This is a genomic window from Acinetobacter sp. YH1901134, assembly GCF_013416965.1.
In the GTDB taxonomy this organism is placed as follows: Bacteria; Pseudomonadota; Gammaproteobacteria; order Pseudomonadales; family Moraxellaceae; genus Acinetobacter; species Acinetobacter amyesii.
In genome coordinates this window covers 346,029-403,699 of the sequence record NZ_VPEW01000003.1, presented here as the reverse complement: position 1 = coordinate 403,699, position 57,671 = coordinate 346,029, and the positions used below count along the sequence as shown (strand labels likewise).

Sequence of the window (57,671 nt, the reverse complement as noted above, 5' to 3'; positions counted from 1 at the left end):
GTTTCGGTGGCGTTCAAGACGAATTCCTACAGAATTGGCTTGCGCGATAATGGCAGGCTTCCGGATGCTAATCATAATAGATTCAATGCTGTCATAGGTAGCAAAAAGTGCATCAATCACCAGTTTTGCTGCATGTTCGATCAATTTAGGTTGAGCAGTTTGAATGACTTTGGCTGATATTTCGCAAATTTCAGCATAATTCAAGGTATCTTCAAGCTCATCTGACTGAGCCGCCTGCGCTAAACTGGTTTGAATATTGAGGTCGAGCATCAAAGGCTGAATAATCTGACGCTCCCAATTGAAACAGCCGACTACAGTTTCAACTTTCAAACCTTCAATGATAATTGCGTCCATTCTTACACTCAAAATAAAATCTTAAACATCGATAAAATCCTCCTGTTTAAGCAAGAGGATTTTATTTATATCTTGCGGCTAAATTATTGCTTCAACAATAAATTAGGATCCATAGTCTGCACCATTTGAATACGCTGGTCTGCATAAATATCGGTATATGGCGCAAGGATGCGCATAAAGCGATCGAAGTACAACATTTGTTTGAATAATAAAGCGAAGTCACGTGGGAAGCGAATACCATGACGCTCTCCGACTTGTACCATATCCATCATGATGTCATTCAAATCGGCAGGATTCGAGGTTAATAACTCTTGCGGATCGGCCAAAAGCACACCGCTAAATAAGCGCTCTAAGTCGGCAGCTAAGACTTGTGTATCAATTTTGACAGCCGTCATGCCCATTTTCAGCATATTTTCAGCCATCAAGTTGTAGTCAGTTTTTTGTAGGGCATCCATAAACGCAATACATGCTGTCCACACTTCAGGTTTCAACTGGCCCACGATACCAAAATCGATGAAGCCAACTCGACCATCTTCAAGCAGCATCAGGTTGCCTGCATGTAAGTCTGCATGGAAACTATTACATAACATCAAGCTGCCAAACCATGTATTCATCGCTGTCACCAAAACTTGCGATGGATCTTTAGCGACTTTCTTGACCACATCAAAATCGGTCAATGGTACGCCGTATAAACGCTCCATGGTTAAGACGCGACGTGTTGAATATTGGTGATAAACTTTTGGTGCAGTCGCGGCTTTGTTTTGAGTTACATTCAGATAGTTCACAAAGTCATCAAGATTTTGAGCTTCTTCAATAAAGTCCACCTCACGTACCATGCGAACTTTAATTTCTTCAACAATATCTGCAAGTGAAGCAAATTTGACTTTAGGTACAGCTTTTTCAACCAGTTTGGTTGCCCAATGTAAAACGTTTAAATCTGTATAGAGAATCGTCTCGACACCCGGTTTTTGCACTTTAATAACGACATTTTCACCACTGACCAATTTAGCGGCATGCACCTGTGCAATCGATGCAGAAGCTAAAGGCTTTTCATCAATTGAAGCAAATATTTCATCTAAATTACGACCAGCAAATTCTGAAGCCAATACCTGCTGCACATAACTAAACGGCAGTGACGGTGTCTGATCTAAACAACCTTGAAACTCTTCTACATATTCACGTGGAAATAAAGAAGGTGTACTGGCAATAAATTGACCTAATTTAATATAGGTTGAACCCAGTGATTCAAAAGTTTCACGCATGAGTTTTGCGTTACTTGGTTTTTCTGTCGCGTATTTAAAACCGGCTTTAGCCGCGACCACTGCGGTCTCACCCATTCGGGCAACCGAGCGAATTCCATCTAACCAGATATTGTTTTTCATAATGTCTTAGAAAAAAATAATTAACATGAGTGTAGCAAAAAAATAAGGGCTTGCTGCTTTATCTTGCCTGACAGATTGGACAATCGGGATCTTTTTCAAAAGCGAGAATTTTTTGTTTCATTGACAAACCATCCCATAACAAAAGCTTTTGTTTCAGTGCTGTCGTCCCTAAACCCAAATAGAGCAAAGCATGATGAGCTTGCAAACTTGCCATAACATTTGGTGTAGTTGCAAGTACACCCGAGTCTGCACAGCGCAAACTTTCACTGGCATGCTGTTCTTTTGGAAATAAACATTCATAACAGGCAGCATCAGCTTCAACCATAAATAACTGCCCTTGAAAGCCAATTGCAGAAGCACTAATCAGCGCCACATTATTTTCTGCGCAGCTCGCATTGACCAAATAACGCGTGCTAAAGTTATCACATCCATCTAGAACCAAATCTTGTTGTGAAATCAATACCTTTGCGTTGCTTTCATCTAATTTTGTGGTATAGCTTTGCACTCGGATATGCGGGTTAATCGCTTTTAAGCGTTTAGCCAAAATTTCCGATTTATAAAAACCTACGTCATTTTTGGTATACGCGATTTGTCGTTGTAAATTACTGATTTCAATTCGATCTGCATCGATTAAAGTAATTTGTCCGACGCCTGCACGTGCCAATAATTCGGCTGAGGTACACCCAATTCCACCACACCCTACGATGAGTACATTGGCAAGTTTTAGCTTCTCTTGTGCATCGATGTCCCATCCATCAAGCAATATTTGACGGCTGTATAAATGCATTTCATCATCACTTAATTCAAATTCAGATGTTGATTCATTCGATTTAAACGTAGACAAAGTATTTCCTTATTAAAATTCGTCAAGCATAAAAAATGGGCGAGTTTATATCGCACGCAAAAGATTAAAACACCGATATCCATCAAATGTTGTTCGAGTACAAACCCGAAACAGTGTAAAAACACCCTGCTATTTGAGCAAGACAATATACAGCTTAAAGTTAAAATAAATGCTCTGTAGACATGGCATTTTTCTCAGTTAGCGTATCTTCAATTACACTATTTAAAATACAGTATCTCAGACACCTTAGTACGTAGAAACATCATAGAGGTATAGCGTATACATGTTTTAAAAATAATAAATAATAAATAAAAAATATAGTTATATTTTTAAACATATTTAGTTGCACTAGAGCTGCTTATATTAGGTTAATTTTAATGATTCTTTTCTACCTTAGCCTCAGAAAATAAAACTTAATCCAAGACATTTTAAGCGTTTATGTATGCAAAGAGATTTAATCCGTAGGTATATGTATGAATTCAGTGAGAATTAAATTGCTGACACAATATGTTCGATAAACTTATGACCTAACACACATTATTCAAATACTTTGTACTCAGTCATATTTACCCCTTTACCCCAAAGTGATTACTTAAAAGTGGAGAATAAAAATGTCACAAGAATACGTTGAACAAGATCAGCGACAAAAATTATGGGAACTCATTAAAGACGTGCGTTTCACCATGATTAGCCATGTCACTGACAAGCAAGAAATTCATTCTCAACCTATGACCATGCTTAATTCTGATAAGATGAATGAGCATGAAAATATCTATTTTCTTATGAAAGAAAACAATGACCTTGTAGAGGCAGTCAATGCAGGTCGTAATCATCTTGGATTAGCATTCGCTAAACCTTCAGACGATATTTATGTATCAATTAGTGCTCATGGAGAAATCAGTACAGATGCGGCCCTAATCGATAAATTATGGAATCCTTGGGCTGAAAACTGGTTCGATGGCAAGACTGATCCTACTGTTCGCGTTTTGATAGCTAATGCTATTAGTGCAGAATTCTGGAATGTCAAAGACAATAAAGTCACCCATTTATTCAAAGTTTTGAAGGGCAATTTAACGGGTAAAACTCAAGAACTTGATACTGAGCATAATACCCTGAACTTAAAATAAATGATTTTATTGATTCGAATTAATGCTTTAATTTTAGGTTAATTTGGATTGTCCCATAGTTAGTCAAATACATATATGATCTCGAATGAATGGTTTCACCAGCTCAAATATCAATTTCAAAAAGGCTGCATCAAGCAGCCTTTTTTGCGTATATAAATTGACTCAACTGACCTTTTGAATTAATTGCGTTTTGGCCACTTCTTGTTGCTTCAATAAATTACGTTGGATTTTTCCACTCGATGTTTTAGGCAATCCATCTACAAATTCAATTTCTTTTGGATAAGCATGTTTGGATAAACGAGATCGTACATAGGCTTGTAGTTTATCCATGAGTTCAGAACTTGCTTGATATTGTGGTTTCAATACCACAAAAGCTTTGACTAATTCAGTTCGCTCAGGATCAGGCTTACCGACAACTGCTGATTCTAAAACCTCTTCACATTCTAATAATGTGCTTTCCACATCGAAAGGCCCAACACGATAGCCTGACGTTGTAATGACATCGTCTGCACGACCTACAAAATCAATGCCGCCTTCTTCGTTTAAACGAACGGTATCACCGGTTAAATAGTAGTTCCCGACAAAGGCTTTACGATTATTGCCACCATAGCCTGTGAACCACATGAGTGGAGATTGCGACCAGTCTAATGCCAATGTTCCAATGCCACCACGTTCAATTTCTTGATAGTCTTTATTAAGCACCGCGAAACGATGGCCCGGTATAGCAAAACCGGCTGAACCCACTTTTTTGTAGTGTTCTAAAGCGTGATGATTTGCAATCACCATACCGAGTTCTGTTTGCCCATATTGGTCATAAATATTGACGTTTAAATCGTGATTAAACCATTGAATCACTTCGGGCGTTAGTGGCTCTCCTGCACTACTCACAACCCGTAAATGTGATTTTAGGGATTCATCAAATTTTTCTTTGAAGCCAAAGAACATACGAAAAGCCGTTGGTGAACCAGTCAAATTACTGACTTTATATTTTTTGATGACTTGAAGTGCATGATCAACACTAAAAGCCCGTTCATCCATAATAATGCTGTGTCCTAAACTTAATGGCCCTGCAATTCCATAGTACAAACCATAAGCCCAACCCGGATCTGCCAAATTCCAAAATGAATCTTCATCACGCAAATCAACCGCATGTGTCATATACCCTTTAAATGCCAATAACGCTTTGTGTGGCACAGGTACAGACTTGGCTAAACCGGTCGTTCCCGATGTAAACATCATTAAAAATTCATCGTCAAATGAACGGGGAACTGAGTTAAATGTGGCGTCATGCAATTGCAACTCTGACCAAAAGTCAGGATCTGTTTGAATTGCTTGATCGGCATGTACGTTTAAAATATGCGGTAAATCAATGTGATTAAGTTTTGATCGTTGCTCAGTGTTGGTTACAATCAGCTTTGTTCCCGCAGTTTGCACCCGATGCTCAATCGCTTTGGACTCAAATGCCGTAAACAAAGGCTGATAAATTGCCCCTATACGCCATGTTGCCAAAATAGTAATCAATAACTCTGCAGTACGGGGTAATAGACCTGCAATGCAATCACCTGCTTTTAGCCCAATGCGCTGATAATAATTCGCCAATTGTGCAGAAGCTAAATCTAATTGCTCAAAAGTCCATTGTTCAGATTCACCATTTTTACCTTCCCAGATCAGTGCAGTTCGATTTTGCCCAACATAGCGCCCACAACATTCATCATAAGCATTGATTGAACTTGGCGTACCGACCAATTGTTCTGCAACCATTTTTTCAAAATTAAAATCACGATATGCTTGTTCTAGTGTCTTCATGACGACAATTCCTATCCTGTTCTCTATGATTCAAAGTGCATGACTTTGAGGTTTATTGATCTTGTTGTTGTACCGCTGCGTACTAGTGACGATTCCTTTGCCACATCCGCTTTTACTGCTTTTCTATACACCGATTGCAATGTCGGTTTTTTAGTTTTGAAACTTATACTCTTCGACAATCTATTCGTAAATTACCTATTCTTAGACTGTCTATACCTAGATAACCATGTTTGGATGTGCCCTGCAATTTCCATAACCATCAACGCCATTGCAGGGTTTGAACATCGACTAAAGTCTATTTTTTAACCTTTCACCCTTTGGTGACTTCACGTGCAATCACCAGCCGCTGAATGTCCGATGCACCTTCATAGATTTGACTGACACGCACATCACGATAAATTCGTTCTACTGGGAAATCAGATACATAACCATAGCCCCCATGGATCTGAATCGCATCTGAACACACCCGTTCAGCCATCGTCGATGCAAAAAGTTTCGCCATCGAGGCTTCTTTTAAACATGGAAAACCTGCATCTTTTAACGTCGCTGCATGGAAAATCAATTGGCGAGCCGCCTCAATTTGGGTAGCCATATCCGCGAGGCGAAATGCCACGGCCTGATGCTGTACAATCTCTACGCCGAATGCCTTGCGTTCATTGGCATATTCAACGGCTGCATCTAATGCTGCTCGTGCCATACCCACAGACTGCGCTGCAATACCAATTCGACCTGACTCTAGGTTTGATAAGGCAATTTTATAGCCTTCACCCTCTTGGCCTAAAAGACTATCCGCAGGAATACGACAGTCATCTAAAACAATCGTTGCTGTATCGGAACAATGCTGACCCATTTTGTCTTCTAATCGCGATACGATATAACCCGGTGCATCCGTCGGTACTAAAAAGCACGAAATCCCTTTTTTACCTGCAGACTTATCCGTTACCGCAAAAACCAAGGCTACTTGGGCATGTTTTCCTGTGGTAATAAATTGCTTGGTGCCATTTAACACCCACTCATCACCATCACGCTCTGCTTTACATTCCAATGCGCTCGCATCTGAACCCACTTGTGGTTCTGTTAGGCAAAAACAACCTAACCATTCGCCAGTGGCTAATTTTTTTAAGTATTTTTCTTTTTGTGCTTCTGTACCATAACGCTGCGTAATGCCACATGGCAGTGAATTTTGTACGCTAACAATTGTGGAAATCGCACCATCGCCCGCAGCAATTTCTTCTAAGGCAACAACCAAAGACACATAGTCTAAACCTGCACCACCCCATTCATCCGAAACCGTCATGCCTAAAGCACCTAGCTCACCCAGTTCCTTAAGTTCTTGTGCAGGAAATGACGCCGTTTTGTCACGCTCTGCAGCCGTCGGTTTCAGTTTTTCTTGCGAATAGCTTCGCATCATGTCCTGAACCATTTTTTGTTCATCATTTAAAATCATGAGACTTCCTTTTCTAAATCTTTTATAGCGCGTATAGCTTTAAATTTTGGATAACTGCGGAATTAAAAATACTTTGGCTGTATAAAACAAAGTTGGATACACGCCGACGTCATTTGCAACTGTCTGAGGCAGGACGCCATTAATCTTTAATGTTTCTGTAACCTGTAAATCAATAAATATTTGATGACGAGTTTTGCAAATGACAATGGTTTTGGTTACTTTTGCCGAAACAAAAGTAACGAGATGAGCTACTGTCAACAAAGTTATTCTCGATCAGACTCCTTCGTAGAAGCCTGAATAAGCAGTTTTAATAAATAACTATTTAGGCTGCATACGGATCGCGCCATCAAGACGTATCACTTCGCCATTGAGATAAGCATTTTCAAAAATATGCGTCACTAATTTTGCAAACTCTTGTGGTTTTGCTAAACGTGGAGGGAAAGGCACCATTTGCCCCAAAGCATCTTGTACATTTTGTGCTAAGCCTTTGAGCATCGGCGTTTCCATAATACCCGGAGCAATGGTCATCACACGGATTGATTCACGTGCAAGCTCACGTGCAAGAGGTAATGTCATTGCAACCACTGCCCCTTTGGATGCTGCATAAGCCGACTGACCAATTTGACCATCAAAAGCCGCAACCGATGCCGTATTCACAATCACGCCACGCTCTTCTTCACCTGCTTTTAATTCATATTTAGCAATCAGTTGTGCCGCATAGCGCAGCATGTTGAATGTGCCTGAAACATTAATATTTAATACTTTTTGGAACATCGCCAAATCATGTAATCCGTCACGACCTAAAACTTTTGCAGAGGGTGCGATACCTGCACAGTTCACTAATCCATTGAGTTGACCAAATTCCGCTTCAACTTGTGTAAAGAAAGAGCCGACCGCTTGTTCATCGGTAACATCCAATTGAACAAATTTCGCATGATCACCCAGTTGACGTTGCATCGCTTCGCCATGTTCATGATTCATATCCACAATAATCACTTTGGCACCCAAGCCAATCAGATGTGTTGCTGTCGCAGCGCCTAGTCCTGATGCACCACCTGTCACAACAAAAACTTTTCCTTTAATGTCCATAGCATTTCCCTATTTATGATGTTTTGTTTTAAATTCAACTTAAGATGCAGAGTAAACAGAGAATTTATTCAGTACAATTTCCAAATGTTGCATCTTTTCTGATGTATTTGGACAATTCTGAACAAGGACCTATCCGCACATATGCCGAAGCATGGACTCGAATACAGTAAAGGGACGATTTCTATCGACTTGGTGCATGAAGCATTACACGATGCGCAAAAAAAGCACTTTGATATTTCTGCTATTTTACAAAAGTCTGGTATACCCTCAGAGTTACTGCTATCAAGTAAGACCAGAGTTTCTGTTTCTCAATATGCGGCTTTATGGACTCATCTTGCAGATGTGATGGATGATGAATTTTTTGGCATGGATCGGCATGCCATGCGACGTGGTAGCTTTAAGCTACTGTCGAAAATGGTCATGCATAACAGCACCTTGGGGGATGCACTTAAGCAAATCTTACAATTTTTAAATCTGGTTTTAGATGACTTGCATAGTGATTTAACCATTGAAGATCACTTTGCTTATATCGTGATCTATGACCAACAAGCGCCTAAACGCATGTTCAGCTATGCAACATATTTGATGCTCATCCACACGCTACTGTGCTGGCTAAGTGGTCAACGGATTTTATTAAACCAAATCCAATTTAAATGCGATGCACCACTTGATGATCACGACTACAAAGTCCGCTTCTGTGAAAATATTCATTACCAAGCCAGTCAAAACTATATACAGCTCGATGCCAGTTATTTAAGCCTTCCAATCAAACAAGACACACGTTCGTGGTATCAATTCCTACAACAAACACCTGAAAACCTCTTAGTGCGATTTAAAAACCCGTATGCACTTAGCAGCCAAATTCGTAAACAACTGTTAGACGTTTCTCCTGCTGAATGGTTAGAGTTTTATGAGTTGGCGGTCAAAATGAATATGTCGGAAGCCACAATGCATCGCCGTCTTAAAAGTGAAGGTGTGAGTTATCAACAACTCAAAAATGATATCCGACGAGATACCGCCATCGATTTTTTAACCCATACCGATAAAAGCTTACAAGATATCAGTGAAGAACTGAATTTTCATGATCCGAGTGCTTTCCATCGGGCTTTTAAAAAATGGACAGGCGTCAGTCCCGGTGCGTATCGACAAAATAATGCGCCTGAATTCAAGGCCTAAAATTTGATATTCGCTATTTATAAATTGAATATTCATCTAATTAATAGAAAATCAATAACTTAAAAATATTCAATAAATAGACTGACCATTCATCCTTGAACGATTGCTACTTTAGTCTAATTAGGTTATTTTTCACTCAATTTAAAGCGCTTTGCTTATTTATTTTCCAATTCTCCTGCATCTCCTTGAAAGGCTTTCCTATGCTTAAGATGATTGATGTTCTTGAACAACAACTTGTTCAAAACTTTTCAGATTCTCTTTTCACTCAGATTGACGCAATTGATGAACTGTTTCATGAACAGCTTAAAACTGTCGCAGATATCGATTTGCAAAATTTGATCTCACAATTTTTTAGCACTGAAAATGCAGTTGAAGTTGCTCATGCGCTGGATATTCAAGCGGATGACATTGAAGCAATTCAAGCAGGTGCAAATCTAAAAGATGAAAATTTAGTGAGTGCAACTGCAAAAATTATTGCTTACTGTCTTGCAGTAGAAACAGCAGCTTTAGAACAAGTTGAAGTTTTCGATAGCTTACAAGATTACCCAATGTAAGTATTGATCACATATAAAAAGCAGCGAAAGCTGCTTTTTTATTGGAAAGATTATGTTACGTCTATAATTCACTATAATTTTTGAATATTCATTACACTAAAATATCTAAGCATTTTTCATGCAAGCTTACACATTAATTTATATAACAATATTTCAGCATAATTAAATCCAATAAAGTATTTTATATCAAATACCTATATTTGATTTATACGCTTATCTCGATTTCTATTATTCTTAGCATTTATTCTGTTTTGTTTCTGAAATATTTCCGTCGTATCTATGTGCTCATAATTCAACACTTGATTGTGAACGATATGACTTCCCTATTTAAAAGCTCAAAACTAATTTTTTCTACGCTGACATTCAGCCTATTCAGTAGCTCTATATTTGCTGCTATTCCTTCGACACTTAAACTGGATTATGCCTACTATGCACCGACCAGTTTAGTAGTGAAGGAACAAAAACTCTTAGAAAAAGCATTACCCAAAACACAAATTAAATGGGTCTTTAGCCAAGGTAGTAATCGCTCACTTGAATATCTCAATAGTGGCAGTGTGGATTTTGCCTCAACGGCAGGACTTGCAGCCGTTTTGAGTCGTGCCAATGGCAGTCCGATTAAAACTGTATACATCCAGTCACAGCCTGAATGGACGGCATTGCTTGTGGCAAAAAACTCTCCGATTAAAAGTCTGAAAGACCTCAAAGGCAAAAAAATTGCAGCGACCAAAGGAACCGATCCATTCATGTTTACATTGCAGTCGTTGGAAACAGTCGGCCTCAATAAACGTGATGTGCAATTGGTACATTTACAACATCCTGATGGAAAAACAGCTTTAGAACGTGGTCAAGTCGATGCATGGGCGGGATTAGATCCACTCATGGCATCGGCACAGGTACAATCAGGCGCACGTTTGCTGTATAGAAATGTGGGTTTTAACAGCTATAGCGTTTTAAGTACCAAACAACAATTTAGCCAGCAAAGTCCTGAAGCCGTTGAAGCTGTGATTAAAGCCTATGAACAAGCACGACAATGGGCTAAAGCCAATCCAGATAAATTAGCCGAATTATTGGCACGTGAGTCTAAGCTTCCATTGGCTGTTGCCAAGCTCCAGTTAAGTCGTACCAACTTTGAGCAAAATATCCCAACTGCTAAACACATTGCGGCCTTAAAGAAATCTGGCACGATTTTGACTGAAGAAGATTTAGTTCGTAAAGGAACCAATGTCAATCAAGTCATTGACCAACTTTTTGAAGCACGTTATGCGAAAAAGGTTGTGAAATAACATGTCATCATCACTGACTCAACCCAAAATCGATACAGCGGTTTCGACCGCTTCCGATTCATCAAACCATATAAAACCCAAGTTGATCTTGATTTTAAAAGGTCTTGCTCTACCTGTGGTTTTATTGCTGCTATGTGAAATCTTGGTCAAAAATGGTGTTATCGAACCGTATCTACTCCCCGCTCCGAGTAGTCTTTGGCAGTCATTTATAGAGTTATCTGAAGGTGAACTTTGGCAGCATATCTGGACTAGTACTTGGCGGGTATTTTTAGGCTTTTTTATTGGTAGCGGACTTGCTCTGATTTTTGCACTCTTAGTCGGTTTGAACAAACAAGCCGAAGCATTTTTGGAACCTACATTTTCAGCAATTAAATCTATCCCTAGTTTGGCATGGATTCCCTTACTGCTCTTATGGTTAGGTATTGATGAATCATCAAAAATCACCCTCATTGCCATAGGTGCTTTTTTCCCGACCTATACCAATACCGTTGCAGCAATTCAAGGTGTAGACCGAAAACTCATTGAAGTTGCTCAAGTTTATCGTTTGAAATATTTGAGACAGATTCGTGAGATTATTTTACCTGCAGCATCACCGGGTATACTTACAGGCTTACGCAATAGTTTAAGTTTGGCGTGGATGTTTATGATTGCAGCAGAGTTGATTGCAGCCACGCAAGGTATTGGCTATTTGCTCAGTGATGGTCGTGAAACCTCACGTCCAGATATCGTAATTATTGCCATTATTCTATTGGCGCTCTTAGGGAAAATCACCGATAGCCTGATGAAATATCTAGAACAATACCTATTGCGTTGGCGTGATGTGGTGAAGTAACGTATTTTTCCACACTTGCAAATGCACACATGCAAATATTCACATGTGAATTGAAAAAAAATAAAATAAAGCGCATTCAATGCGCTTTATTTTTGACTATTTCTTTAACACCAAATCAGTGTTGCCACTGGCCTAAACTGACACGGTCATTGCCACCATAATCTTTTACAGTCCGAACATTTCGATACCCAGCTTGTAAGAACAAATGTCTGACCGCTTCACCTTGGTCATAACCATGTTCGAGCACCACCCAACCATTCACGGTTAAATGTTTTTTGGCTTGAAGAATGATTTGTTCAAGATCTGCAAGCCCATGATTATCTGCAACCAAAGCACGTTCAGGCTCTGTTGCCAAATCCTTCATGTGTACATCATCAGCATCGATATACGGCGGATTTGACACAATTACATCAAAGAAAGCACGACCAAAGGGTTTCAACCAAGAACCTAAGACAAACTGCACATGTTCAAGATCATGCTTTTTGGCATTAAATTCAGCAACTTCCAATGTAGGTTCGTAAATATCCGAAGCCACAATTGACCAATCTGGACGTTCACTGGCTAATGATAACGCTACAGCACCAGTTCCTGTTCCTAAATCGACCACACGAGCATCTTCAGGAAGTTCTAAACGCAGTACAGTTTCAACGAGTACTTCCGTATCAGGACGTGGCACCAAAGTATTTTTAGTCACTTTTAAGTCTAGCGTCCAAAATGGCTGAGAACCTGTGACGTAAGCCAAAGGCTCACCTGCGGTAATACGTGCAAGACTTTCAACATAGAGTTGTTCTTGCTCAGCTGTTAATTCTTGATCCTTTTTCATGATTAAATCAAAAGAATCAATCTTGGTGATATGCTCTAACAACCACGCATTTTCCTGACGTTCATAACTCTCAGGTTCACCACGATAGGCCAAAGCCTGTGCAATATTCATTAGCCACCATTCTGCTGTGCTAATAACGCCAACTGATCGGCTTGATATTCACGATGCAAACTATCTAACAATTCAGTCAAATCACCTTCCATCACTGCATCCAACTTATACAGTGTTAGGTTAATACGATGATCAGTCATACGACCTTGTGGATAGTTATAGGTACGAATACGCTCAGAACGGTCACCAGAACCCACCAAGTCACGTCGCATTTCAGATGTCGCTGCATCTGCCGCCGCACGTTTGGCATTTTCTAAACGAGAAACTAATAACGCCATCGCTTTGGCTTTGTTTTTATGTTGTGAACGTTCATCCTGACATTCTACAACTGTACCCGTTGGTATATGGGTAATACGCACCGCAGAGTCAGTTTTGTTAATGTGCTGACCACCCGCACCAGATGCACGATAGGTATCGATACGTAATTCTGAAGGATTAATTTCAACACTTGTGTCTACATCAATTTCCGGCAAAATCGCAACAGTACATGCCGAAGTATGAACACGACCTTGTGACTCTGTTGCAGGAACACGCTGTACACGATGTGCACCACTTTCAAATTTCAAACGACCATATACGCCTTCACCATTGATGAGGCAAATCACTTCTTTATAACCGCCATGTTCGCCGTCATTTTCAGACAACACTTCAATACGCCAACCTTGTGATTCAGCATATTTACTGTACATTCGATACAAGTCACCAGAGAAAATTGCAGCTTCGTCACCACCTGTTCCGGCACGAATTTCTAAATAAGCAGAGTTCGCATCATTCGGATCTTTTGGAATCATCAGAATGTTTAAGTCTGCTTCAAGCTGACCGATCAAAGCTTTATTTTCTTTGATTTCCTCAACGGCCATCTCTTTAAAATCTGGATCCGTCATCATTACTTCAGCAGTCTCAATATCTTCTTCAGCTTGACGGTATTTTTTCCAAACTTCAGTGATTTCAGATAAATCACTATGCTCACGTGACAACTGACGGAAACGTTTGTTGTCTGAAATGACTTCTACATCTGCGAGTAATGCATTTAATTCTTCGTGACGGTCAGAGAGCTGATCTAATCGTAAACGTAACGATTCTTTCATTTTTCAAAAAATCTCAATACACAGGCTCTACCGCTAAACTTTCACGGATATGCCAAAATTCAAAATAATGGGGCTAGTGTACCGATAATGGGTCTGAAATGACATATATATTGTTTTTTGGCCTATCAATGACCCGAGATAAGAAAGTGTGAAATTCATCACTCCTACCTTTCTCCACAAAGTCGTACAGATTTTCTGCATTCGACCATTTTTTTCACAATATTAATAAAACTTATACAAACTAGACACTCAAATCACCAAATAAAGAGAAAGCTCTCCATATTTATAACGAATAGTTTTGTTACATTTACTGCCATCGAAATGATTATGAAAAAGTCCTCGCGTTTATGAAGGACATGGAGTGAACTATGAAACTGAATACTCTTTTAATGACAGCCACTCTAGCAACTGCTTCTATGTTCACTGTGTCTGCAAATGCAGATAGTACAACACGCGTTGCTGCAGCTAGTGCATTAGGTAGTGTTGCAGGTACTGCAATTGGTAAAAACATGGGCGGTAATACCGGCGCTACAATTGGTGCCGCTCTTGGTGGTGCTGGTGGTGCTGCGGTAGCAAGTAATAAACGCAACCGTACAGAATCTGCTATCGGCGGTGCTTTAGGTGGTGGTACAGGCTATACTGTTGGTAAAAGCATGGGCGGTACAAACGGTGGTTACATCGGCTCTGCACTAGGTGCTGCTGGTGGTGCTGCTCTAGGTAATAAAATCTCTAAAGATAAAGCTTACGACAAACACCAAGAACGTAAATACAAAAAACGTTACCGTCGTCGTCACTAATTCAAAAATTAGTGAGTCCTTATTGAATAGTGAAAATAGCACCTTCGGGTGCTTTTTTATGTATCGCCTTTTTTCAAATGATAAATACAACTTTATTTATTGCACCTCATACATATGTAGATTTACCTTCTCTCCAACCAAGCCATCAATCATGTAGAAATAAAGTGCAAAATTTACATTGCAGCAACGGAACACGTATTTTATTTCACATCACGCTCCAAATATTCGCTATGTGTTTTCATATATTGATATCAACAGATAAACATCATGCTTCGTAAGGAGTTTAAAAATGAAAATTAATAAAATTCTATTCAGTGCAGCAATTGCCGCTTCAGCACTTACTATGACTGCAACACATGCAGGTAATAGCACCAATACTGCATTAACATCTGCTTTAGGTGGTGTTGTTGGTGCAGCAATCGGTAACCAAGTTGGCGGCCAAACTGGCGCAATGATTGGTTCAGCAATTGGTGGCGGTGCAGGTGCAGCAGCATCGGCAAACAAACGTGACCGTAATGGTGCCATCATCGGTGGTGCACTTGGTGGCGCGGGTGGTTATACCGTAGGTAAAAACATGGGCGGCACAAACGGTGGTTATATCGGTGCTGCACTTGGTTCAGCTGGTGGTTCTGCACTAGGTAAAAAAGTGTCTGAAGACCGTCGCTATGATGACCGTTATAATGGTCGTTATGATGATCGCTATGACCGTCGTTATAACAACCGTGGCTATCGTACCAATAATTATAGCTACAACGACCGAGGCTACCGTGGAGACAATGGTCGTCACTTAGGTTGGTACAAAAACGGTAAACGTTAATCGATATATTTCAATGGAAAAAAATCAGCACCTTCGGGTGCTTTTTTTGTATATAAAAAAAGTTTAGATATATCTAAAGTTGTCTTTTTACACCGCCCCACACCATATCGAATTTATTCGATATACATTAGGTATTTTATATCGTATTATTTCGATATAAAGATCTCTGAGAGAAAACATGCGTACTCTAACCGATACAAAATTTTCAGTACTTGAACTCGCACCTGTTCGAGATGATAAAACCATCGAATTTTCACTCAAACATGCACTCCAGTTAGCACAGAAAGCAGAACAACTTGGCTATGAGCGTCTATGGTTAGCCGAACACCACAATATGGATGGCATCGCAAGTTCTGCAACTGCGGTTTTACTCGGTTATCTCTTAGCAAATACACAATCTATCAAGCTCGGTTCAGGTGGGATTATGTTGCCCAACCATGCCCCTTTAGTTGTCGCTGAACAATTTGGCACACTTGAAACGTTATATCCTGGACGTATTGAACTCGGCTTAGGTCGGGCACCAGGTACCGACCAAACCACCATGCGCGCACTACGCCGTGGCCGTCAGGAAACCGAAGACCAATTTCCACAGGATGTCCTTGAGATATTGCAATACTTTAAAGCACCTGAGCCACAGCAGCGCATCATTGCCACACCGGGACAAAATACACATGTTCCAGTATGGCTTTTAGGTTCAAGTCTGTTCAGTGCACAACTCGCTGCACGTTTAGGTTTACCCTATTCTTTTGCTTCACATTTCGCACCACGCATGCTTGGACAAGCAATTCAGCTATATCGTGAGAATTTCCAAGCATCCGAATATTTAGATCAACCTTATGTCTCTATGGGCGTACCAACGGTTGTTGCTGAAACAGATGAAGAAGCAGAATATCTGGCAACAAGTGCTTACCAACGGGTTTTAGGTTTAATGCGCGGTCAAAGTTTAAAACTCAAAGCTCCAGTCGACAGTATGCAAGGCTTATGGTCTGCTGCAGAGAAGATGTCTGTTGATAATTTCTACGCTATGGGACAAGTCGGTTCAAATGCAACCGTTCGAGCAGGTTTAGAAAACCTACTCACCAAATATGACGTTGATGAATTTATTTTCACCTGCGACATTTACGATACCGATAAGCGCATTGAAAACTTCGAGCGTTTAATGCAAATCAAAAATGATCTCACTTAAGACTCTAAACTTAATGATCTAATCCAAGCGTTTAATCCGTCTAAAGGTAGAATTGTGATTGCGTCTTTTGTGGCTCTTTAGACGGATAGCAGTCAACAGATAATATGGTTTCGGCTAACAACGACCAAACCTGTACTTAAAAACCATCATTGCCTCAACGAAATAATTGCTTTACTCATTTTTATTGCTGTATAAATATTAAACATAAGCAAAACAAAGAGAAAAATAAGCAGATGAGCCAATATATTAATAAACCCACACCCGCATTTATCGCAGCAAGTTGGTGTGCACTGATCTTAGGCGCTGTGGTGTTTTGCATAGGTTTATTCAATGCAAATATGATGTTGAATGAAAAAGGCTTTTATCTCATTTTATTGCTTTATGGATTATTTTCATCGGTTTCACTACAAAAAATCATTCGTGACCGTTTAGAAGGAATGCATGTCACTGCAATCTACTTTGGACTGTGCTGGGTATCCGTCATTATTTGCCTCGTACTTCTTGCCATTGGTCTATGGAATGCTGAACTGGCATTAAGTGAAAAAGGTTTTTACATGATGGCTTTCCTAATGAGTCTGTTTGGTGCAGTTGCTGTACAAAAAAATATTCGTGATATGGACTATTTACGTACCCATACAGATCAACCCGAACTTAAACATTCAACCACGAGTCAGCTTGACTATAACTCATCAGATGATGAACCACTTTAAAACTCACAAAATTTATAGATCTCAAAAGCTGTTCATGCAGGTCGCTCATTGTTTTATCGATCTGCTTGAGCGGTTAATGAACTACAACGCATAAAAAAATCAGTTCACTCCTAGAAATGTATAAATGACAAGGGCCAAGCAAATCAATTCTAGACAAATTGTATGACTCATCAGACTGAAAAAACGCTTTACCCCGACTGGCCCATCACAGAATATATTCCTATCTAAGACTCAACTAAAAAAACAAAAGACAAGGAATAAATATGGCCAACAAGCAGGATGCAACCCACCATATTTTTAATAATCATCTAGAGGATTTTGAACACTTTCGTGGAACGATCATCAGTTCAGAACAGATCAAAGATTATGACTTTAAGAAGCAAAAAATCGCAATTATTGGGATAGATCAGCATGTGGTCTCTGAATTGCACCATCTATGTCAGGTTGCAGATAACATCATGGTCTATCAAATCAAACCGCAATTTGTCTTACCACGCACCGAACGTCTACTGAATAAATTAATCCAGCACCCACTGATTGCAAAAAATCGACGTTTATTTAGCAATCGTATTAAGAGTATTTTGGCGATTCGCTTTTTAGAAGATCAAGTGCCGAACCATTGGTTAAGACATTTACTCAGTCCAAATACCGCAATTCAGAACAAAACCTTCCTAAAATCTGATCATTATTATGCAGCATTACAGCAGCCAAACTGCATCTTAAATACTTGGCCAATTGCAAAAATTCAGAGTAATTCAATCACGGCTTTAGATGAGCATACGTTTGAGTGTGATGTCATTGTTCGCAGTGAATCTAACCAATCCAAAGAAAAGTAATGATATTGCAATTATTTTCACATGACATCTATTAAATTTTTGTGATTGATCAAAAATCACAATACCAAAAGCCATCTCTGGCGGCTTTTGGTAGCTCCCCTGCTATATTGGATACTTCAATTCGATAAGGCTAAAAATTCTTATAAACTCATAAATGAAAAATAGCTTTATCAGCTCTATTGCATAAATCATGCATCAGCACTACACCTGTAGATAGAGCGAGTTTATAGAGGTGTAACTTTGAAATAATTATGATCAATATAGCTATAAGAAGATTAGTCAAACCAATAATTTTTTCAGTGCTTATTTTTTTACACAGCTCTATTTACTCCTTAACTGTAAGTTGAAAAATTTATATTGATGCTTATGTTCAACCGATATTTACCTATATTGTTATCTATATTTAATAGGAAAATAACAGATTGAAATCCAGTTTAAATATCAATTTATATCGGAGTTTAGAGCCTGAATGTTATTAATTTGACTATTTTTCACCCACATCAATTAAATAAATGGTGCCATTTCTTTATATTTAGTATCCAAAAGCAACTGTTTGATTATTTTTTATTCTATTTTTTGCCTATTTTTTTAGCAGTTAAATCAGTATTATTGAAAAATTGATTAAATATTAAACCATATTAGCTAAATCTTGTATTTATACAACTCATATCAAGTGGATTATTCAGGCTTAATTCATAGATAAAAATACAGCAAAACACGGATTTTTATAAAAGATTTGTGCTGTCAATTTGGCCATATTTTATAAATTTTCAGCCAAAGAAATTCATCGAACTGGTACACAAATGAATGCAAAAATTGCTTAAAATTTAAGTCTAAATATTGAGGAAAATTTTCATCAATATCTTAAATATTTATCATTCATTAAAAGTATGACAAACCAGAAATTAATACTATTTTTATATAATTTATACAGTAATTTATTATCATCAGAAGAGCCACCAAAGTGGCTCAATTTACACTTAACCAATGCGACGCTTCAGTCCGGTCATTTGTAAAACACGTGTTGAAATTTCTTCAATCGACATTTCTGACACGTTTAAGTATTTGATTCCTTCAGAAATATAAATACCTTCAATCGCACGTAGTTCCATTTGGCACTGACTAAAACTTGCATAACGACTATTGGCCTTACGCTCTGAACGAATTGCTACAAGGCGCTCTGCATCAATCATCAAGCCAAACAACTTATGTTTGTGCTCACGTAAAACTGCAGGTAAACGATTGTCATCCAAATCTTCTTCTGTCAAAGGATAATTAGCTACACGAATACCAAATTGCAAAGAGAGATAGATTGAAGTTGGTGTTTTACCCGAACGTGATACTCCAATTAAAATTAAATCTGCTTTATCATAATGACGAGTACGTGCCCCATCATCGTTATCTAAAGCAAAATGCACCGCATCAATACGTGCTTTATAAGACTCAGAATCTGTTACTGCATGGGTCTGACCGACTAAAGTCGTAGGTGCAGTGCCCAACTCGTCAGACAATTTACTAATAAGCCCTTCAAAAACATCAAGATTTATCGCATTTGCAGTATTAATAATGTCACGTACATACGGGTCTACAAGGGTATCAAACACCAAAGGCTTTTGACCGTCTTGCTGCGCTCTAAGATTGATCTCTGCAACCACATTTGTAGCAGCTTCTTCAGAGGTAATATATGGAATAATATGAATGTCAAAATCTACATGAGGGAACTGTGCTAACAGTGAGTGTCCAAGGGTTTCTGCAGTAATCGCGGTACCATCCGAAACAAAGAAAACACTACGCTGAATCTGTTTACCTTCTGACATTAAAATTCTCCTCCAAAATTTGTCTTAGTGCTATATAATCTTTATAGTAAACCATCTTACATGACTGTCACTTAGTAAATTTAGAATGCTAAGTAATTTGTTATAATTTCATGCCAAGATAGTGATTAATACTGCAAAAGTGGAGTAACAACTTTGGAAGCGCGCGTAATTGGTCTAGAAAAATTAGGGAAACACGACGTAGAACTCGTGGGTGGTAAAAACTCATCATTAGGTGAAATGATCAGCCATCTAGCAAATGCTGGTGTATCTGTTCCTGGTGGTTTTGCTACTACAGCTCAAGCATATCGTGAATTCCTCGAGCAAAGTGGCCTAAACGCTAAAATTAACGCTGAACTTGCTGCACTCAATGTTGACGATGTAAATGCACTTGCTGAAACTGGTGCAAAAATCCGTCAATGGATTGTAGACACTCCGCTTACAGCTGAACTTGAAACAGAAATTCGTGAGGCTTTCACAGCTCTTTCAAACGGCAACCCTGATATTGCGGTTGCCGTTCGCTCATCTGCAACAGCAGAAGACTTACCAGATGCTTCATTTGCTGGCCAACAAGAAACTTTCTTGAACATCCGTGGTATCGACAACGTCCTTATTGCGATTAAAGAAGTATTTGCTTCACTTTATAACGACCGCGCAATTTCTTACCGTGTACACCAAAATTTCGCACATGACGTCGTTGCGTTATCTGCAGGTGTTCAACGCATGGTTCGCTCTGAAACAGGTGCAGCTGGTGTAATGTTTACACTAGATACAGAATCTGGTTTCCGCGACGCAGTTTTCATCACAGCTTCTTATGGCTTGGGTGAAATGGTTGTACAAGGTGCTGTAAACCCTGACGAATTCTATGTATCTAAACCACTTTTAAATGCAGGCAAACACGCTGTATTACGTCGTAACCTTGGTTCTAAACACCAAAAAATGATTTATGGTGAAGAAGGCGCTGCTGGTAAATCAGTGGTTGTTGTAGACGTTGAAAAAGCAGATCGTCAACAATTCGCTTTAAATGACCACGAACTTCAAGAACTTGCTAAACAAGCATTGATCATTGAAAACCATTACGGTTCAGCAATGGACATCGAATGGGCGAAAGATGGCGATGATGGCCAAATCTATATCGTTCAAGCACGTCCTGAAACTGTGAAGAGCCGCCAAAACGTGGGCACAATGGAACGCTACCTTCTTAAACAAAAAGGTAATGTTATTTGTGAAGGTCGTTCAATCGGTCAACGTATTGGTTCTGGTCGCGTTCGTATCGTGACTTCGATCAAAGAAATGGACAAAGTTCAAGACGGCGACGTACTTGTATCTGACATGACTGACCCAGATTGGGAACCAGTAATGAAACGTGCAGCTGCGATTGTCACTAACCGTGGTGGCCGTACTTGTCACGCTGCGATTATTGCACGTGAGCTTGGTGTTCCTGCAATCGTAGGTTGTGGTAATGCGACTGAAGTATTGACTGACGGTCAAGAAGTGACTGTTTCTTGTGCTGAAGGTGACACAGGCTTTATTTACGAAGGTGCTTTGGACTTTGAAATCCAACGTAATTCTATCGAATCTATGCCTAAACTTCCGTTCAAAATTATGATGAACGTAGGTAACCCTGACCGCGCATTTGACTTTGCTCAAATTCCTAACGAAGGTGTTGGTCTTGCTCGTCTTGAGTTCATCATCAACCGTATGATCGGCGTACATCCTAAAGCATTGCTTAATATTGACAGCCTACCACGTGAAACTCGTGCTGCTGTAATGTCACGTACTGCGGGTTATGCATCTCCTATCGAATTCTATGTTGAAAAACTAGTTGAAGGTATTTCTACACTTGCTGCAGCGTTTGCTGACAAACCAGTGATTGTTCGTATGTCTGACTTTAAGTCAAACGAATATGCAAACTTAATCGGTGGTAAGTTATACGAACCTGAAGAAGAAAACCCAATGCTTGGCTTCCGTGGTGCAAGCCGTTATGTGTCTGACAATTTCCGTGACTGCTTCGAACTTGAATGCCGCGCACTGAAAAAAGCACGTGACGAAATGGGCTTAACGAACATTCAAATCATGATTCCTTTCGTACGTACTGTTGCTGAAGCGAAACGTGTTATTGAATTGTTAGCGCTTAACGGTCTTAAACGTGGTGAAAACGGTCTTAAAGTGATCATGATGTGTGAACTTCCAACTAACGCATTATTGGCTGAACAGTTCCTTGAACACTTCGACGGTTTCTCTATCGGTTCTAACGACTTAACTCAGTTAACACTCGGTCTAGACCGTGACTCTGGTATCGTTTCTCACCTATTTGATGAACGTGATCCAGCCGTTAAAGCACTTCTTTCTATGGCAATCCATGCTTGTCGTAAAGCTGGCAAATACGTAGGTATTTGTGGTCAAGGCCCTTCAGATCACCCTGACCTAGCTAAATGGTTAATGGAACAAGGCATTGAGTCTGTTTCGCTTAACCCAGACTCAGTATTAGACACTTGGTTCTTCCTTTCTGAAGAAAAAGCTCAACAAGCTTAATAAACTGTGTTAAAAAAAGACCCACATGTGGGTCTTTTTTTTTATTTATACTTTTACAGACGTTTTTTGAGATTTTAGTTTTATGCAGATTTACTTGGCACGAAATAACCAACAAGCTGGTCCCTATACCTTAGAACAACTTAACCAAATGCTCGCGAGCCAACAAGTGTTACTCACGGACTTGGTTTGGCACCAAGGTATGACCGAATGGAAAGCTTTAGGTGAACTCACTCAAGGTCAGTTGGTTTATATGCCTGCAGGTTATATAGCACCGACAGCATTCGAATCAAATCAAACTACAACTACGCCATCAAATACCTACACACAACCTCAGGCTGTAAAATTGCAAACTAGCCTAGCAAGTATTCCTAAACGTGTTTTGGCTAAGATCGTTGATTTACTGCTTTGGATACCGGCAACTTTTATCTTAACGGCATTTTTTAATCCAAGTGAAAAGACACAATTTGCCAATCTAAATGAACAGTTTATGCAAGCTGTAATGACCCCAAATGCTGACCCTAATGTTTTACAAGCACTACAAACACAAATGGTTGAGATGTTTCCCAACCAAGCTTGGATTGCAATGTTTGCTTACCTCTTCATTATGCTTTTCATTCAAGCGTATTTGATTGCTAAATCTGGTCAAAGTATTGGTAAAAAAATCACCAAAATTAAAATCGTAGATGCCGAAACCAGCCAACCTGTCAACCTCATGCGTGGCTTCACTTTACGTAGTGTTTTATTTATTTTTCTGAACTTTTTATCGATGCCTTTAAGCGCAATCATTGATTCCGTTTTTATTTTCGGCAAAAAGCGTCAAACTTTGCATGACAAGTTAGCAAAAACCAAAGTAATAAACCAATAACTTTCACTTTTATTGAGGGATGAATTTCTCATCCCTTTTTTGTGCATTACATTGAAATTAAAATAAAATTCAGATAAAAAAAACACAATCCCGACCAACAAAATAGGGTTTTAATACAGTCATTTAAAGCATCTTTATGTATAGCTTAGTTTGCCGATATCAGGCATAATGCCCTACAACGTAGCGGTGTCACATCATTGTGAACTTTTTTTCATATCTGAAAAATCACAATCATGCGACACTTTATTCGCTATCCCAATTTTAAAAATTAGGGAATGGGACTCTTCACCGAGGTTGTAAAATGAGACAAACAATTTTAGCTGTATTGTCTTTATCTGCGATCGCTGCACTCTTAACTGGGTGTGGTGGTGATATGGTACTTCTAAACTCAAAAGGTCCAGTTGCTGAAGGTCAGTCAAACCTCATGCTTACTGCGATCTACCTAATGTTGTTGGTAGTTATTCCATCAGCACTTATGGCTCTTTGGTTTGGTTGGAAATATCGCGCGTCAAATAAAGATGCAGACTATGCACCTACTTGGGCACACTCGACTGCAATTGAAGTTGTAGTTTGGGGTATTCCCGTAATTATTATCGCTATTTTAGCTTGGTTAACTTGGTGGGGTTCCCACAAGTATGACCCTTACCGTCCACTCGAGTCAGATAAAGCTCCTTTAACTGTTCAAGTTATTGCTGAACAATTTAAATGGATCTTCATCTACCCTGAACAAGGCATCGCGACTGTAAACGAGATCCGCTTCCCTGAGAAAACTCCTGTAAGCCTTCGTTTAACATCTAACTTCACAATGAACTCATTTTTCATTCCAGCGTTAGGTGGTCAGATTTATGCTATGGCAGGTATGCAAACTCACTTGAACTTATTAGCTGATGAAACTAGTCCTGCTGAAGGCTTCCGTGGTTTCTCTTCTAACTATTCAGGTTATGGCTTCTCACAAATGCGCTTCCGTGCACATGCTGTGACTGATGCTCAGTTTGCTGAATGGGTTTCTGCTGTTAAAGCCGGTAATGGTTCTTCAGTTAATCCTGAAGCGGTTCAAAAAACTGTTTTAGACCAAGCTGAATTTGCAACCTTACGTGACGGCAACCGTTCTAAACACCAGATCGAAGTTTTAGTTGCCAAAGCAACTACTCCTGAAGAGAAGGCTCTAGCTGAAGCAATGAAGCCTTACCCTACTAAGCCACACCCAGTGACTTACTATTCTTCAGTTGAACCTAAATTGTTCGAATCAGTGATTAACAAATACATGAGCAACTACCACGGTGCTGATCATACAGCTACTGTTGGACACGAAGCTGCTGCTTCTGAAGCTCATGCAGGCGTTGAACATGCGACTGTTGCAGGGGAATAAGACATGAGCTTATTAGGTAAGTTAGGACCAGATGCAATTCCACACGACCCAATCGTGTTGGTTACTGTTGCAATGATGATCCTTGGCGGTATCGCAATTGTTGCTGGTATCACCTACTTTAAAAAATGGGGCTACTTGTGGAACGAATGGTTCACATCTGTAGACCATAAAAAAATTGGTATCATGTATATCCTCGTGTCAATTGTCATGCTTGTGCGTGGTTTTGCCGATGCGATTATGATGCGTCTTCAACTGTTCCTTGCAAAAGGTGGCGGTGAAGGTTACTTACACCCAGAACACTATGACCAGATCTTTACTGCCCATGGCGTAATCATGATCTTCTTCGTAGCAATGGGTCTAGTTGTTGGTTTAATGAACGTTGCTGTACCACTTCAAATTGGTGCACGTGACGTAGCATTCCCATTATTAAACTCTCTTAGCTTCTGGTTATTCGCCGGCGCTGCGGGCTTGATGATGGCTTCTCTTGCAATTGGTGAATTCGCTGCAACAGGTTGGATGGCTTACCCTCCACTTTCTGGCATCGAATACTCTCCAGGTGTAGGTGTAGACTACTATATCTGGGCACTTCAGGTTTCTGGTCTAGGTACGCTTCTTACTGGTGTTAACTTCTTCGTTACCATCATCAAAATGCGTGCGCCTGGCATGAAACTTATGGACATGCCTATTTTCACTTGGACTGCATTAGTTACTGTAGTGCTTATCGTTGCAACATTCCCAGTTTTGACTGCGACTATTGCAATGCTTTCACTTGACCGTTACTTCGGCTTCCATTTCTTTACAAATGACATGGGTGGTAGCCCAATGTTGTATGTAAACTTGATTTGGACTTGGGGTCACCCGGAAGTTTACATCTTGGTATTACCAGCTTTTGGTATTTACTCAGAAGTTACTGCTGTGTTCTCACGCAAAGCGTTGTTCGGCTACAAATCTATGGTGTACGCAACTGTAGCAATTGGTGTTCTTTCACTAGTTGTATGGGTTCACCACTTCTTTACAATGGGTGCTGGTGCCAACGTTAACGCGTTCTTCGGTATCATGACCATGATCATTGCGATCCCTACTGGTGTGAAAATCTTCTCTTGGTTATTCACCATGTACAAGGGCCGCATCACCTATACAACTCCAATGCTTTGGACACTTGGCTTCCTTGTGACTTTCGGTATTGGTGGTTTAACAGGCGTATTAATGGCAGTTCCACCAGCGGACTTCTTAGTACACAACTCTTTATTCCTTATCGCTCACTTCCATAACGTAATTATTGGTGGTGTAGTGTTCGCGATGTTCGCGGGTATCATTTTCTACTGGCCAAAAATGTTTGGTTGGAAATTGAATGAAACTTGGGGTAAAGCAGCGTTCTGGTTCTGGTTCTTCGGTTTCTACTTTGCATTCATGCCACTTTATATCCTTGGTTTCATGGGTATGACTCGTCGTTTGAATACATATGACAACCCTGAATGGGATCCGTACTTAGCGATCGCTTTATTTGGTTCTGTATTGGTTGCTATCGGTATCTTCTGTTTTGTTATGCAAATCGTTGTTGGTTTCCTTCAACGCAAAGACAACATGGACGTTACTGGCGATATCTGGGATGGTCGTACTCTTGAGTGGGCTACTTCATCTCCTTCACCATTCTATAACTTTGCTTATCTTCCAAAGATCAATGGTATTGATACTTTCTGGACTGACAAAGAAAATGGTGTTGCTTACGCTAAGCCAACTACATACGAAGACATCCATATGCCTACAAACCGTGCGGCAGGTTTCGTAATTGCAATGTTTATTACAGTTATGGGCTTCGCATTAATCTGGCATATCTGGTGGTTAGTCGTTGTAACTTTCATTGCTTCAATTATCAGCTTCATCGTTTCTTCTTTCACTAAGAAAGTGGACTACTATGTTCCAGCTGCAGAAGTTGAACGTATTGAAAATGAACGCTACGCGCTTCTTGAAAAACATTTGAAGAAGGACTAAGACAATGGCTGAAGTACTTCATCACGACAACCACGGACATGACGAACATCATCATCACGATGATACTGACATCACTGTCTTTGGTTTCTGGACTTACTTGATGAGTGACTTGGTTCTTTTCGGGACACTCTTCATCGCGTTCGCTGTATTAAGTAGCCACGTTCCAGTGGGTACGCCAAGTGCACAAGAGCTGTTTGGTGAATCTTTAGGTTTCGTTTTAACTGAAACTTTCGCCCTTCTTATCTCTTCTGTAACTTTTGGTTTTGCTGTTCTTGCAGCATACAAGAAAAATGTTGGTCAAGTTTTAACTTGGTTAGCAGTTACTTGGGTATTTGGTGCAGCCTTCATTGGCATGGAACTTTATGAGTTCAATCATTTAGTTCATGCTGGTCATGGCCCAAGCACAAGTGCGTTCTTATCTGCGTTCTTTACTTTAGTTGGTACGCACGGTATTCACGTAACTTCTGGTTTGGTATGGATGCTTGTGTTGATGTTCCAAATCAAGAAATATGGTTTGACACTTCCAAACACTCGTCGTCTTGCTTGCCTAAGCTTGTTCTGGCACTTCCTTGACATCGTTTGGATCTGTGTATTCAGCGTTGTTTACTTGATGGGAGTTATCTAATGAGTCACGATCATAACTCTGCTGGTGCAGCTCACGGTAACGTTAAACAATATACAATCGGTTTTATCCTTTCTGTTCTACTTACCGTAATTCCATTCGGTATGGTAATGGCAGGTGGTTTTAGCCGTGGTCTATTGGTTGCCGTAATCGCGATTACTGCGGTTGCTCAGGTTCTTATTCAGTTAGTTTACTTCCTGCATATGAACTCTTCTTCAGAGCAACGCTGGAACGTGATTGCATTTGTTTATACAATCCTCACAATTGCTATCCTTTTAGTAGGTTCTGTGTGGATTATGAACTACCTTCACTTCAACATGATGATCTAAACTGGTCGTCATGCTGAAAAAGTATTTATTCCTGACTAAACCAGGAATTCTCTTTGGTAACTTTGTTACCGCTTTGGGTGGCTACTTTGTAGCTGCCCAAGGTTCTGTAGATTTCCTTCTGTTGCTTCTTACCCTCTTAGGCACCCTCTTTGTGGTCGCTTCTGGTTGTGTTGTCAATAACGTTATTGACCAAGACATCGACTCAAAAATGCAACGCACACAAAATCGTGCGATGGTAAAAAAATCAATCTCGATTCCTGTTGCTTTAGTTTTTGCTTTAGTTTTAGGTGTAATTGGTTTTAGCATTTTATGGTTCTGGGTAAATGCTTACGCTTTTCTTTTTGCTGTTATTGGTTTTGTCGTATACGTTGGTTTTTACAGCTTATGGACAAAACGAACAACAATCCATCAAACCATTATCGGTAGTCTTTCTGGCGCAGCGCCACCTGTAATCGGGTATACGGCTGTTGCAAACCAGTTTGATTTAGGTGCATTACTGATTTTTATTGGTTATGCATTTTGGCAAATGCCTCATTCTTGGGGAATTGCTGTTTACCGATTTGATGACTACAAAAATGCAGGTATTCCAATTTTACCTGTAGCTCGTTCAATTCACCGTACCAAAGTTGAGTCTTTGGTTTATGTGTTTTTGTTCTGCATGACCATGAATGGTTTATTCTTTTTTGGTTATGCAAATTGGATTTATATGATTGTCCTGAATGCCTTAAGTCTGTATTGGATTTATCTGACCATTCAAGGATTCAAAGCTGAAGATGATCAAATTTGGGCAAAACAATATTTCATGTTTTCAGTCAAATTGATCACAGTGATTAGTTTAATTTTTAGTTTCACTTCCACTGCCCCTCTAAAGCCAATTGTATTTTTTTAAAAAGATAGAGTTTTACTCTATCTTTTTTTATTTCTAGGCATCTTCAATGCAAAGCAAAAATTTAAGTCGAAATACTGCTATACATACTAAAACTGTTTTAACGCTGATTCTCCCTATATCCACCCATGTACAATAGATTTCAGACAAGTACAAAAATATTTCATATTCGTATTAGCATTCAAATCGATATCTACAATCAAATATGACAAAAGATCTTTAATTTAAATCAAATTTATATCATTACAACGTCTATATGATCGTAACTCATCAAATACAAGATAAGCTCCCCGCAATTAAAAACATATCTCCTATTTTACAATCTGCATCCGATTCTAGCTGTGTATTAAAGATAGTCATTAAACCACAAAATAATTAAGCCTTTTTAGGTGTATGCCTTGTATTTCAAACCTAAACGCTCTAAAATTCACGCTTCGCAAATTTTGCGACACAACTTTGGTTGTGACTCCTTGCTTCAATCAATTAACGATTGGGGCTGCCTAAACCGTAAGGAGCTGACAATGCGTCACTACGAAATCGTACTATTGGTACATCCAGACCAAAGCGATCAAGTTGTGGGTATGGTAGAACGTTACCTAACTCACATCAAAGAAGCTGAAGGTCAAATTCACCGTCTTGAAGACTGGGGCCGTCGTCAATTGGCTTACCCAATCAACAAGATCCACAAAGCTCACTACATTCTTATGAATGTTGAGTGTGGTCAAACTACTCTTGATGAGCTAGAAGAATTGTTCCGTTATAACGATGCAATCATTCGTAGCCTTATCATCCGTCGTGAAAACGCTATCACTGAAGAGTCACTATTGGCTAAGAGTGCTGAAGAAAAACGTGCGCGTAAAGCTCAACGTGAAGAAGCACAACAAGCTCAAGACTCTGCTGAAGCATAAGGAGAACATAACATGGCACGTTTTTACCGTCGTCGCAAGTTCTGCCGCTTTACAGCTGAGAACGTTACGTACATCGACTACAAAGATATCGACACTTTAAAACAGTACATCACTGAAAACGGCAAGATTGTTCCTAGCCGTATTACAGGTACTAAAGCTCGTTACCAACGTCAATTAGCGCTTGCTATCAAACAAGCTCGCTACTTGTCTTTGATCCCTTACACTGACAATCATAAGTGAGGTTGAGCTGTGGATATTATCTTATTACAACGCATTAAAAACCTTGGTAAATTAGGCGATAAAGTTTCAGTTAAAGCTGGTTACGGCCGTAACTTCCTTATCCCTCAAGGTAAAGCAGTTGCTGCTACTGAAGCTAACACTGCTGCATTTGAAGCTCGTCGTGCTGAACTTGAGAAACAAGAAGCTGAAGTATTAGCTGCTGCTCAAGCACGTGCTGACCAATTGAACGAAGTTAACATCGTGATCACTGCTAAAGCTGGTGACGAAGGTAAACTATTCGGTTCTATCGGTACTCGTGACATCGCTGACGCGTTAACTAATGCTGGTCTTGTTGTAGACCGTGCAGAAGTTCGTTTACCAAATGGTGCGCTTCGCAACACTGGTGAATTCAACATCGCAATCCAATTGCATCATGATGTTGTTGCAGAAGTTCTAGTTACTATCGTAGCTGAGTAATTTCTTGCAAAGAAAAGAGCATGCTTACGCATGCTCTTTTTTTATCTGTAAAAAATAGTGCTCCAACTTTTTTATATTTTTAACTCTTCATTCAATTCAATGTATGACGAATTAATCGGAAATACTTGTTCGCATTTCTGTAGAAAACGCCTATCATTTCAGTTCAATGAAGAGTTGAAAAAACTGTAATTAGCACCCATTTCCATCACATTAAATGGTTTCAGCATCAGGGATTTTTATGTCACAGGCGAATGCCAGCAAGCCAAACTCTACGCCAACAGCAAAAACCACAGAACAAAGTTCGTTGAAAGAGTTTCGTACCCCACCCCATAACCTTGCGATTGAACAAGCCGTGCTTGCTGCACTGATGACCGTTGCAGAATCTTTTGAGCAAGTGGGTGATGTACTGACTGAAGCTGATTTTTATGCGACCCGTCATAAATATATTTTCCGTGCCATCGATCAACTGTCAAAAGATAGCTCACCTTATGATGCGGTCTTGGTCAATGACTGGCTGATTAAACAAAACTTGCTCGATGCAGCTGGTGGCGAAGAATATCTGATGCAACTCATGTCAGATTCACCTTCAAGTTTCTATAACCTTGAAACGTATGCTGCAAAAATTAAAGAATTTTCCACTTTACGCAGCATGATTAAAGTCAGCTCAGAAATTTTACAAAATGCCTATGACACCAAGGGTCGTACGGTCAGTGAAATTTTAGATCTCGCAGAAACCAATATTTTCTCGATTGCCGAGCAACACAACAACAACGCCAAAGCACAAGGCCCTAAAGCTATTAACTCTGTCGTTGCTAGTGTTTTTGATAAGTTGAATGAACTTTCACAAACTGAAGGCAGTATCACGGGTTTAACCACTGGATTTGTTGAACTAGATAATAAAACCTCAGGTATGCAAGCAGGCGATTTGATTATTGTGGCGGCCCGTCCATCGATGGGTAAAACCACTTTTGCCATGAACTTGGTTGAAAGTGTGCTGTTTAATAATAACCTGCCCGCTCTAGTTTACTCTATGGAGATGCCCGCGGACTCGATTGCGATGCGTTTGATATCCTCGTTCGGTCGTGTACATCAAGGGCATTTGCGTGCAGGTAAAATGGATGCTGATGAATGGTCAAAAGTGACCAGTACTATTGTGCATCTACAAGAAAAGAATTTGTATATCGATGACTCATCTGCACTACCGCCAACGGAAGTACGTGCCCGTGCTCGACGAATTGCCAAAATGCACGGCGGTAAACTTGGCTGTATCATGGTCGATTACTTGCAGCTTATGAAAGTACCCGGTATGGGCGATAACCGTGTTGGCGAGATCTCGGAAATTTCCCGAAGCTTAAAAGCACTGGCTAAAGAAATGCACTGCCCAGTAATTGCACTGTCACAGTTGAACCGATCACTGGAAAACCGTCCTAATAAACGCCCAGTGATGTCCGACTTACGTGAATCGGGTGCAATCGAGCAGGATGCCGATTTGATCATGTTTATTTACCGCGACGAGGTTTATAACAAAGAGTCTAAAGAAGCAGGTACTGCAGAAATTATTATTGGTAAACAGCGTAACGGTCCAATTGGTACTGTGCGTCTTGCCTTCGAAGGTCAATACACCAAATTTAGTAACCTCTCCCCTGAGTTTTATGCTCAGTATGATGATGAAGAGTAAAGACTCTTTATCATCCATTAATTCATCGACCCTGTAGGAGTATTTAGGGTGCGCCAAGCTACAGTTTATATTGATCAACAAGCACTTCAATATAATTTAAACCGTGTCAAACAACTTGCCCCAACCGCTAAAATTGTAAGTATGGTGAAAGCTAATGCTTATGGACATGGAGTTAAAGACTGCTTAGCAGCCTTAAAAGACAGTGATGCCTTTGGTGTTGCCTGCCTAGAAGAAGCCTTAGAAATTCGTGAACTGGGTTATGAACAGCCAATTACACTCATTGAAGGGATTTTTTCAGATGATGAAATGCAAATTATCATCGATAAAAAAATTGAATGTGTGGTGCATCATCAGCAACAACTAGATTGGTTACGTGAGCATAAAGATGCTTATATCGCTCAAGGTCTGAAAGTTTGGGTTAAACTCAACAGCGGTATGAACCGTTTAGGTTTTAAAGTGCCTGAAATTATTGATGTTATCAATGCATTAAAGGCGGAAGGTTTTACTTGCGTACTGACTATGCATTTTGCCAATGCTGACGCAGAAAATCATCCACTAAATGACCAACAACGTGAACAATTTTTACACGTAAAAGAAGCCTGTGCGCCAATCATGGGTTCGTGCTGTAACTCAGCTGCAATTTTCAAATGGCCAGAACTGAATTTTGATTTTGTTCGCCCAGGCATCATGCTATATGGCGCAACACCTTTTTCAGATCGTTCTGTAGAAGTGTTAGATCTTAAACCGGTGATGACGTTTACCGCTGAAGTCATAGCTCTAAATACCATTCAAGCTGGTGAATCTGTGGGTTATGGATCGACTTTTGTTGCAGAGCAAGAAATGAATCTTGCGATTGTCTCGATTGGTTATGGGGACGGATATCCACGTGCCTTCCCTAAACAAAACTATGTATCTATTCAAGGACAGAAAACACGTGTGATTGGTCGTGTTGCAATGGATATGATTGCGATTGATATCACTGGTATGAATGCACCAATAGGCACTGAAGTTGAGCTTTGGGGTAAAGACCGTTTAGTTGATGACGTTGCAGAAGCGAACGGAACCATTGGCTATGAATTATTATGCCGTATGAGTGCGCGCCCTGTACGTAAATTAGCTTAATTAGCCAAATCAAAAAGCCCAGATCAAATCTGGGCTTTTTTTATCTCGCTTTTTTTATTCGCTTTTTAAATTGATCTATTCGTTGATCAAATCGTTATTGAAAATAGTCAGCTGTTGGTTTTGCCAATTCGATTAAGCCCTGACGCAATGCTTCTGACCAGCCTTTACTGATCATGGTGAAGTATGGGTCTTCTTCATAAATGCGCTTACCATTTGGTATTTCTAAACTGTCCTTTTTATAAACCAAAGCATCTAAAGGCATACCTACAGACACATTCGAACGTATCGTTGAATCAAAAGAAATTAAGCTACAACGCATTGCTTCATCGAGTGGCATATCGTAACGCAAAGTTCGGTCAAGTATCGGCTTACCATATTTACTTTCTCCAATTTGAAAATATGGGGTATCCGGTGTCGCACAAATAAAATTACCTTGCGGATAGATATTATATAGCTGCATATCAGCGCTACCAATTTGACCACCTACTAATAAACTACAGTAATAATTACTTTGTTCTAAAATATCTGAGGTGACATCAGAGATAACTTTTTTTAAGGTATGCCCGACCAATTCAGCCACTTCGAACATCGTATTTACACTATATAAATTCGGCTCTTGTTTGACCTCTAGCTGATTTTGTAAATGCCCGATGACCGCTTGTGTAGTAGCTAAATTCCCAGAGGTTTGGATGGTAATAAATCGCTCACCCGCAATACCAAAGGTATAAAGTTTACGAAAAACTGAAATATGGTCAACTCCTGCATTTGTACGTGTATCACTGACAAACACCATGCCATCTTTTAATCGTAATGCACAACAATAGGTCATTTTTATCCCTCAAATGATTAACAACTCAACACTTGTACAATTGAGCTCATTGACTCAGTACCACCTTTATCACGAACACCTCGAACAGGAGCTACATCCCAATAATCCCGCCCAATCGCGATATAAATATGTGATTGTGGTGTAAATAGCTGATTACTGACATCAAAACAATACCATTTATTTTCGATATAGACTTCTACCCAAGCGTGACTGGCAAGGTGGCTACTATTCGGTACAAATAAATACCCAGAAATATATCGTGCAGGAATACCCAAATAGCGGCACATTGCGATCATAACATGACTATGATCCTGACATACCCCTTGCTTATAATGAAAAGCATCTATTGCAGAAGTACGTACAGATGTCTGATTCGAAACATAGGGAATATGCGTCAAGATCGCTTCAGCCAAACGAATCAGATTGGCACGATTGATACGAGGGACATAACAATCGGCAAAACTTTTCATGTGAATATCGCACTGCGTACTCGGCGTTGGCTGTAAAAAAAATTTCGGGTTTAAATCATCCGCATTTGAATCATTTGAACTCAAATTCATCTCTACGATGCCCTGCGCCATAATGGTCATTTGCAGATAAGGTTCGCGCTGCGTTGTGGTCAACCACACATTACCAAAAGTATCCAATTGCATATCACGTTGCCCCGGCACACTCACATCCCAATTTTGCACCTGTTGATGCGCATTAGTAGATGGGGTCATTTTGATATATTGAATGCTTCTGCTAACCACATCAGTGTAAACATAATGGGTCTGATGGTTGATCATGAGCCTCATACAGCCACCTCAAACATATTTTGGATATGATCACTGAAATGGTAAAAATTTTGGCTATTCGGTTGTTGCTTTAGTGCCTGCCATGCCTCTTGCACGCTTTCCCAGCCAAACTGAACCAAAGCGATTACGATATGTTCAATCTTCGCTAGGGTGTATTGAATCTCCTGCTGCATGCGTAACTGGCGATCAAGCTGCTCTATGGCTTGTCCTAAACTAAAAAATAAAAATACATCTTCAGATTCGGACTCTAAAACATCTTGGCAATCTGTTACCACGTCACAGATATAAACCGGGTTATCACTCGCATTACGAATTAAACGGCTGAGTTCTGCATAACTTTTTGCTGAAAGTACACCCCTTAAATCCTGAATATTACTTTGTGCATATTGAAATTGGCTGGAAAATGACGCCGGCTGCTCCGCATTTAAAACCAATTCATTCATTGAGTCGGCATCAAATGCTGGTAAACAAAAAGCATGTGCATAGTTCAATGCTGTATCGACATCTTGAAATGGAAAAATACTGCATAAATATTGAGTACGTGCTAAATAACGTCCCAGCCAAAATATATGTTCTGCATTACTGTTTAATAAAATCATGTTTTGCTCCTTCACTGGAGTGCTATGAGCGTAAATCATCTACTACCCACGTATCTTTAATACCGCCGCCCTGCGAAGAATTCACCACCAATGAACCTGCTTGCATCGCGACACGAGTTAAGCCACCCGGTACAATTTCAGTTCGATATGGAGAACTCAGTACAAATGGACGCAAATCGATATGGCGTTCCGAAACACTTGCCTCACTTAGAGTGGGGCTAACAGATAAATTTAAAGTCGGCTGTGCAATATATAAATGTGGTACTGCGGCCACCTTATCTTTAAAACTATTTAATTCTTGTAAAGAGGCTTGCGGACCGATCAACATGCCGTATCCACCTGAACCCTGTGCTTCTTTTACCACCAATTTTTCGATATTCGACAGCACATAGTCTAAGTCGTTCTGCTCACGACATTGATAGGTCGGCACATTTTTCAGAATCGCTTGTTCGCCTAAGTAGAAATGAATCATTTTATCCACATAAGGATAAATCGATTTATCATCTGCTACGCCTGTTCCCGGTGCATTTGCAATGACCACATTATGTTGCATATACGCTGACATGAGCCCTGCTACGCCCAAAGTACTGTCAGGTTTGAAACATAATGGATCGAGGAAAGCATCATCCACACGACGATAAATTACATCAACCTGTTGTCGACCTTTGATGGTTTTCACATAAACCTTATCGTTTTCTACATAAAGGTCACGCGATGTCACTAAGGGTACATCCATCTCCCTTGCCAAAAAGGCATGTTCATAATACGCACTGTTAAAACGCCCTGGGGTTAAAACCACGATAAACGGGTTATCGACGTAGGCATTTTCTGCAAGAATTTCACGTAAAAGCTGCGGATACTGCTCAATCCCCATAATGTTGCTTTGCTGGCAAAGTTCAGGCATCAGTTTTTGACTGATCTTACGGCTTTCTAGCATATATGACACACCCGACGGTGTTCTAAGATTATCCTCAAGGACGTAAAATTCGCCTGATTGATCACGTATGATATCAATGCCACTGATTTGGCTATAAATTTTACCTTTTAGCCCATGCATATACATTTGTGGCAAATAGGCTTCATGCGTTAAGACTTGCATTTCAGGAATAATTCCTGCTTTTAAAATATCTTGTTGATGGTAGACATCATGTAAAAACAGATTGAGAGCTTTCACGCGCTGTGCGCAGCCCAGTGATAAATTATTCCATTCCATTCGTGCAATCACACGAGGAATAAGATCATAAGGAATAGTGCGTTCAATGCCTTCATCTTCGCCATACACTGTAAAGGTAATACCCTCATAGAGAAAATGTTGTTTTGCTACCTGATTTAGTTGTTTTAATTCATCAAGTGTATGCTGTGATAACCACTGCTCTATCCGTTGGCATGATTCTTTAGCTACCGTTTTGCTGTCGCGCATTTCATTAAAAAAATCCGAATTAAATTGATTAAACAGCGCATGTCCTCGAGCAAGAGGTAAATTTTTTAATGTAGAGACAGAAGTATTGACCAACTTTGCCTCATAACCCTCAATTCCATTTGAAGTTGTATTACGATTTTCTTTCAGCATAGCAACTCCATGTTTTTCTCATGTTTTATGAACTAGATAATGCAATATATATGCCATCAATAAATATGTTGCTTCTCTTTGATTATTTATGCATCATTTTTGCAAAGCGGTACAGCATGTAACTGCTCAAGTTGTGTCAAATTGCGTTATTAAAATCATCTTAGTTTTTTTCAGATGAAGACTTGCTTAACGCAGGAAGATTTCTTATTGTGTCCCACAGCATCATTTTATTTATTTAAGTTCAAGTTCAAGCACTAGATTATGTCTTCACAAGAAAAAGAAACGTCAAACAGCCTCTATCGTCAGTGGCAAATTCTTTCACGACTGTCCACAGGTAAGTGGATGGGTACTCGTGAATTACAAGAAATACTGAACCGTGAAGGCATTGATATCAGCCTACGCACCATTCAGCGTGACTTAAATCAAATTTCTCTACGTTTCCCAATTGAGAGCAGTAAAACAACGCCACAAGGCTGGCGTTGGCGTTCCGATGCACCGATTCAAAGCTTGCCACATATGACCAGCTCTCAGGCGGTCACCTTTATGATGGTTGAGGAACACCTAAAACATTTGCTTCCACCAAGCTTAATTGAAGAAATGAATCCTTGGTTTGACCTCGCACGTCGAAGTCTGTCGTCGCAAAATAATGTCCGTCAGTGGATTAACCGCGTGCGAATCGTGCCAGCTACTCAGCCATTGATTCCTCCTGTAGTTGAAAAAGCCGCACAACAATCGATTTATGAAGGCTTACTACAAGACAAACAACTTGAATGTCTGTATCAAGGTCGTGGACAACAAAGCGAAGAAAAGACCTATATTTTAAATCCACTGGCTTTGGTCCAAAAAGGTGCAATTATTTATTTGGTGTGCACACGTCATGACAAAACAGACATCCAAACCTTTGCTTTACATCGATTTAAATCAGCTACGGTCTTAAATTCACGTGCATTACACCCTGTCGATTTTGATATTGATGCCTATATTGACTCTGGAGCGCTTGGCTTCCGTGTAGACTTTAATAAACCTACAGAAATGATTCAGCTCAAATTAACCATGTCTGAAGCAGAGGCTGTTTATTTTGAAGAAAGTCAGCTAAGTAAAGATCAAGTGATTCAAAAAACCGAAGATGGCTCGGTTGAAGTTAGTGCAACAGTACCTTTTACCTCTCAATTAACATGGTGGCTGCGTAGTTTTGGTAAAAAGATTCAGAAAATTGAACCTGAAGAAGTCGCTATTGTTGTACAACAACGCAATGACTAAACCGATCTCAGACTTTCTGCTACCTGAAATGTTAAATTTGAGGTAGCAACTTTTATTTCATAATAAATATTTAGCACATAATTTTTTGCTTAGATTTTCACTTAAATTATCAACACATAAAAAAGTCCCAACGCTGGGACTGGATAATTTCTTAGAATATTTTTGTAATTTTAGTTGTTTAGGTCAAAGGAACTACAGCATAAGTATCTGCTGAATACCTTATGCCATAGCGCTAATTTCTCATGGCTATAATCAATTACTGACATAGGCAGGCTAGGTCGGCATTATTATAACGAATAGATTTCATAGTCATATTCAGCACCTCGTGTTTAGAAAGTAAAATCACTTTAACCTCCATTTTGCGTACTGTGAAATAACAAGAACCGCGCTACTTTTCACAAATTTTCTTAAAGAACATTCCTGCTTTTCTTATCTGATTTGGCTTTAAATGAAAATTTCATCCAACTTGAGTGCTGCTTTTTATAAATGCTACACTGAATCAACAAATTAAAGCTTGAGCATTGTGCATAAACTCGGCAAATTATGAGCAAATGAGCTGAATAAGATTTTTCAAAATATGGCCAGTCCAGCGCAAACTATTCGCCACAAGCTACTAAATACTTTTTTTTCTCGGCATTCCATTTGGTTTGCTTGTATTTTTATCTTCCTACTCATTTCGAGTTTTCATTTAGGTTATTCCCCGCATTATATTCAATATTTTATTCCACAAACCTTATTGAATAGTATCTGGGTCATTACTGGGCTTTTGAGTTTATTGGGTTTGTATGACGTCATACAAAACAAACATTCGATCTTAAAAAATTACCCCATCATGGGGCACTTTCGTTTTCTATTTGAAGAATTTCGACCTGAAATTCGCCAATATTTTATTGAATCTGATCAAGATGCACTGCCCTTTTCTCGTATGCAACGTAGCTTGGTCTATCAACGTGCAAAAAACCAAAATGCAGATAAACCATTTGGTTCAATTGTTGATGTTTACCAAAATGATTACCGCTTTATCAATCACTCCTTGTCACCTTGCATTCCTGCCATTCCTGAAACATTCCGTATTAACATCGGCAATGAGCAATGTAAGCAACCGTATAGCGCATCGATATTAAACATCTCTGCGATGAGCTTTGGTAGCTTAAGTGCCAATGCCATTCGTGCCTTAAACTTAGGCGCAAAAATGGGTAATTTCTACCATGACACCGGTGAAGGCAGTATTAGTCCTTATCATTTGGAAAATGGTGGCGACATTGTTTGGGAACTCGGTAGTGGTTACTTTGGCTGCCGTACGATTGATGGTCAATTCGACCCTGTACGTTTTGCTGAACAAGCCAAGCACCCTCAAGTCAAAATGATTGAGATCAAATTATCTCAAGGTGCAAAACCAGGCCATGGTGGCATTTTACCTAAAGACAAAATTTCCGAAGAGATTGCTCAAATCCGTGGTGTCAGCCGTGAACATGACTGTATCTCTCCATCTAGCCATCCTGCCTTTAGCACCCCTATTGAAATGATGCAATTTATTCAGCAATTGCGCGAACTGTCAGAAGGCAAACCTGTGGGTTTTAAACTGTGTATCGGGCAACCATGGCAATTTATGAGTATCGTAAAAGCCATGTTACATACAGGGATTACACCTGATTTTATCGTAGTGGATGGTTCTGAAGGTGGGACTGGCGCTGCGCCGATTGAATTGATCGATAATATGGGTACGCCACTGCGTGAAGGCCTACTCTTTGTTAATAACACCCTGATTGGTGCAGGCTTACGTTCAAAAATTAAAGTCGGTGCCAGTGGTAAAATTATTAGTGCTTTTGATATTGCCAGTACCATGGCAATTGGTGCAGATTGGGTGAACTCAGCTCGTGGCTTTATGTTTGCAGTCGGGTGTATTCAAGCTCAAAGCTGTCATACCAACCAATGTCCAGTTGGCGTTGCAACGCAGGACAAAGACCGTCAAAAAGCCATCCATGTTCCGACCAAAGCAGAGCGTGTTTTTAATTTCCACAAAAATACCTTGCATGGCTTATCTGAACTTATTGCCTCTGCGGGTTTACAACACCCGTCGGATATCCGTGCACACCATCTAGCACAGCGGATTAATAACCGCGAAATTAAAAACTATGCACAGCTGCATTTTTGGTTAAAAGATGGTGAGCTACTTAGTTGTGAAAATAAAGATGAAGAAAACTTCTATTTCCGTATGTGGAATATGGCTCATCTAGAAAAGTTCTGACCCCTACCCCATAAAAAAAGAGGCGACTACGCCTCTTTTTTTTTCGTCTAGATCCATCACACTGATTAAGGTAAGCTGTGCTCAATCGTCAATTAGTAACTGATGTTACGCAGTAACACCAGAAGCGCAATTTGATTCAAATAAAAGTACGATACGCGGCAACGTCATCCGCAAGTGTTTGAGGCAGGACGACATCTAATCAAAAAAGTTTTTGCGATAGTTTAAATAAGTAGATGCTAGTGAACGAGTTTTGTCGGTGAGGTGCATTGCACCGCAAGATGGTTTCCTTGCGAAGCTTTGCTTCTCATTTTGCCTAATGAGAAACAATGTTTCGTAAGAGTACCTCCAGCCGAAGGCTAATCCTTTTATTTAATCTCTAGATGTAAGACTCCGTCGAACAAAATTAAAAAATCATTTTAAAAATGCGTAATTACTTTTACGTGCGTAACATCAGTTAGTAATAAGACTTACTGTTGGATTGAGCATGCAAGAATGCCGGGATCAAACCTGTTAATGCAGCACGAATATCGGCACGTTCATTAATCAGCTGATGCGAACCTTCTTCAAGCATGAGAAGCGTCTGTAAACGAAATTTACGACGTATAAACTCAATGTTATAACGCCAATCTACAGTTTGATCTTGTGCGCCTTGCGCTAACCACACTGGAATACGGCACGCTGGGCGTTCCTCCATCTCCTGCATCCATTTTGACATGGCCAAAATCCAATCCATCCCCATCATTCGTGGTTGTAGAGGATCTTTTAAGCGGACAAAACGTAAAAACTCAGGGTTATGATTATTCCGTCTAAAATGACGTGGCACTTCACGTTTAATACGACGAATAATGCCTAATCCAACCGAGTTATGCCACCATGCCGTTTTTGCAGGACGAATCAGCGGAGATAATAATAAAACCCGTTCGACATAAGGGTTTTTGCGATGTTCAGCAAAATCTAACAGATGATGCAGCCAAATCGCTCCACCCGTGCTCTGCCCAATCCCTAACCATGGGGTTGGTAGTTGAGCCGCATGTTTCACATAACGATATACTGCTTCCAAAACTTGTTGGTAATGGTCAAAGTTTTGAATACTGGCTGGCGATCCATTACTTAGACCATGCCCCGGTAAATCATAGGTTAAAACACTAAAACCTTGATCTAAGAGTTCACGAATAATCGGCTGATATATTCCACTATGCTCTAAATAACCATGCAATAAAAATACAGTGCCTTTAATGACATCCGTTTCAGTTTTCAGTTTCGGTTGAAATACTTGTACATGTAATTTGAACAAAGGCATTTCTACATAGCCTTGCCAATGTTCACAGTTCAAGGCATCTAAACCATAAAGTCGTCTATAAGACTGTATTTCAACACTAGGCTCAAAAGGTCGATTTAAATTTAGAGGTTCTAATACTTGTGGGGTTAATTCTCGACTTGGAATAGGAAGATCTAATTGTTTAAGGATTGAAGGATTAAGAAATGGGATATCTGACATTATGGGACCTCCCGACAGTCACTTGAGCCAAACCAAACATCACGTAAGGTGGCTAATAATTCATAATTAGCACGACGACTATGGTCATAATTTTTTTCACTTGGTCGCCATGTAGTTAATGTTGTTGGCATAGGTGCAACAACAGGAATGGTTTCGATACCATTTAATGCAAATAAACGACGTGTTCGAGGCATATGATATTGGTCAGTGATTAAAATAACCGTCGGTGCCCCACCTTTTTTCTGTAAAAGCAACGAACTAAAACGCGAATTTTCGCAAGTATTCATACTGCGGTCTTCAAGCAATTTCGCATCGACATCATATTGCTTCAACCATGCTTGCATATACGGTGCTTCAACACCACTCAGTACAATCGGTAACTTATTGGCTCGTTCAACATCGAGTGTTTTTTCCAGTCGAAGTCGTGTGTAGTCATTCACTACGATATCTTTATCATTTTTATCTAAGGTTAAACCACCACCTAACACCACGATCGCATACGGCTCTGCGGTTGGCTGCTTCAGGGTTTTATCTTTCATTTTGGCAAGATCAAGATATGTTTCATCATCGATCGGTTCCGCTTCTGAAGCCGCTTGCTCAATTTCATGGGTTTTTAAGAACTCGGTATATTGAGTCATCAGTCCTTTATTTTCCGCACTATTGAGCTCAAGCAGCTCTTTCATTTTTTGAGCAGGATTTTCCGCCAATGCTTCAGAAGAAGCCGCCTCGGACGCAGAAGGATTCAGCAGAGGTACTTTCGGTATGTCCTTTTGACTATCATTCTTTTCTTTTTCATGTTCTTCTTCAATGAGCTGCTGTAACGCCTTATAACGTGCTTGTATAAGGGTTAAATCTTGAGGCTCATCAGACTGTATGGCTTGCTCCATGAGTTTTAAATACGCTTGGCGCGCTATCCATAAGTCAGAACCCGGCTCATAGTTATCATCATCACTCAAGGCGCCGAGTTTTTGACTTTGCGCTGCGAGCTGATTGACTTCTACAGGAACGAAATAATTTAAACTTTTAACGATCAATTTAGAATAAAACGGCGTATAGATAAAAATCATTAGACAGCCCAAAAGTACAAATAGCACTGCGGCAATTTGTACTAAGCGAACCATCCAATGTGTTTTATGCATAAATCTAAAACCTATGTGTTTTTATTGATCTGCGTGAGATCGAATCAAGCCATTTGTATCAAATAATACAGGCTCAGGATGTAGTTCAATATTAAATTTTTCAAAAACATCATGTTGTACAGCTTTGTAAGTTGTACGTACATCTTGCAGCGTGGCGTCCTGATAATTGACCAACACCAAAGCTTGCTTATGGAACATACCCACTGAACCCACAGATTTCCCTTTCCAACCTGCTTGGTCAATTAACCAGCCCGCTGCCAGTTTTACCGCATTATTCGGTTGTGGGTAATGGGGTAAATTGGGAAATTGCAGCGCAATTTGGTCAAAGGCTTGCTGGCTAATCACAGGATTTTTAAAGAAACTTCCGACATTTGGAAATTCTTTTGGATCTGGGAGTTTGGTTTGACGAATATGAATGACTTGTTGTTGTAGGTTTTCTGCACTTAAGTCTTCACCCACTGCCTGCTTTAAATCACCATAATTTAATTTTAAATCTGCATGTTTTAAAAGTTTAAACGTGACATGCGTAATAATAAAACGCTCTGTCTCATCTTTAAAAATACTATGGCGATATGAAAAATGACAATCGGCAGCGCTAATACTACTTTGCTGTTCTGTTACTCGGTCATAGACCTGTACAGATTCAATAAACTCACCCGCTTCAACACCATAAGCTCCAATATTTTGCACAGGTGAAGCACCGACTAAACCGGGTATCAATGCTAAATTTTGTAAGCCATAAAACTGGTGTGCCGTCGTCCATAGCACAAAGTCATGCCACACTTGCCCAGCACCCACTTTTAAAGTCTGTGTATCGGCATCGTCTTGTACATATTCAATACCTTGAATATCCATGTGCATCACTAAAGCATGTATTTGCTCAGGCAACAGCATATTACTGCCTCCTGAAAGTACCAATACATTTAATTGCTCAGCTTTGGCAAAGTCGAGCGCTGCTTGGATATCTTCTACCGATTGAACACGTACATAATGAGATGCTACAGCATCGAGGCTTAATGTATTAAATGGCTTAAGCTGAACCTGTGTTTGAATTTGCATTCTTAAACCTTAATTTTTTTGCTGTGCTTGTAACTGAGTTTTTAAATAATTGACCCAAGCCTGACTGCTAGATTCGCATTGATCTAATACATGTTCAAACCCTGCATCACCACCATAGTACGGATCTGGTACTTCTTGTTGCGGATATTGGTGATCATGTTGACTCATCAAAGACACTTGTGCACGTAGTTGACCGAATTGTTGCTGCGCCTTTTGCATGAGGTTTTGAATATTGTCTAAATTTTCGTAGTCCATGGCCAAAATCAAATCAAATTCAATAAAATCATGAACCGTTAACTGACGTGCGCGTAATGCAGATAAGTTATAGCCACGTAATTTTGCATGCTGTTGGCTACGTAGATCAGGCGCTTTGCCCGGATGATAATTGCTCGTACCCGCAGAATCGACGTGAACATTGAGTTGCGCTTCATCACAAAAATGTCTGAGAACCACTTCAGCCGTAGGTGAACGGCAAATATTTCCTAAACAAACACACAACACCTTATATGGCGTGCTGGATGACATAACAACCTCAAGACTACTTTTATTTCAAGCGTCTTATGTTAAGTTATTTACAGGATGAATCCTATATCAACACTCAAGAATAATGTTTATTTGGATATAAAAAATTAGGGATAAGCCAATGAGTCAATTTCAGTTTCAAACCGTCAGCAATATTATTTCAGGCTTAGGCTCTATTTCCCAACTGAGAGAGGTCCTAGGCGACTTTCAAGCCAAACGTGTCATGCTTGTGACCGACCCCGGTATGTTGCAACAACAATTACATTTACCCATTTTGGATATTTTAGAAAGTATCCATCAAGACTATGTAATTTATTCCAGTATTCAAGCTGACCCTGCAGAACATATAGTTTTGGATGCAGTTCAATTTGCCAAGAATGAAAAAGTAGATTTGATTATTGGTTTTGGCGGTGGCAGTTCAATGGATGTGGCTAAAATTATCGCGATCTTGGCTCATCCTAAGCAAACACAACAGATCAGTGATTTATATGGTGTTGCTAATGCAAAACGACCACGCTTACCGCTCATTTTGATCCCGACAACGGCAGGGACCGGCTCTGAAGTCACACCAATCTCTATCGTCACTACAGGTGAAACCACCAAAACAGGTATCGTCTCCCCTGTACTGTATGCCGATGTCTGTATCCTCGATGCGAACTTTACATTAAATCTTCCCGCACACATTACCGCAGCAACCGGTATCGATGCCATGGTGCATGCCATTGAAGCCTATACATCAAAAATTAAAAAAAATCCGTATGCGGATATGCTTGCTAAACAAGCTTTGCGTTTATTAAATAAAAATTTAGCGCTGGTTTTACACGACGGACATAACCTCGAAGCGCGTCAGCACATGCTGGTCGGTTCAATGCTTGCAGGTCAGGCCTTTGCTAATGCGCCAGTTGCAGCGGTGCATGCACTCGCCTATCCACTCGGTGGACACTTTCATCTCTCGCATGGTCATACCAATGCACTGGTTCTCGCTGAAGTGTTAAAGTTTAATGCACCTCAGGCCAAGCAGCATTATGCAGAACTCATGAGTTGGCTAGACCCATACAGTACGGGCTGTACCGATGGTTTATGTGATTTATTTATTGATCATATGCAAAATCATTTAGATCAGAGCGGTTTGGTGCTTAAACTCAGTCAACTCAATGTGCCTGAAAATATGCTCGATCGTTTAGCAGAAGATGCGCTATTACAAACACGACTATTACAAAATAATCCGCGAGAACTGCAGTTTGAAGACGCTCGCCAGATTTATCAATCGATCTATGCCTAAAGTTTACTCATTTTGAAATAAAGAAAATACCAACGATGAAACCTGAAACTAAACGCCGCCAAAACTATCGATTTTTATTTCCAATCCAAACCCGTTGGGCAGACAACGATATGTATGGTCATGTCAATAATGTCACCTATTACAGCTATTTTGATACCGCTGCAAATGCACTCTTGATTCAACATGTCGGTTTTGATTTGCAAAATACCCCGATCATTGGTTTAGTGGTCGATTCAGCCTGCAGCTTTTTACAAGAACTGTCCTATCCTGAAATCATTGAAGTTGGAGTTGCGATTGAAAAAATTGGTAATTCTTCACTGCGCTATGACTTAGCCATTTTTAAACAAGGACAAAATGAGGCTGCAGCTCAAGGACATTTCGTGCATGTATTTGTTGACCGCCAAACACGAAAAAGCACCTCGATACCCGAAGATATGCGAGATGCTTTAACTCAGTTTTTACTTTAATTTTTATATCCAGCTTAAAACTTATTTGAGCTGGATATTTTGCAACTCACCATCAAAGCTTTTGAGTAAGTCTTTCACAACAGGCTCAGCATGTAATAACTCATTTGCACGTGCAAACGCTTTTTCTTTGCGGACATGTTGTAAAGCATACGGTGTAGTTTCTTCGACATCTTCAAAGCTGATATGGAAACGACATTTTGACCATTGCGTATGAATGGCTTGTTCCAATACATGCTGTAATTGAGTCACTAAAGCTTCGTATCGCTTTGGAATATGGAAAGTCGATTCACCGTCAATCGTACCGCGCATAATGCCATGCTGCGCCAACTCTTGTACCGCAGGTGAAAGTTGGCTATTTCGGAACCAATACTCCCACTTTTCGACCGTCCACTCACCTTCAAGGGTTTGAGGCTGTAAAGTCAAAATATCTTGTGGCATCAAGGTAGAAGATGAACCCGTTTGAATAGCATCCGAAGAAACGGAACTTTGCGTAACTTGTGGTGATGCTAGATCAAAACCATTGTCGCCTTGAGCACCCGAAACTGATTCATTCACCACATGTTGTGGTTCAATGGCATTGATCAAATGTGGCTGAGCTGTTTCAGGCTCTACACTTTTTGACTCTAAAGCTGTTGGTTCTAAAGGTGCAATATCTTCAAAATTTATAGCGCTCACATCAACTTCTTCAGTTTCAGTACTCGGCGTCGGATCTAAATCAAATAATGTATCTTCTGCCACGGCATCCATAACAAGCGTGTCATTTTGCTGTGTCGATACAGATTCAACCGGTGCAACCTCTTGCGTATCTAGAGTGCCATTTGCTGTAGATGCTGTAGATGCTGTAGATGCTGTAGAAGTTTGGCTTATTGCGTCTTCTTCAGGATCATCTAAAAAATCATCAGATGAAGGTTCATCGACTGCAGGTGCAGAAACATAGCCATCATCGTCATCATAATGTGAATCATCAAAATCATCGAAAGCTGGCGATGTGTCTACAGCGGGTACAGCTTCAGGCTGCTCAACAGTGGCAACCTGTGCAGCAGACTCAACAACGGTATTGGGTTGCTGCAAAGACTGTGTTTGAGTCGGCTGAACTGTTTCGGCCTGATTTTGAGCGAGCTGTGGCTGTGCGGCTGACTCTTGCTGTACGGCAGAGACCAACATTTCGTTTGGCTGTAATGGTCGGAATGCTAATAGACGCAGCACACACATCTCAAAACCTTGCTCTTGCGTGACTGCCAACTGCAAGTCTGCCCGACCTTTGCATGCGACTTGATAATACAACTGCAAATCTTGAGCTGAAATCAACTGCGACAATTGCATAATTTTTTGATTGATCTCAGCGCTATATTTCAACGCTAAGTCTGGCAAGTATTGTAATAATGCCAGTTCATGTAACGTTGAAATCAACTGATCTAATACCAGCGAAACATCCAGCGCTTGTTGACGGAATTGCATGAGTAAAGCACTCACGCGTTCACGCTGATTTTGATGAATGGCTAAAATCAAATCATAAATGATCGTACGGTCAATTAGGCCCAACATGTCTTTAACATCTTGGTGCTGAATTGAACCCTGACCATAGGCAATCGCTTGATCAGTTAGTGACAATGCATCACGCAGTGAACCTTGAGCCGATTCAGCAATTTGCCAAATCGCATCTTGCTCCGCTTGAATTTGTTCTTTTTGTAAGATATCTGTCAAATGCGATGTGATTTCATCCACCGCTAAAGGACGCAAAGTAAATTGCAGACAACGTGAAATTACAGTAATCGGTAATTTTTGTGGATCTGTAGTAGCAAATAAGAACTTCACATGCTCTGGCGGTTCTTCCAACGTCTTTAATAACGCATTAAATGAATGCGTAGAGAGCATATGCACTTCATCGATCAGATAAACCTTGAAGCGACCTTGGGTTGGTGCATAAGGAACGTTGTCGAGAAGTTCTCGGGTATCTTCAACTTTGGTCCGTGATGCCGCATCGATTTCAATTAAATCAATAAAACGACCTTCATTTACCGCTTTACACGTTGGGCAGACTTCACACGGCGTTGAGGTTACACCTGTTTCACAGTTCAGACATTTTGCCAAAATACGGGCAATGGTGGTTTTACCCACGCCACGAGTACCTGTAAATAAATACGCATGATGTAACCGACCACGTTCTAAGGCACTGGTAAGTGCGCGTGACACATGGTTTTGTCCCACGAGTTCAATAAAATTTCGTGGACGGTATTTTCGTGCAAGTACTTGATACATGTATGCTCCTTTTTACAGGTGTAAGCATACTGTTTTTTTGTCTAATAGTGAAATAAATGGCAGAGTTTGGACAATAAAAATCCGATCTTGAGCTATCACAATGATCAGGCAAATTTAATATAAATTACGAATGCTTAAACTGCTTTATTTAAAAGGAAATCACTCTGCATTTGATAGCGTTTCGCCGTCTGGTCTTCACGAATTTCTAGCAATTGCTGATCCAAATCTACATACAAAAGATTGCGCGTTTGCACATTCATGAGTTCTAGCTGCTGCTTTGATTCATCTTTAAAACGAATTACACCTTTTAGCACTTCTACTTCGTTATGACCACTTAGACTTTCACGAGTAAGTGTATAGGTTTGGTCTTCATGTAGCTCAAGAGCCACAGCCATACCGGGACAATCTTCACAACGAGAAAGACAGCCCATACACGGCGTTGTACCTTTAAAATCACCCACCCATGCAGCTTGCTGTTTTTCGGCAGTAATCGCTTCTATCTCTTTTGCTTTCGTTTGAGTTGAATCCTGACAACCCAACATTGCCGATGTTGCGACTAAGGGAATCAAAACAACTTTTTTCATAGGGATATCACAGCAGTCTAAAGCTGCGAGGGAAAATAGCATATTTTTCACATTTCCCCAATTTCTGTTCTATTCCGAAGTATCTTAAATCCAGCCTTTACGCCCTTTTAATACTTTATCTGCACAGCGTAAGGTTTCTTGAGTTAGGCCCCATAAGCGATAATCGCCGGTGATTGAACCCGTCGCAAAGTTATGTGTATAAGCAAAACTTAAATCACGCTGCGGATCACACCAAGCCCCAGAACCATTAAAACCAATATGTCCAAAACCTTGACTCGATTTGCCTAAAGTTAAAATTCGATGATATCCCAAACGCCAATTCATCGGTAAAGGCATAATACGATCACGCTTTTTATATTGAATTTTACTTAAAGATTCAAAAACTTGTGGTGTGATTAAGGTCTGTCCTTGCCACTGACCATGATTGGCTAGCATTGCATAGATTTTCGCTAAACTATTGGCACTAAATACGCCTGTTGCCGCAGGAATAATGGCTTGCAAACCCTCATCACTAAAAAATGAAAACTTGCGCATTCCTTTTGGAATCATACCATCTTGAAAGTCTTGCAAATTTTGTCCCGAAAGTTGCAGAAGCTGATCAAAGATTGATGGTTTTCGTGTCTCTGTCTTTTTTTTCGTTGTCTGCACTTGGGTATTCTCTTGTACAGTTGTATCTACAGCACGTTCTAATTTTTTCTTTTTCGGAATCAAGCGGGCAACCTCACTGAGTTGATGCTCTGGTACACCAAAAAAAGCATGATCCAACTCTAAAGGTTCAACCAAATACTGTTGCATCAATTCTGTAAGCGGTCGACCTGTAGCGTTTTCAAGTACACCACCGACTTGCCAACCAAAGGTTAACGGTTGATATGCTGCATCAGTTAATGGCTCAAAACGTGGCTTAGCTTGTGCGATGACTTTAAGCATATGTGGCCAATCAGCCATTTCAGATGCTGTTTCGATGATATTACGGATATCGTATAAACCACTCTGATGACTCAGCATGTGCCTTAATGTGATATCCGACTTACCATTTTGAGCAAACTCCGGCCAATATGTTGCAACGGGAGTATCGTAATCAAGAAAGCCTTCGCTCACTAAAATATGTGCTAGCGTTGCAAGTACGCCTTTACCCGTGGAATAACAGACTGAGGGTGTATTGGCCTGCCAAGCTTCTTCGGCTGACTTTTTACCAGTCCAAATATCCACGACTTTTTGACCTTTAAAATACACCATTAAGGCGGCTCCGCCTAAGTGGGTTCGAGCATCCTGCATACGGCTAAATTGCGCCGCCAAATCTTGAAACGCCTCGTCAACCGTACCTTGATAATTATTCTTCTGTGCAAATAGATATTCTTTGAGCGCCTGCATCATCATTCCTTTGAATATGAATCGCTTGAGATTAAAACAAAAAAGCCTAAACCGATATCGATTTAGGCTTAAGTCTTACAGTGCTTTCACACTTCCCGCGACATGCGGTTTTTTGTTTTTGCTATTTCGAATTGCAAACTCGGTATCTTGTCCAGTTTGAGCCGTTAAAAACTCAACTTGTGATGGGAGATACATCGGCAGTTTAAACCAGACATCTGCTTCATAGGCATCTGGCAAAGTTAAGCTCGACAAGGCTTTGGCTTTACTCCACATACCATGTGCAATGGCTTGTTTAAAACCAAACGCTTTAGCGGTTACAGCATGAATATGAATCAAGTTAAAGTCACCAGAAGTCAACGCATAACGGCGACCGGTATTTTCAGAAACATTCCATTCAGCTTGAACTTGCAACTCTGCTGGCTTTGTTTCGGTAGATTTTGCCGCAGCTTTGTTCTCAGTTTTTTGACGTGCTAAATACGTGGTTAATGATTCTACAACCACTTCATCGCCCACTTTTGCAGTGGTAATAAAGTCAAATTGCACGCCTTTATCATGTGGCTGTAATTCACCAAATTTGCATGACAATGACAGTGTTTCATTCACACCAACTTTGCGATATTGCTTCACTTGGTTACGAATATGTACCAAACCTAAGATCGCAAATGGAAAAGCTTCCGTAGTCATCATATGCATTTGCAAACTTTGAGAAAGCACAGCCAAATAAATCGCTGGGATATAACCATTGTTTTTAAAGCCACAGACTTCGTTATAAGCTTTTAAATGTTTTTGATCGACCTTAAATGAATCCACCACATATTCAACTTGCGGCAGCACTTTTTCAGCTTTAGGCTTTTTAAAAATCAAGCCTTGAATCACTTTTGGATAGGCTAAATAAGGTTTTGGAAGTTGACTAAAATGGTGAGTATTCATACTAAACCTTTGGAAGTTTTTATTTCAATGTTTTAAAAGCATCTTCTCTTGCGCCATATATAGCTCAAGGAGAAGGCTAGAATGAGGGTTAGACCCATTCATTTATAGCAAATTTTTACCTCTCCCTAGCCCTCTCCTAAAAGGAGAGGAAATTTTAAGAGGAATGTATTAAGCCCCTAACAAGCTTTGACCACACACACGTACCACGTTACCGTTCAAGCCAGTCGACGCAGTTGAAGCAAACATCGCAATCGTTTCTGCAACATCTACAGGTAAACCGCCTTGACTCATCGAGTTCATGCGACGACCTGCTTCACGGATTGCAAATGGAATCGCAGCAGTCATTTGCGTTTCAATAAAGCCTGGAGCAACCGCATTAATGGTTACACCATTTTTCAATAATGGAGCAGTAAATTTAACCACACCAATTACACCTGCTTTAGAAGCAGCATAGTTGGTTTGACCTAAGTTACCTGCAATACCTGAAATAGAAGATACGCAAACAATACGACCATTTGCATTGAAGCCATCATTTTCAAGAAGGTAATCATTTACACGCTCAATCGCAGACAAGTTAATGTTAATCACCAAATCCCAAAGCTCAGGCTTCATATTGGCCAAAGTTTTGTCACGGGTAATTCCGGCATTGTGCACGATGATATCCAAACCACCTTGAGCAGCTGCCGCAGCTTTGATTTTTTCACCGGCATCGCTTGCAGTAATATCAATCGCGAGCGTAGAACCGCCAATTTCACCTGCAACACGGTCAAGGTCAGCTTGCTGCTGTGGAACGTCTAAACAAATGACATGCGCGCCATCACGTGACAATACATGTGCAATTGCTTCACCAATACCACGGCTTGCACCTGTTACTACAGCTGTTTTGCCTGCAAGCGGTTTATTCCAGTCAACATCCACAACATCTGCTTTCGAAACACGAATCACCTGACCCGATACATAAGCTGAACGTGGTGAAATCACAAAACGTAATGCAGATTCTAAGTTTGCTTCAGCACCTTCGTCCACATAGACTAACTGTGCAGCAATCCCTTTCTTAAACTCTTTACCGACTGATTTTACAAAACCTTCTAGTGCACGTTGTGCAATGGCTTGTTTTACAGTTTTCGCAGTTTCTGGTGTTGTACCAACAACGACAACGCGACCAGACGCCTGAATTTGACGCGCGATTGGGTTAAAAAATGCATATAAGGCATGCAGTTGTTCTGAGTTTTGAATACCGGAAGCATCAAATACCACAACTTTAAACTTAGACTCTTTATCGCCTTCGTTAAATGCGCTTAAGTTTAGACCTGATTTTGCCGCAGCTTGTTGTAATTCAGCATTATTGCCTGCATAGCTATTGGCATGAATATTTGCCAAAACTTGTGCAATAGCACCAGACAATGTTGAAGCAGGCGCTGCACCGAATAAAACCGCACCTTTAACTACAGGTGTTGCAGACTCAAAACGCTCTAAAAAAGTCGGTGATGGTAAACCTAAATTTTTGATGACAAATTTACCAATAGGAGATTTTGCAAATGTTTGGTATTGATCAGTCATGTTTATTATCTCTCATACAGATTAATTTTTGATGGATCTGAAGATATCCCTTTAACTTCAAGATGATGTCAGATACTTATATTTCAATAGTTCCATCAGTTTCCATGGAATCATACTTGAGTTAAACCGCAGATGGCTTGACCTGAATGCTTTAGCGAATGTCATTTTAGTCAATTTACCCCTTTGGTGAATATGCTAATGTAGCCGTCAAGAAGATCATCAACATGCTTGGAAAAGCCTTATGAGCAAAACAACTCAAGAAAATCCAGCAGTCGAAAGTCCGACTACGGAAACTGTGTCAAATACATCAAAGAGTACGCCACGTACCGCTAAAAGTACGGGCACAGCAACCAAGTCTACAAGTGATGTCGCTAAAACGAGCCGTCCTCGTCGTGCATCTACACGTACTAAGACACCCGCTTCAAACCCTAAAACAGCTTTAAAATCAACAACTCAAACGTCTGTTCAACAGGATAATACCATGAGTCAAAACACAGTTCGCCGCGTTGCTATTATCGGTGGTAATCGTATTCCTTTCGCTCGTTCTAACGGCGCTTACTTCACTGCATCAAACAGCGATATGTTCACCGCTGCATTAAATGGTCTTGTTGAACGTTTCAACCTTCAAGGTCAACGCCTTGGTGAAGTTGTTGCTGGTGCCGTGTTAAAACATAGTCGTGACTTTAACATGACCCGTGAGTGTGTACTCAATACCGAACTTGCTCCTGAAACACCTGCTTACGATATTCAACAAGCATGTGGTACAGGTTTACAAGCAGCTTTCTTGGTTGCTAACAAAATCGCATTGGGTCAAATCGAAGTGGGTATTGCTGGTGGTGTAGATACAACCTCTGATGCACCAATCGCTTTTGGTGATGGCCTACGTAAAGCTTTACTTGAATTGAACATTGCAAAAACGGGTAAAGACCGCCTAAAAGCATTAACTAAAATTAATGTTAAAGATTTGATGGATGCGCCGAAAAACGGTGAACCACGTACAGGTCTTTCTATGGGTGACCATCAAGCAATTACAACGCTTGAATGGGGTATCTCTCGTGAAGCGCAAGATGAACTTGCTGCATCTTCACATCAAAAAATGGCAGCTGCATATGAAGAAGGTTTCTTCGATGACCTGATTACGCCATTCCTTGGTTTAGAGCGTGACAACAATTTACGTGCAGACTCATCAGTAGAAAAACTAGCGAAGTTAAAACCAGCATTTGGTAAAGGCGATGCGCGTACCATGACTGCGGGTAACTCGACTCCACTGACTGATGGTGCGTCATGTGTCCTTCTTGCCTCTGAAGAATGGGCAAAAGCAAACGGTCACGAAGTTCTTGCTTATTTAACTTTCCAAGAAACAGCGGCGGTTGATTTTGTAGAGAAAAAAGAAGGCTTATTGATGGCGCCTGCGTATGCAGTGCCTCGTATGCTTGAACGTGCAGGTATTACGCTACAAGATTTCGATTACTATGAAATTCATGAAGCGTTTGCATCTCAAGTATTATCTACACTAAAAGCGTGGGAAGATCCTAAATTCTGTAAAGAACGTTTAGGCTTAGATGCCCCATTGGGTTCAATTGATCGTTCTAAATTGAACGTGAAAGGTTCATCTCTTGCTGCAGGTCACCCATTTGCTGCAACAGGTGGTCGTATTATTGCGACTGCTGCAAAATTGCTGAACCAAAAAGGTTCAGGTCGCGTTCTTGTTTCGATCTGTGCTGCAGGTGGTCAAGGTGTGACAGCAATTATTGAAAAATAAGTTTCTCATATTTAAAAAAAGCACCTCAAATGAGGTGCTTTTTAATGCTTCAATGCGAAACATTACTTCGGTAATGGATTATTTTTAAAGTATTCATCCACTTTATTCCAAGGTGTTTTTGAAGCTACACCATTCAAAATGTTTTGGCTAATCCCTTGGCATAACTCTGAATCTGGACGTGTATGGAAGCTGTTTAAATTCGGATCCATATAAGGTAAAGAACCTGGCTGACGCTGGAAATAGAAATTTAGGTTATCCATCATTGCTTCAAAGCCCCAGCCTTCCATAGCCCAAGCGCTGTTGTGTCCGCCCCAATGATGCCCAAATTCATGTGCAACAATTCGATAGCCAGATTGTCTATAATGACCGTAATAAATCCATCCATCTACACCAAGTACCTTACCGCCGCCAAGCCCACCACCCATGTTGGTAACACCAAGGCTAATCTGCCCACGGTTTAAAATACTATTATAAATATTTTTATAATCTTCAGCTTTGAAGTAACCATTAGTCCCCTCTACACGGCCTGCATTACCAAAGAAGTCATGCCCCATTGCAGCCTTATGATTAAACCACAGTGTTTCAAACTCTGGGGTACTGATCATATAGGCAAAGTTAGTCATCATAATGACCCATTCACGCGCATACAACGGTGTAATACGGCACCACTTCGAATCGCTTTCAGCGATTGTACGTACCAAAGGTCAGTTTCCACTGTGCTTTAATCGTATTTAGCTTCTGAACGTGTGTATCTGAATCTGAGGTGATTTTAACTTCTTCAAAGAGTTCAACAGGCACTTCACTAAAATTGCTTAGACCTTCAATACGTGCCGAACCAATTTTATTAACCAAATTAAATCCAGCATTTTTATCAATGGTCAAATTGAGCTTGCTTGTAGAAAACGGTGTCAAACGATCTAGCGTCGCAATTTCAACCCATTGCTCACTTTGACGCAGCTTGCCAACAATTTTTAAATTATTCACTTCTGCTGCACTGTAGCTTTGCAAATTAATACCGCTGCCGGTAAAGGAAGCCGATAATATTTTATTGACAGGGATATTACGCAACGTGGTATTGGTTAATGTTGCCCAGCTTTCTCCATCTTGCAGCATACGGGTTTGTTCAGTCGCTTTCGACTCGAGCAAGTTAGTTGATGCGACTGGTGTATCTGAGATCACTTGCTTAATTTTACGCAGCGGCAATGCAATAATTTTTTGATTTGACAGTGTATAAATAACATCGCCATATACCGTTAAATCTAAAGATTTAGGTAAATTTTGACCATTCTGTCCCGCCAAACGGTACTGCTGTACATTATCTACTACGCTACTTGGCAACGCAGTCGTCAAGCTTGCTAGATTATTTTTAAATAGCTGACAATTTTTCCACTCGGCTGCGCTGCATAGAGCAAGTTGTCCGTTGCACTATGTACCACGGTTGCGACTGAGTTTTGCGTTTTATCTGGCTGAACAAATGATTCTATATCTAGGGCTTCATGAATATTTTTAATGTTATAGACATAGGTATGACCATTCGTTGTTGTGGCATATAGCTGATCACCAATAATTTCTAAACGCGGTACACAACCAGAGCCACAGCTTTGCAATGCAAGGCGGCTAAACTTTCTTAAAGCAGCACTGGATTTGCCATTCACCGTTTCCTGAGTCCAGACATTGATACGGTTTAAGTTATCCGCGACAAAAACATATTGATCATTTGCGATGACTGCACTTGGATTAGTCATCGCATAAAACGGCTGACCCCCGTTTGTAGACCCAGTACCTAAAGACCCAAAATAGGCAGGTGCAGTTCCTAAAATATCAAAAATATCTGCGCGATGGCTGCCTGATGACGATACATAAAGACGATTGCCTGCGATGTATATATCGCTAATATCCGCCCATAATTTTCCTGTATTGCCAAAAGCACTTGCTGCGGAAATTGAACTGAGAACTGTCTTATTTTTTAAATCATAACGCAGAATTTCTACTGTCGGCTGATTGTTTGCAATATATAAAATGTCGCCGCCGCGCTGAATGGCTGTTGGACTCCGTGATGCTAAAGAAAATGTTGAAGCATTTAACTCTGAAGCCACATCAGCTAAACGGATGCCGTTAGCTAAATTAATTTGACCCTGATTCTGTGTAGATTCTGTTGGAGCAGTTGATTGTCCAGACTCACCACCACCTCCACCACACCCCGTCATTATGAGTGCAACCACTACTGCTAATGCACGTAATTTCACCCAAACACCGCTAAAAAATAAAATACAAATAATCAATATCTTATAATTCAAAAAACGATATTTACCTAATCATTAAACTGGGATCAGGTTCAATATTGAGTGATGTTATTAGTATATTTTTCACATTAACAACGCAGAGATGGTCATGTAATACATTTTTTATAGGTAAAATTCTATTTATTTCCCGATAATTAAACTTAAATAGAAACAATTCCTCAATGGAAGTAATACACCCGCTAAAAACAAAGACTAAAAGGTTTTTTAAGCTATCCGATGTAGGTTGCTGTACCTCAGTCCAAAGTAGAACTTATAAAAGGTTCTGGCCCTATACACATCTTGATCTGTATTGCTGATGGTCATGGACGAACAAGGATGATTAAATAATAAATACTTAAAGAAAAAACCCGCTCTTAAGAGCGGGTTTTTACGATTCAATCATTTTTTAGAAACGATACCCTACGCCTAAGTAAGTAATGATAGGATCAATATCGATCTTGGTCGTTGCATGAATTAATTGTTCACCCGTCGTTTGGTTAATCACATCAATCTTGGTTTTATTATTTAACTTTGCATAAGACACCGAAGCAACCGTAAACCAACTTGGGTTGAAG

53 protein-coding genes and 1 pseudogene (3 of these 54 running past the window's edge) are annotated in these 57,671 nt (G+C 40.1%); 27 read left to right on the top strand and 27 right to left on the bottom strand.

Features of this window, described 5'->3' with window-relative positions; translation table 11 throughout:
• Positions 1-17, bottom strand: partial view of a 2-amino-4-hydroxy-6-hydroxymethyldihydropteridine diphosphokinase gene (locus tag FTV50_RS03505; protein WP_180023517.1) — the 5' end (the start) only. 433 nt of this gene lie to the left of the window's left edge; the window shows 17 of its 450 coding nt (coding positions 1-17); its start codon is at positions 15-17; the stop codon falls past the left edge of the window.
• Positions 1-354, bottom strand: partial view of a dihydroneopterin aldolase gene (gene folB, locus FTV50_RS03500; protein WP_180004951.1) — the 5' portion only. It extends 27 nt beyond the left edge of the window; the window shows 354 of its 381 coding nt (coding positions 1-354); its start codon is at positions 352-354; the stop codon falls past the left edge of the window. Before folB ends, FTV50_RS03505 begins: the two co-directional genes overlap by 44 nt.
• An 83-nt stretch (positions 355-437) precedes the next feature.
• Positions 438-1,736 (bottom strand): AarF/ABC1/UbiB kinase family protein, encoded by a 1,299-nt coding sequence (locus tag FTV50_RS03495; RefSeq protein WP_078193949.1) that lies wholly within the window; start codon positions 1,734-1,736, stop codon positions 438-440.
• A 58-nt stretch (positions 1,737-1,794) separates the two neighbouring features.
• Complete coding sequence (locus FTV50_RS03490; protein WP_180023567.1) at positions 1,795-2,523, bottom strand: HesA/MoeB/ThiF family protein; 729 nt, start codon at positions 2,521-2,523, stop codon at positions 1,795-1,797.
• A gap of 668 nt (positions 2,524-3,191) precedes the next feature.
• On the opposite strand from FTV50_RS03490, the gene FTV50_RS03485 reads away from it, so the two are divergent.
• Positions 3,192-3,707, top strand: a complete 516-nt coding sequence (locus tag FTV50_RS03485) for a pyridoxamine 5'-phosphate oxidase family protein (RefSeq protein ID WP_180023516.1) — start codon at positions 3,192-3,194, stop codon at positions 3,705-3,707.
• Between the two features lie 162 nt (positions 3,708-3,869).
• On the opposite strand, the gene FTV50_RS03480 is transcribed toward FTV50_RS03485, so the two are convergent.
• The 3 genes from FTV50_RS03480 to FTV50_RS03470 all read right to left on the bottom strand — a co-directional run bounded on the left by FTV50_RS03480 (position 3,870) and on the right by FTV50_RS03470 (position 8,049).
• Entirely contained in the window at positions 3,870-5,513 is a 1,644-nt protein-coding gene (locus tag FTV50_RS03480) for an AMP-binding protein (RefSeq protein ID WP_180023515.1), read from the bottom strand.
• Between the two features lie 310 nt (positions 5,514-5,823).
• A complete protein-coding gene (locus FTV50_RS03475) occupies positions 5,824-6,960 on the bottom strand; it encodes an acyl-CoA dehydrogenase family protein (RefSeq protein WP_180023514.1) in 1,137 nt (378 codons plus the stop codon).
• 318 nt (positions 6,961-7,278) lie between these two features.
• Positions 7,279-8,049 carry a 3-hydroxyacyl-CoA dehydrogenase gene (locus FTV50_RS03470; RefSeq protein ID WP_180023513.1) on the bottom strand — a complete coding sequence of 257 codons (771 nt, stop codon included), beginning with the start codon at positions 8,047-8,049 and terminating at the stop codon, positions 7,279-7,281.
• A gap of 141 nt (positions 8,050-8,190) precedes the next feature.
• Here FTV50_RS03470 and FTV50_RS03465 point away from each other — a divergent pair, with 141 nt between their 5' ends.
• From FTV50_RS03465 to FTV50_RS03450, 4 genes are all read left to right on the top strand, one after another.
• Positions 8,191-9,225: an AraC family transcriptional regulator gene (locus FTV50_RS03465; protein ID WP_180023512.1), complete on the top strand. Its 1,035-nt coding sequence runs from the start codon at positions 8,191-8,193 to the stop codon at positions 9,223-9,225.
• A 200-nt stretch (positions 9,226-9,425) separates the two neighbouring features.
• A complete protein-coding gene (locus tag FTV50_RS03460; RefSeq protein WP_180023511.1) occupies positions 9,426-9,779 on the top strand; it encodes a hypothetical protein in 354 nt (117 codons plus the stop codon).
• 314 nt (positions 9,780-10,093) lie between these two features.
• Positions 10,094-11,062 carry an aliphatic sulfonate ABC transporter substrate-binding protein gene (locus FTV50_RS03455; protein ID WP_180023510.1) on the top strand — a complete coding sequence of 323 codons (969 nt, stop codon included), beginning with the start codon at positions 10,094-10,096 and terminating at the stop codon, positions 11,060-11,062.
• A gap of 70 nt (positions 11,063-11,132) precedes the next feature.
• A complete protein-coding gene (locus FTV50_RS03450) occupies positions 11,133-11,894 on the top strand; it encodes an ABC transporter permease (RefSeq protein ID WP_373683670.1) in 762 nt (253 codons plus the stop codon).
• A gap of 115 nt (positions 11,895-12,009) precedes the next feature.
• On the opposite strand, the gene prmC is transcribed toward FTV50_RS03450, so the two are convergent.
• Positions 12,010-12,828 carry a peptide chain release factor N(5)-glutamine methyltransferase gene (gene prmC, locus FTV50_RS03445; RefSeq protein ID WP_180023508.1) on the bottom strand — a complete coding sequence of 273 codons (819 nt, stop codon included), beginning with the start codon at positions 12,826-12,828 and terminating at the stop codon, positions 12,010-12,012.
• Positions 12,828-13,916: a peptide chain release factor 1 gene (gene prfA, locus FTV50_RS03440; RefSeq protein WP_078188570.1), complete on the bottom strand. Its 1,089-nt coding sequence runs from the start codon at positions 13,914-13,916 to the stop codon at positions 12,828-12,830. Before prfA ends, prmC begins: the two co-directional genes overlap by 1 nt.
• Positions 13,917-14,284: 368 nt before the next feature.
• Here prfA and FTV50_RS03435 point away from each other — a divergent pair, with 368 nt between their 5' ends.
• The 5 genes from FTV50_RS03435 to FTV50_RS03415 all read left to right on the top strand — a co-directional run bounded on the left by FTV50_RS03435 (position 14,285) and on the right by FTV50_RS03415 (position 18,262).
• Positions 14,285-14,713, top strand: a complete 429-nt coding sequence (locus tag FTV50_RS03435) for a glycine zipper domain-containing protein (protein ID WP_078193959.1) — start codon at positions 14,285-14,287, stop codon at positions 14,711-14,713.
• 289 nt (positions 14,714-15,002) lie between these two features.
• Positions 15,003-15,530 carry a hypothetical protein gene (locus tag FTV50_RS03430; protein ID WP_168377731.1) on the top strand — a complete coding sequence of 176 codons (528 nt, stop codon included), beginning with the start codon at positions 15,003-15,005 and terminating at the stop codon, positions 15,528-15,530.
• A 178-nt stretch (positions 15,531-15,708) separates the two neighbouring features.
• The gene (locus FTV50_RS03425; protein ID WP_180023507.1) at positions 15,709-16,716 is read left to right on the top strand and encodes an LLM class flavin-dependent oxidoreductase; all 1,008 of its coding nucleotides are present in this window, start codon (positions 15,709-15,711) and stop codon (positions 16,714-16,716) included.
• Between the two features lie 233 nt (positions 16,717-16,949).
• Positions 16,950-17,426 carry an inner membrane protein YiaA gene (gene yiaA / locus FTV50_RS03420; protein WP_180023506.1) on the top strand — a complete coding sequence of 159 codons (477 nt, stop codon included), beginning with the start codon at positions 16,950-16,952 and terminating at the stop codon, positions 17,424-17,426.
• A gap of 263 nt (positions 17,427-17,689) precedes the next feature.
• Positions 17,690-18,262, top strand: a complete 573-nt coding sequence (locus tag FTV50_RS03415; RefSeq protein ID WP_180023505.1) for a flavoprotein — start codon at positions 17,690-17,692, stop codon at positions 18,260-18,262.
• 980 nt (positions 18,263-19,242) lie between these two features.
• On the opposite strand, the gene FTV50_RS03410 is transcribed toward FTV50_RS03415, so the two are convergent.
• Positions 19,243-20,079 (bottom strand): pyruvate, water dikinase regulatory protein, encoded by an 837-nt coding sequence (locus FTV50_RS03410; protein WP_078193964.1) that lies wholly within the window; start codon positions 20,077-20,079, stop codon positions 19,243-19,245.
• A gap of 153 nt (positions 20,080-20,232) precedes the next feature.
• Here FTV50_RS03410 and ppsA point away from each other — a divergent pair, with 153 nt between their 5' ends.
• The 12 genes from ppsA (at position 20,233) to alr (ending at position 33,078) form a co-directional block, all read left to right on the top strand.
• Positions 20,233-22,611: a phosphoenolpyruvate synthase gene (ppsA, locus tag FTV50_RS03405; protein ID WP_111884281.1), complete on the top strand. Its 2,379-nt coding sequence runs from the start codon at positions 20,233-20,235 to the stop codon at positions 22,609-22,611.
• Between the two features lie 82 nt (positions 22,612-22,693).
• Positions 22,694-23,476, top strand: coding sequence for an RDD family protein (locus FTV50_RS03400; protein WP_180023504.1), 783 nt, complete (start codon positions 22,694-22,696; stop codon positions 23,474-23,476).
• A 301-nt stretch (positions 23,477-23,777) separates the two neighbouring features.
• Positions 23,778-24,845 (top strand): ubiquinol oxidase subunit II, encoded by a 1,068-nt coding sequence (cyoA, locus tag FTV50_RS03395; protein ID WP_078193967.1) that lies wholly within the window; start codon positions 23,778-23,780, stop codon positions 24,843-24,845.
• Between the two features lie 3 nt (positions 24,846-24,848).
• A complete protein-coding gene (cyoB, locus tag FTV50_RS03390) occupies positions 24,849-26,837 on the top strand; it encodes a cytochrome o ubiquinol oxidase subunit I (protein WP_078193968.1) in 1,989 nt (662 codons plus the stop codon).
• A gap of 4 nt (positions 26,838-26,841) precedes the next feature.
• Complete coding sequence (gene cyoC / locus FTV50_RS03385; protein ID WP_078188581.1) at positions 26,842-27,462, top strand: cytochrome o ubiquinol oxidase subunit III; 621 nt, start codon at positions 26,842-26,844, stop codon at positions 27,460-27,462.
• Positions 27,462-27,788, top strand: coding sequence for a cytochrome o ubiquinol oxidase subunit IV (locus FTV50_RS03380; protein WP_078188582.1), 327 nt, complete (start codon positions 27,462-27,464; stop codon positions 27,786-27,788). The genes cyoC and FTV50_RS03380 overlap by 1 nt, the downstream gene beginning before the upstream one ends.
• Positions 27,789-27,798: 10 nt before the next feature.
• Positions 27,799-28,677, top strand: a complete 879-nt coding sequence (gene cyoE, locus FTV50_RS03375; protein ID WP_180023503.1) for a heme o synthase — start codon at positions 27,799-27,801, stop codon at positions 28,675-28,677.
• Between the two features lie 518 nt (positions 28,678-29,195).
• Positions 29,196-29,582: a 30S ribosomal protein S6 gene (gene rpsF, locus FTV50_RS03370; RefSeq protein WP_004696436.1), complete on the top strand. Its 387-nt coding sequence runs from the start codon at positions 29,196-29,198 to the stop codon at positions 29,580-29,582.
• A gap of 12 nt (positions 29,583-29,594) precedes the next feature.
• A complete protein-coding gene (gene rpsR, locus FTV50_RS03365) occupies positions 29,595-29,822 on the top strand; it encodes a 30S ribosomal protein S18 (RefSeq protein ID WP_004278792.1) in 228 nt (75 codons plus the stop codon).
• A gap of 9 nt (positions 29,823-29,831) precedes the next feature.
• Positions 29,832-30,278: a 50S ribosomal protein L9 gene (gene rplI / locus FTV50_RS03360; RefSeq protein ID WP_078188585.1), complete on the top strand. Its 447-nt coding sequence runs from the start codon at positions 29,832-29,834 to the stop codon at positions 30,276-30,278.
• Positions 30,279-30,516: 238 nt separating this feature from the next.
• Complete coding sequence (gene dnaB, locus FTV50_RS03355; protein ID WP_078188586.1) at positions 30,517-31,956, top strand: replicative DNA helicase; 1,440 nt, start codon at positions 30,517-30,519, stop codon at positions 31,954-31,956.
• A gap of 48 nt (positions 31,957-32,004) precedes the next feature.
• Entirely contained in the window at positions 32,005-33,078 is a 1,074-nt protein-coding gene (gene alr / locus FTV50_RS03350) for an alanine racemase (protein WP_180023502.1), read from the top strand.
• A gap of 94 nt (positions 33,079-33,172) precedes the next feature.
• Here the strand turns inward: alr and FTV50_RS03345 are convergent, their stop codons facing one another.
• The 4 genes and pseudogenes from FTV50_RS03345 to FTV50_RS03330 all read right to left on the bottom strand — a co-directional run.
• Positions 33,173-33,907: a proteasome-type protease gene (locus FTV50_RS03345; RefSeq protein ID WP_180023501.1), complete on the bottom strand. Its 735-nt coding sequence runs from the start codon at positions 33,905-33,907 to the stop codon at positions 33,173-33,175.
• A gap of 17 nt (positions 33,908-33,924) precedes the next feature.
• Complete coding sequence (locus tag FTV50_RS03340) at positions 33,925-34,704, bottom strand: transglutaminase family protein (protein WP_180023500.1); 780 nt, start codon at positions 34,702-34,704, stop codon at positions 33,925-33,927.
• The gene (locus FTV50_RS03335; protein WP_180023499.1) at positions 34,701-35,303 is read right to left on the bottom strand and encodes an alpha-E domain-containing protein; all 603 of its coding nucleotides are present in this window, start codon (positions 35,301-35,303) and stop codon (positions 34,701-34,703) included. Before FTV50_RS03335 ends, FTV50_RS03340 begins: the two co-directional genes overlap by 4 nt.
• A 22-nt stretch (positions 35,304-35,325) precedes the next feature.
• Positions 35,326-36,759, bottom strand: a pseudogene (locus tag FTV50_RS03330) (circularly permuted type 2 ATP-grasp protein); the annotation flags it as partial.
• Positions 36,760-37,134: 375 nt separating this feature from the next.
• On the opposite strand from FTV50_RS03330, the gene FTV50_RS03325 reads away from it, so the two are divergent.
• Both FTV50_RS03325 and FTV50_RS03320 read left to right on the top strand, forming a co-directional pair.
• Positions 37,135-38,133, top strand: coding sequence for a YafY family protein (locus tag FTV50_RS03325; protein ID WP_180023497.1), 999 nt, complete (start codon positions 37,135-37,137; stop codon positions 38,131-38,133).
• Positions 38,134-38,710: 577 nt separating this feature from the next.
• A complete protein-coding gene (locus FTV50_RS03320) occupies positions 38,711-40,381 on the top strand; it encodes an FMN-binding glutamate synthase family protein (RefSeq protein ID WP_180023496.1) in 1,671 nt (556 codons plus the stop codon).
• A 454-nt stretch (positions 40,382-40,835) separates the two neighbouring features.
• Here the strand turns inward: FTV50_RS03320 and FTV50_RS03315 are convergent, their stop codons facing one another.
• From FTV50_RS03315 to FTV50_RS03300, 4 genes are read right to left on the bottom strand one after another with little or no spacing between them, the layout of a single operon-like run.
• Positions 40,836-41,879: an alpha/beta hydrolase gene (locus FTV50_RS03315; protein ID WP_180007903.1), complete on the bottom strand. Its 1,044-nt coding sequence runs from the start codon at positions 41,877-41,879 to the stop codon at positions 40,836-40,838.
• Positions 41,879-43,018, bottom strand: coding sequence for a YdcF family protein (locus tag FTV50_RS03310; protein WP_078188595.1), 1,140 nt, complete (start codon positions 43,016-43,018; stop codon positions 41,879-41,881). The genes FTV50_RS03315 and FTV50_RS03310 overlap by 1 nt, the downstream gene beginning before the upstream one ends.
• A 21-nt stretch (positions 43,019-43,039) precedes the next feature.
• Positions 43,040-44,077, bottom strand: a complete 1,038-nt coding sequence (murB, locus tag FTV50_RS03305; RefSeq protein WP_180023495.1) for a UDP-N-acetylmuramate dehydrogenase — start codon at positions 44,075-44,077, stop codon at positions 43,040-43,042.
• Between the two features lie 9 nt (positions 44,078-44,086).
• Positions 44,087-44,602 carry a low molecular weight protein-tyrosine-phosphatase gene (locus FTV50_RS03300; protein ID WP_078193981.1) on the bottom strand — a complete coding sequence of 172 codons (516 nt, stop codon included), beginning with the start codon at positions 44,600-44,602 and terminating at the stop codon, positions 44,087-44,089.
• A 118-nt stretch (positions 44,603-44,720) separates the two neighbouring features.
• Between FTV50_RS03300 and FTV50_RS03295 the strand changes: the two genes are divergently transcribed.
• Positions 44,721-45,881, top strand: coding sequence for an iron-containing alcohol dehydrogenase (locus FTV50_RS03295; protein WP_078193982.1), 1,161 nt, complete (start codon positions 44,721-44,723; stop codon positions 45,879-45,881).
• Positions 45,882-45,916: 35 nt separating this feature from the next.
• Entirely contained in the window at positions 45,917-46,348 is a 432-nt protein-coding gene (locus tag FTV50_RS03290; protein ID WP_180023494.1) for a thioesterase family protein, read from the top strand.
• Positions 46,349-46,369: 21 nt separating this feature from the next.
• On the opposite strand, the gene dnaX is transcribed toward FTV50_RS03290, so the two are convergent.
• The 5 genes from dnaX to FTV50_RS03265 all read right to left on the bottom strand — a co-directional run bounded on the left by dnaX (position 46,370) and on the right by FTV50_RS03265 (position 53,052).
• A complete protein-coding gene (gene dnaX / locus FTV50_RS03285) occupies positions 46,370-48,607 on the bottom strand; it encodes a DNA polymerase III subunit gamma/tau (protein ID WP_180023493.1) in 2,238 nt (745 codons plus the stop codon).
• Positions 48,608-48,741: 134 nt separating this feature from the next.
• Positions 48,742-49,191: a copper resistance protein NlpE N-terminal domain-containing protein gene (locus tag FTV50_RS03280; RefSeq protein WP_180023492.1), complete on the bottom strand. Its 450-nt coding sequence runs from the start codon at positions 49,189-49,191 to the stop codon at positions 48,742-48,744.
• 84 nt (positions 49,192-49,275) lie between these two features.
• Positions 49,276-50,562, bottom strand: coding sequence for a serine hydrolase (locus FTV50_RS03275; RefSeq protein WP_180023491.1), 1,287 nt, complete (start codon positions 50,560-50,562; stop codon positions 49,276-49,278).
• A 75-nt stretch (positions 50,563-50,637) separates the two neighbouring features.
• On the bottom strand, positions 50,638-51,492 hold the full coding sequence (locus tag FTV50_RS03270) for a MaoC/PaaZ C-terminal domain-containing protein (RefSeq protein WP_180023490.1): 855 nt from the start codon (positions 51,490-51,492) through the stop codon (positions 50,638-50,640).
• Positions 51,493-51,660: 168 nt separating this feature from the next.
• A complete protein-coding gene (locus FTV50_RS03265; protein WP_180007894.1) occupies positions 51,661-53,052 on the bottom strand; it encodes a 3-oxoacyl-ACP reductase in 1,392 nt (463 codons plus the stop codon).
• A gap of 241 nt (positions 53,053-53,293) precedes the next feature.
• On the opposite strand from FTV50_RS03265, the gene FTV50_RS03260 reads away from it, so the two are divergent.
• Positions 53,294-54,814 carry an acetyl-CoA C-acetyltransferase gene (locus tag FTV50_RS03260; RefSeq protein WP_180023489.1) on the top strand — a complete coding sequence of 507 codons (1,521 nt, stop codon included), beginning with the start codon at positions 53,294-53,296 and terminating at the stop codon, positions 54,812-54,814.
• Positions 54,815-54,876: 62 nt separating this feature from the next.
• Here FTV50_RS03260 and FTV50_RS16655 read toward each other — a convergent pair whose 3' ends face one another.
• The 4 genes from FTV50_RS16655 to FTV50_RS03250 all read right to left on the bottom strand — a co-directional run.
• Entirely contained in the window at positions 54,877-55,515 is a 639-nt protein-coding gene (locus FTV50_RS16655) for a hypothetical protein (protein WP_257223846.1), read from the bottom strand.
• Positions 55,496-56,152 (bottom strand): hypothetical protein, encoded by a 657-nt coding sequence (locus tag FTV50_RS16650; RefSeq protein WP_257223844.1) that lies wholly within the window; start codon positions 56,150-56,152, stop codon positions 55,496-55,498. The genes FTV50_RS16655 and FTV50_RS16650 overlap by 20 nt, the downstream gene beginning before the upstream one ends.
• Before the next feature lie 17 nt (positions 56,153-56,169).
• Positions 56,170-57,060 carry a hypothetical protein gene (locus tag FTV50_RS16645; protein ID WP_257223843.1) on the bottom strand — a complete coding sequence of 297 codons (891 nt, stop codon included), beginning with the start codon at positions 57,058-57,060 and terminating at the stop codon, positions 56,170-56,172.
• A gap of 442 nt (positions 57,061-57,502) precedes the next feature.
• Positions 57,503-57,671, bottom strand: partial view of an OmpW family protein gene (locus FTV50_RS03250; protein ID WP_180023488.1) — the final stretch only. The gene runs 932 nt beyond the window's last position; 169 of the gene's 1,101 nt are visible here — the last part of the coding sequence; its start codon lies off the right edge, out of view; the stop codon is at positions 57,503-57,505.

Bases quoted from the DNA above. Each gene is read 5' to 3' on its own strand.
- FTV50_RS03495 (WP_078193949.1), bottom strand. From the start codon at position 1,736: ATGAAAAACAATATCTGGTTAGATGGAATTCGCTCGGTTGCCCGAATG.
- FTV50_RS03410 (WP_078193964.1), bottom strand. From the start codon at position 20,079: ATGTCAGAAGGTAAACAGATTCAGCGTAGTGTTTTCTTTGTTTCGGAT.
- FTV50_RS03340 (WP_180023500.1), bottom strand. From the start codon at position 34,704: ATGAGGCTCATGATCAACCATCAGACCCATTATGTTTACACTGATGTG.
- FTV50_RS03300 (WP_078193981.1), bottom strand. From the start codon at position 44,602: ATGTCATCCAGCACGCCATATAAGGTGTTGTGTGTTTGTTTAGGAAAT.
- FTV50_RS03485 (WP_180023516.1), top strand. From the start codon at position 3,192: ATGTCACAAGAATACGTTGAACAAGATCAGCGACAAAAATTATGGGAA.
- FTV50_RS03335 (WP_180023499.1), bottom strand. From the start codon at position 35,303: ATGATTTTATTAAACAGTAATGCAGAACATATATTTTGGCTGGGACGT.
- cyoC (WP_078188581.1), top strand. From the start codon at position 26,842: ATGGCTGAAGTACTTCATCACGACAACCACGGACATGACGAACATCAT.
- FTV50_RS03265 (WP_180007894.1), bottom strand. From the start codon at position 53,052: ATGACTGATCAATACCAAACATTTGCAAAATCTCCTATTGGTAAATTT.
- dnaX (WP_180023493.1), bottom strand. From the start codon at position 48,607: ATGTATCAAGTACTTGCACGAAAATACCGTCCACGAAATTTTATTGAA.
- cyoE (WP_180023503.1), top strand. From the start codon at position 27,799: ATGCTGAAAAAGTATTTATTCCTGACTAAACCAGGAATTCTCTTTGGT.
- prmC (WP_180023508.1), bottom strand. From the start codon at position 12,828: ATGAATATTGCACAGGCTTTGGCCTATCGTGGTGAACCTGAGAGTTAT.
- FTV50_RS03380 (WP_078188582.1), top strand. From the start codon at position 27,462: ATGAGTCACGATCATAACTCTGCTGGTGCAGCTCACGGTAACGTTAAA.
- FTV50_RS03425 (WP_180023507.1), top strand. From the start codon at position 15,709: ATGCGTACTCTAACCGATACAAAATTTTCAGTACTTGAACTCGCACCT.
- FTV50_RS03295 (WP_078193982.1), top strand. From the start codon at position 44,721: ATGAGTCAATTTCAGTTTCAAACCGTCAGCAATATTATTTCAGGCTTA.
- FTV50_RS03310 (WP_078188595.1), bottom strand. From the start codon at position 43,018: ATGCATAAAACACATTGGATGGTTCGCTTAGTACAAATTGCCGCAGTG.
- dnaB (WP_078188586.1), top strand. From the start codon at position 30,517: ATGTCACAGGCGAATGCCAGCAAGCCAAACTCTACGCCAACAGCAAAA.
- FTV50_RS03280 (WP_180023492.1), bottom strand. From the start codon at position 49,191: ATGAAAAAAGTTGTTTTGATTCCCTTAGTCGCAACATCGGCAATGTTG.
- yiaA (WP_180023506.1), top strand. From the start codon at position 16,950: ATGAGCCAATATATTAATAAACCCACACCCGCATTTATCGCAGCAAGT.
- FTV50_RS03260 (WP_180023489.1), top strand. From the start codon at position 53,294: ATGAGCAAAACAACTCAAGAAAATCCAGCAGTCGAAAGTCCGACTACG.
- FTV50_RS03465 (WP_180023512.1), top strand. From the start codon at position 8,191: ATGCCGAAGCATGGACTCGAATACAGTAAAGGGACGATTTCTATCGAC.
- FTV50_RS03415 (WP_180023505.1), top strand. From the start codon at position 17,690: ATGGCCAACAAGCAGGATGCAACCCACCATATTTTTAATAATCATCTA.
- FTV50_RS03345 (WP_180023501.1), bottom strand. From the start codon at position 33,907: ATGACCTATTGTTGTGCATTACGATTAAAAGATGGCATGGTGTTTGTC.
- FTV50_RS03480 (WP_180023515.1), bottom strand. From the start codon at position 5,513: ATGAAGACACTAGAACAAGCATATCGTGATTTTAATTTTGAAAAAATG.
- FTV50_RS03400 (WP_180023504.1), top strand. From the start codon at position 22,694: ATGCAGATTTACTTGGCACGAAATAACCAACAAGCTGGTCCCTATACC.
- cyoB (WP_078193968.1), top strand. From the start codon at position 24,849: ATGAGCTTATTAGGTAAGTTAGGACCAGATGCAATTCCACACGACCCA.
- prfA (WP_078188570.1), bottom strand. From the start codon at position 13,916: ATGAAAGAATCGTTACGTTTACGATTAGATCAGCTCTCTGACCGTCAC.
- FTV50_RS03455 (WP_180023510.1), top strand. From the start codon at position 10,094: ATGACTTCCCTATTTAAAAGCTCAAAACTAATTTTTTCTACGCTGACA.
- FTV50_RS03475 (WP_180023514.1), bottom strand. From the start codon at position 6,960: ATGATTTTAAATGATGAACAAAAAATGGTTCAGGACATGATGCGAAGC.
- FTV50_RS03325 (WP_180023497.1), top strand. From the start codon at position 37,135: ATGTCTTCACAAGAAAAAGAAACGTCAAACAGCCTCTATCGTCAGTGG.
- murB (WP_180023495.1), bottom strand. From the start codon at position 44,077: ATGCAAATTCAAACACAGGTTCAGCTTAAGCCATTTAATACATTAAGC.
- FTV50_RS03290 (WP_180023494.1), top strand. From the start codon at position 45,917: ATGAAACCTGAAACTAAACGCCGCCAAAACTATCGATTTTTATTTCCA.
- FTV50_RS03435 (WP_078193959.1), top strand. From the start codon at position 14,285: ATGAAACTGAATACTCTTTTAATGACAGCCACTCTAGCAACTGCTTCT.
- FTV50_RS03460 (WP_180023511.1), top strand. From the start codon at position 9,426: ATGCTTAAGATGATTGATGTTCTTGAACAACAACTTGTTCAAAACTTT.
- FTV50_RS03275 (WP_180023491.1), bottom strand. From the start codon at position 50,562: ATGCAGGCGCTCAAAGAATATCTATTTGCACAGAAGAATAATTATCAA.
- FTV50_RS03315 (WP_180007903.1), bottom strand. From the start codon at position 41,879: ATGTCAGATATCCCATTTCTTAATCCTTCAATCCTTAAACAATTAGAT.
- FTV50_RS03490 (WP_180023567.1), bottom strand. From the start codon at position 2,523: ATGCATTTATACAGCCGTCAAATATTGCTTGATGGATGGGACATCGAT.
- FTV50_RS03320 (WP_180023496.1), top strand. From the start codon at position 38,711: ATGGCCAGTCCAGCGCAAACTATTCGCCACAAGCTACTAAATACTTTT.
- cyoA (WP_078193967.1), top strand. From the start codon at position 23,778: ATGAGACAAACAATTTTAGCTGTATTGTCTTTATCTGCGATCGCTGCA.
- rpsF (WP_004696436.1), top strand. From the start codon at position 29,196: ATGCGTCACTACGAAATCGTACTATTGGTACATCCAGACCAAAGCGAT.
- rpsR (WP_004278792.1), top strand. From the start codon at position 29,595: ATGGCACGTTTTTACCGTCGTCGCAAGTTCTGCCGCTTTACAGCTGAG.
- FTV50_RS03470 (WP_180023513.1), bottom strand. From the start codon at position 8,049: ATGGACATTAAAGGAAAAGTTTTTGTTGTGACAGGTGGTGCATCAGGA.
- FTV50_RS03270 (WP_180023490.1), bottom strand. From the start codon at position 51,492: ATGAATACTCACCATTTTAGTCAACTTCCAAAACCTTATTTAGCCTAT.
- FTV50_RS03430 (WP_168377731.1), top strand. From the start codon at position 15,003: ATGAAAATTAATAAAATTCTATTCAGTGCAGCAATTGCCGCTTCAGCA.